At 67.7% G+C, this 56,224-nt stretch carries 50 protein-coding genes and 1 pseudogene (2 of these 51 running past the window's edge); 27 read left to right on the forward strand and 24 right to left on the reverse strand.

All coding sequences use genetic code 11. The features are described from left to right. The 5 genes in view from AC3WOB_RS06525 to AC3WOB_RS06545 are tightly spaced (at most 28 nt apart) and all read right to left on the reverse strand, a layout consistent with a single transcriptional unit that may run on beyond the window. Positions 1 to 1,042, reverse strand: partial view of an acyclic terpene utilization AtuA family protein gene (locus AC3WOB_RS06525; protein WP_492274558.1) — the 5' portion only. The gene continues 758 nt to the left of window position 1, outside the view; the window shows 1,042 of its 1,800 coding nt (coding positions 1–1,042); the start codon lies at positions 1,040 to 1,042; its stop codon lies off the left edge, out of view. Beyond that, positions 1,039 to 3,069, reverse strand: a complete 2,031-nt coding sequence (locus AC3WOB_RS06530) for an acetyl/propionyl/methylcrotonyl-CoA carboxylase subunit alpha (protein WP_492274559.1) — start codon at positions 3,067 to 3,069, stop codon at positions 1,039 to 1,041. The genes AC3WOB_RS06525 and AC3WOB_RS06530 overlap by 4 nt, the downstream gene beginning before the upstream one ends. A gap of 10 nt (positions 3,070 to 3,079) precedes the next feature. Beyond that, positions 3,080 to 3,934 (reverse strand): enoyl-CoA hydratase/isomerase family protein, encoded by an 855-nt coding sequence (locus AC3WOB_RS06535; RefSeq protein WP_013395757.1) that lies wholly within the window; start codon positions 3,932 to 3,934, stop codon positions 3,080 to 3,082. Positions 3,935 to 3,940: 6 nt separating this feature from the next. Further along, complete coding sequence (locus tag AC3WOB_RS06540; RefSeq protein WP_332013740.1) at positions 3,941 to 5,104, reverse strand: acyl-CoA dehydrogenase family protein; 1,164 nt, start codon at positions 5,102 to 5,104, stop codon at positions 3,941 to 3,943. A gap of 28 nt (positions 5,105 to 5,132) precedes the next feature. Next, positions 5,133 to 6,746 carry an acyl-CoA carboxylase subunit beta gene (locus AC3WOB_RS06545; RefSeq protein WP_013395755.1) on the reverse strand — a complete coding sequence of 538 codons (1,614 nt, stop codon included), beginning with the start codon at positions 6,744 to 6,746 and terminating at the stop codon, positions 5,133 to 5,135. A gap of 227 nt (positions 6,747 to 6,973) precedes the next feature. Between AC3WOB_RS06545 and AC3WOB_RS06550 the strand changes: the two genes are divergently transcribed. Further along, the gene (locus AC3WOB_RS06550; protein ID WP_041654261.1) at positions 6,974 to 7,714 is read left to right on the forward strand and encodes an IclR family transcriptional regulator; all 741 of its coding nucleotides are present in this window, start codon (positions 6,974 to 6,976) and stop codon (positions 7,712 to 7,714) included. Positions 7,715 to 7,727: 13 nt separating this feature from the next. Here the strand turns inward: AC3WOB_RS06550 and tgt are convergent, their stop codons facing one another. The 3 genes from tgt to AC3WOB_RS06565 form a co-directional block, all read right to left on the reverse strand. Then, positions 7,728 to 8,864: a tRNA guanosine(34) transglycosylase Tgt gene (tgt, locus tag AC3WOB_RS06555; RefSeq protein WP_013395753.1), complete on the reverse strand. Its 1,137-nt coding sequence runs from the start codon at positions 8,862 to 8,864 to the stop codon at positions 7,728 to 7,730. After that, a complete protein-coding gene (gene queA, locus AC3WOB_RS06560; protein WP_013395752.1) occupies positions 8,861 to 9,919 on the reverse strand; it encodes a tRNA preQ1(34) S-adenosylmethionine ribosyltransferase-isomerase QueA in 1,059 nt (352 codons plus the stop codon). The genes tgt and queA overlap by 4 nt, the downstream gene beginning before the upstream one ends. Positions 9,920 to 10,054: 135 nt before the next feature. Further along, complete coding sequence (locus AC3WOB_RS06565; protein WP_492274560.1) at positions 10,055 to 10,870, reverse strand: IclR family transcriptional regulator; 816 nt, start codon at positions 10,868 to 10,870, stop codon at positions 10,055 to 10,057. A gap of 235 nt (positions 10,871 to 11,105) precedes the next feature. Here AC3WOB_RS06565 and AC3WOB_RS06570 point away from each other — a divergent pair, with 235 nt between their 5' ends. The 3 genes from AC3WOB_RS06570 (at position 11,106) to upp (ending at position 14,723) form a co-directional block, all read left to right on the forward strand. Further along, the gene (locus AC3WOB_RS06570; protein ID WP_492274561.1) at positions 11,106 to 12,263 is read left to right on the forward strand and encodes an ABC transporter substrate-binding protein; all 1,158 of its coding nucleotides are present in this window, start codon (positions 11,106 to 11,108) and stop codon (positions 12,261 to 12,263) included. A 187-nt stretch (positions 12,264 to 12,450) separates the two neighbouring features. Then, positions 12,451 to 13,899 (forward strand): D-alanyl-D-alanine carboxypeptidase/D-alanyl-D-alanine endopeptidase, encoded by a 1,449-nt coding sequence (gene dacB / locus AC3WOB_RS06575; RefSeq protein ID WP_041654257.1) that lies wholly within the window; start codon positions 12,451 to 12,453, stop codon positions 13,897 to 13,899. A 185-nt stretch (positions 13,900 to 14,084) separates the two neighbouring features. After that, positions 14,085 to 14,723: a uracil phosphoribosyltransferase gene (upp, locus tag AC3WOB_RS06580; RefSeq protein WP_013395748.1), complete on the forward strand. Its 639-nt coding sequence runs from the start codon at positions 14,085 to 14,087 to the stop codon at positions 14,721 to 14,723. A gap of 90 nt (positions 14,724 to 14,813) precedes the next feature. On the opposite strand, the gene cysG is transcribed toward upp, so the two are convergent. Together cysG and AC3WOB_RS06590 are read right to left on the reverse strand one after the other, a co-directional pair. Then, positions 14,814 to 16,229 (reverse strand): siroheme synthase CysG, encoded by a 1,416-nt coding sequence (gene cysG, locus AC3WOB_RS06585; protein ID WP_492274562.1) that lies wholly within the window; start codon positions 16,227 to 16,229, stop codon positions 14,814 to 14,816. Positions 16,230 to 16,332: 103 nt separating this feature from the next. Next, entirely contained in the window at positions 16,333 to 16,917 is a 585-nt protein-coding gene (locus AC3WOB_RS06590) for an ANTAR domain-containing response regulator (RefSeq protein WP_492274563.1), read from the reverse strand. A gap of 396 nt (positions 16,918 to 17,313) precedes the next feature. On the opposite strand from AC3WOB_RS06590, the gene AC3WOB_RS06595 reads away from it, so the two are divergent. From AC3WOB_RS06595 to AC3WOB_RS06635, 9 genes and pseudogenes are all read left to right on the forward strand, one after another. After that, positions 17,314 to 18,615, forward strand: a complete 1,302-nt coding sequence (locus AC3WOB_RS06595; protein ID WP_492274564.1) for a CmpA/NrtA family ABC transporter substrate-binding protein — start codon at positions 17,314 to 17,316, stop codon at positions 18,613 to 18,615. A 13-nt stretch (positions 18,616 to 18,628) separates the two neighbouring features. Then, positions 18,629 to 19,459, forward strand: coding sequence for a nitrate ABC transporter permease (ntrB, locus tag AC3WOB_RS06600; protein WP_013395744.1), 831 nt, complete (start codon positions 18,629 to 18,631; stop codon positions 19,457 to 19,459). A 4-nt stretch (positions 19,460 to 19,463) separates the two neighbouring features. Beyond that, positions 19,464 to 20,339 (forward strand): ABC transporter ATP-binding protein, encoded by an 876-nt coding sequence (locus AC3WOB_RS06605; protein WP_492274565.1) that lies wholly within the window; start codon positions 19,464 to 19,466, stop codon positions 20,337 to 20,339. An 8-nt stretch (positions 20,340 to 20,347) separates the two neighbouring features. Beyond that, a pseudogene (locus AC3WOB_RS06610) lies at positions 20,348 to 21,565 on the forward strand (NAD(P)/FAD-dependent oxidoreductase); the annotation flags it as partial. 18 nt (positions 21,566 to 21,583) lie between these two features. Next, on the forward strand, positions 21,584 to 24,301 hold the full coding sequence (locus AC3WOB_RS06615) for a nitrate reductase (protein ID WP_492274566.1): 2,718 nt from the start codon (positions 21,584 to 21,586) through the stop codon (positions 24,299 to 24,301). Positions 24,302 to 24,427: 126 nt separating this feature from the next. Further along, positions 24,428 to 25,153, forward strand: a complete 726-nt coding sequence (locus AC3WOB_RS06620; RefSeq protein WP_013395740.1) for a hypothetical protein — start codon at positions 24,428 to 24,430, stop codon at positions 25,151 to 25,153. Between the two features lie 83 nt (positions 25,154 to 25,236). Then, positions 25,237 to 25,554: an ElaB/YgaM/YqjD family protein gene (locus AC3WOB_RS06625; protein ID WP_013395739.1), complete on the forward strand. Its 318-nt coding sequence runs from the start codon at positions 25,237 to 25,239 to the stop codon at positions 25,552 to 25,554. A gap of 69 nt (positions 25,555 to 25,623) precedes the next feature. Then, positions 25,624 to 26,040 carry a phage holin family protein gene (locus tag AC3WOB_RS06630; protein ID WP_013395738.1) on the forward strand — a complete coding sequence of 139 codons (417 nt, stop codon included), beginning with the start codon at positions 25,624 to 25,626 and terminating at the stop codon, positions 26,038 to 26,040. Positions 26,041 to 26,043: 3 nt separating this feature from the next. Then, positions 26,044 to 26,412 carry a hypothetical protein gene (locus AC3WOB_RS06635; RefSeq protein ID WP_013395737.1) on the forward strand — a complete coding sequence of 123 codons (369 nt, stop codon included), beginning with the start codon at positions 26,044 to 26,046 and terminating at the stop codon, positions 26,410 to 26,412. A gap of 66 nt (positions 26,413 to 26,478) precedes the next feature. Here AC3WOB_RS06635 and ubiD read toward each other — a convergent pair whose 3' ends face one another. Further along, complete coding sequence (gene ubiD / locus AC3WOB_RS06640; protein ID WP_492274567.1) at positions 26,479 to 28,023, reverse strand: 4-hydroxy-3-polyprenylbenzoate decarboxylase; 1,545 nt, start codon at positions 28,021 to 28,023, stop codon at positions 26,479 to 26,481. A gap of 82 nt (positions 28,024 to 28,105) precedes the next feature. Here ubiD and AC3WOB_RS06645 point away from each other — a divergent pair, with 82 nt between their 5' ends. Further along, a complete protein-coding gene (locus AC3WOB_RS06645) occupies positions 28,106 to 28,927 on the forward strand; it encodes a lytic transglycosylase domain-containing protein (RefSeq protein WP_013395734.1) in 822 nt (273 codons plus the stop codon). A 58-nt stretch (positions 28,928 to 28,985) separates the two neighbouring features. Here AC3WOB_RS06645 and AC3WOB_RS06650 read toward each other — a convergent pair whose 3' ends face one another. After that, positions 28,986 to 30,146 (reverse strand): pyridoxal phosphate-dependent aminotransferase, encoded by a 1,161-nt coding sequence (locus tag AC3WOB_RS06650; RefSeq protein WP_492274568.1) that lies wholly within the window; start codon positions 30,144 to 30,146, stop codon positions 28,986 to 28,988. A gap of 43 nt (positions 30,147 to 30,189) precedes the next feature. On the opposite strand from AC3WOB_RS06650, the gene AC3WOB_RS06655 reads away from it, so the two are divergent. The 4 genes from AC3WOB_RS06655 to AC3WOB_RS06670 all read left to right on the forward strand — a co-directional run bounded on the left by AC3WOB_RS06655 (position 30,190) and on the right by AC3WOB_RS06670 (position 35,182). Further along, positions 30,190 to 31,077, forward strand: coding sequence for an FAD-binding protein (locus tag AC3WOB_RS06655; protein WP_492274569.1), 888 nt, complete (start codon positions 30,190 to 30,192; stop codon positions 31,075 to 31,077). Between the two features lie 142 nt (positions 31,078 to 31,219). Further along, positions 31,220 to 33,508 carry an NADP-dependent malic enzyme gene (locus tag AC3WOB_RS06660; RefSeq protein ID WP_492274570.1) on the forward strand — a complete coding sequence of 763 codons (2,289 nt, stop codon included), beginning with the start codon at positions 31,220 to 31,222 and terminating at the stop codon, positions 33,506 to 33,508. Then, a complete protein-coding gene (locus tag AC3WOB_RS06665) occupies positions 33,489 to 34,718 on the forward strand; it encodes a patatin-like phospholipase family protein (RefSeq protein ID WP_492274571.1) in 1,230 nt (409 codons plus the stop codon). Before AC3WOB_RS06660 ends, AC3WOB_RS06665 begins: the two co-directional genes overlap by 20 nt. After that, positions 34,715 to 35,182 carry a barstar family protein gene (locus tag AC3WOB_RS06670; RefSeq protein ID WP_492274572.1) on the forward strand — a complete coding sequence of 156 codons (468 nt, stop codon included), beginning with the start codon at positions 34,715 to 34,717 and terminating at the stop codon, positions 35,180 to 35,182. The genes AC3WOB_RS06665 and AC3WOB_RS06670 overlap by 4 nt, the downstream gene beginning before the upstream one ends. Positions 35,183 to 35,192: 10 nt before the next feature. Here AC3WOB_RS06670 and AC3WOB_RS06675 read toward each other — a convergent pair whose 3' ends face one another. Next, positions 35,193 to 35,924, reverse strand: coding sequence for a 16S rRNA (uracil(1498)-N(3))-methyltransferase (locus AC3WOB_RS06675; protein ID WP_492274573.1), 732 nt, complete (start codon positions 35,922 to 35,924; stop codon positions 35,193 to 35,195). Positions 35,925 to 36,190: 266 nt separating this feature from the next. Between AC3WOB_RS06675 and tkt the strand changes: the two genes are divergently transcribed. The 4 genes from tkt (at position 36,191) to AC3WOB_RS06695 (ending at position 42,386) form a co-directional block, all read left to right on the forward strand. Then, the gene (tkt, locus tag AC3WOB_RS06680) at positions 36,191 to 38,227 is read left to right on the forward strand and encodes a transketolase (RefSeq protein WP_492274574.1); all 2,037 of its coding nucleotides are present in this window, start codon (positions 36,191 to 36,193) and stop codon (positions 38,225 to 38,227) included. A 14-nt stretch (positions 38,228 to 38,241) separates the two neighbouring features. Further along, entirely contained in the window at positions 38,242 to 39,252 is a 1,011-nt protein-coding gene (gap, locus tag AC3WOB_RS06685) for a type I glyceraldehyde-3-phosphate dehydrogenase (RefSeq protein ID WP_013395726.1), read from the forward strand. Between the two features lie 92 nt (positions 39,253 to 39,344). Then, positions 39,345 to 40,541, forward strand: coding sequence for a phosphoglycerate kinase (locus AC3WOB_RS06690; protein ID WP_492274575.1), 1,197 nt, complete (start codon positions 39,345 to 39,347; stop codon positions 40,539 to 40,541). 156 nt (positions 40,542 to 40,697) lie between these two features. Continuing rightward, a complete protein-coding gene (locus tag AC3WOB_RS06695) occupies positions 40,698 to 42,386 on the forward strand; it encodes a SulP family inorganic anion transporter (protein WP_492274576.1) in 1,689 nt (562 codons plus the stop codon). A 54-nt stretch (positions 42,387 to 42,440) separates the two neighbouring features. Here AC3WOB_RS06695 and fabI read toward each other — a convergent pair whose 3' ends face one another. The 7 genes from fabI to AC3WOB_RS06730 form a co-directional block, all read right to left on the reverse strand. Further along, positions 42,441 to 43,211 (reverse strand): enoyl-ACP reductase FabI, encoded by a 771-nt coding sequence (gene fabI, locus AC3WOB_RS06700; RefSeq protein WP_492274577.1) that lies wholly within the window; start codon positions 43,209 to 43,211, stop codon positions 42,441 to 42,443. Continuing rightward, the gene (locus tag AC3WOB_RS06705) at positions 43,208 to 44,392 is read right to left on the reverse strand and encodes an acetate/propionate family kinase (RefSeq protein ID WP_207465556.1); all 1,185 of its coding nucleotides are present in this window, start codon (positions 44,390 to 44,392) and stop codon (positions 43,208 to 43,210) included. The genes fabI and AC3WOB_RS06705 overlap by 4 nt, the downstream gene beginning before the upstream one ends. A gap of 31 nt (positions 44,393 to 44,423) precedes the next feature. Then, positions 44,424 to 45,368 (reverse strand): phosphate acetyltransferase, encoded by a 945-nt coding sequence (locus AC3WOB_RS06710; RefSeq protein WP_013395721.1) that lies wholly within the window; start codon positions 45,366 to 45,368, stop codon positions 44,424 to 44,426. Then, the gene (locus AC3WOB_RS06715; protein WP_492274578.1) at positions 45,365 to 47,743 is read right to left on the reverse strand and encodes a DUF3141 domain-containing protein; all 2,379 of its coding nucleotides are present in this window, start codon (positions 47,741 to 47,743) and stop codon (positions 45,365 to 45,367) included. Before AC3WOB_RS06715 ends, AC3WOB_RS06710 begins: the two co-directional genes overlap by 4 nt. A 181-nt stretch (positions 47,744 to 47,924) precedes the next feature. Then, positions 47,925 to 48,323: a VOC family protein gene (locus AC3WOB_RS06720; RefSeq protein WP_492274579.1), complete on the reverse strand. Its 399-nt coding sequence runs from the start codon at positions 48,321 to 48,323 to the stop codon at positions 47,925 to 47,927. 17 nt (positions 48,324 to 48,340) lie between these two features. Further along, the gene (gene yfcF, locus AC3WOB_RS06725) at positions 48,341 to 48,976 is read right to left on the reverse strand and encodes a glutathione transferase (protein WP_492274580.1); all 636 of its coding nucleotides are present in this window, start codon (positions 48,974 to 48,976) and stop codon (positions 48,341 to 48,343) included. 107 nt (positions 48,977 to 49,083) lie between these two features. Further along, a complete protein-coding gene (locus tag AC3WOB_RS06730) occupies positions 49,084 to 49,413 on the reverse strand; it encodes a DHCW motif cupin fold protein (protein ID WP_013395717.1) in 330 nt (109 codons plus the stop codon). Between the two features lie 182 nt (positions 49,414 to 49,595). Here AC3WOB_RS06730 and AC3WOB_RS06735 point away from each other — a divergent pair, with 182 nt between their 5' ends. From AC3WOB_RS06735 to AC3WOB_RS06755, 5 genes are read left to right on the forward strand one after another with little or no spacing between them, the layout of a single operon-like run. Beyond that, entirely contained in the window at positions 49,596 to 50,540 is a 945-nt protein-coding gene (locus AC3WOB_RS06735; RefSeq protein WP_492274581.1) for a DnaJ C-terminal domain-containing protein, read from the forward strand. Positions 50,541 to 50,542: 2 nt separating this feature from the next. Next, positions 50,543 to 50,860, forward strand: a complete 318-nt coding sequence (locus AC3WOB_RS06740; protein ID WP_041656119.1) for a chaperone modulator CbpM — start codon at positions 50,543 to 50,545, stop codon at positions 50,858 to 50,860. 56 nt (positions 50,861 to 50,916) lie between these two features. Continuing rightward, complete coding sequence (locus AC3WOB_RS06745) at positions 50,917 to 51,630, forward strand: AzlC family ABC transporter permease (protein ID WP_041654252.1); 714 nt, start codon at positions 50,917 to 50,919, stop codon at positions 51,628 to 51,630. Beyond that, positions 51,627 to 51,974: an AzlD domain-containing protein gene (locus AC3WOB_RS06750; protein ID WP_013395713.1), complete on the forward strand. Its 348-nt coding sequence runs from the start codon at positions 51,627 to 51,629 to the stop codon at positions 51,972 to 51,974. Before AC3WOB_RS06745 ends, AC3WOB_RS06750 begins: the two co-directional genes overlap by 4 nt. 42 nt (positions 51,975 to 52,016) lie before the next feature. Then, entirely contained in the window at positions 52,017 to 52,631 is a 615-nt protein-coding gene (locus AC3WOB_RS06755; RefSeq protein ID WP_492274582.1) for a glutathione S-transferase family protein, read from the forward strand. 16 nt (positions 52,632 to 52,647) lie between these two features. Here AC3WOB_RS06755 and AC3WOB_RS06760 read toward each other — a convergent pair whose 3' ends face one another. From AC3WOB_RS06760 to AC3WOB_RS06775, 4 genes are all read right to left on the reverse strand, one after another. Next, positions 52,648 to 53,325, reverse strand: a complete 678-nt coding sequence (locus AC3WOB_RS06760) for a DsbA family protein (RefSeq protein WP_492274583.1) — start codon at positions 53,323 to 53,325, stop codon at positions 52,648 to 52,650. A gap of 74 nt (positions 53,326 to 53,399) precedes the next feature. Continuing rightward, entirely contained in the window at positions 53,400 to 54,875 is a 1,476-nt protein-coding gene (locus AC3WOB_RS06765; RefSeq protein ID WP_013395710.1) for an inorganic phosphate transporter, read from the reverse strand. Between the two features lie 104 nt (positions 54,876 to 54,979). Beyond that, the gene (locus AC3WOB_RS06770; RefSeq protein WP_006222760.1) at positions 54,980 to 55,105 is read right to left on the reverse strand and encodes a hypothetical protein; all 126 of its coding nucleotides are present in this window, start codon (positions 55,103 to 55,105) and stop codon (positions 54,980 to 54,982) included. A 13-nt stretch (positions 55,106 to 55,118) separates the two neighbouring features. Further along, a protein-coding gene (locus AC3WOB_RS06775; protein ID WP_492274584.1) for a D-alanyl-lipoteichoic acid biosynthesis protein DltD crosses the window boundary here: on the reverse strand, positions 55,119 to 56,224 show its 3' portion. It continues 19 nt past the right edge of the window; 1,106 of the gene's 1,125 nt are visible here — the last part of the coding sequence; its start codon lies off the right edge, out of view; the stop codon is at positions 55,119 to 55,121.

Consider the following 56,224-nt stretch of genomic DNA (forward strand, 5'->3'; position numbering starts at 1 on the left):
GACCGTGTTCACGCAGCATCCGCCGGCTGCGGTCCAGCAGCGCCGCGGCGGTCTTGTCAGCCTTTGCGCGGGCTGCGGGGCCGCGGATGGCCAGCATGGTCGCCAGTTGGTAGCCGTCGCGCCAGGTTGCATTGGCCTTGTAAGTGCTTGTGGGGGGACGTCCACGAGCGCCGCCGACCGAGACGCGGTCCGCGTCCAGCTGCGTCACGTGGACGTGCCGGAAGTCGCAGGTGACGTCGGGCATCAGGTAGCTGGCGGGATCGCCGATTTCGTACAGGACCTGTTCGGCGACGCACCCTGCAGCGATCAGGCCGCCGGTGCCGGCGGGTTTGGAAAGGACGAAGCTGCCGTCCGCGGCGCAATCGATGACGGGATAGCCCATGTTGTCCCACCCCGGCACCGATTGCCAATCGGTGTACAGACCGCCGGTGGCCTGCGCGCCGCATTCGATGACGTGGCCGGCGAGCGTGCCGGCGGCGAGCTTGTCCCACTCGTCCCAGACCCAGCCATGTTCGTGGGCCAGTACGCCCAGCACCATGGCGCTGTCGACGCAGCGGCCGGTAACGATGATCTGGGCGCCCTGCGCCAGCGCCAGCGCGATGCCCCGGGCGCCTGTGTAGGCATTGGCGGAGTACGGTGCTTCGGGCAGGCCGTCTACGCCCGATTCGCGCAGTCCGGGCAGCAGAGGCAGGATGTCGTCGCCGCTGACGACGGCGATGCGAGGCGCCAGCCCTTGGCGCGCCGCGGCCTGCGCCAGGGCATCGCGGCATGCCAGGGGGTTCAGGCCTCCCGCGTTGGCCACCACGCGTATGCCGCGCTCCAGGATACGGCGCAATTGCGGCGCCATCGCGGCCTGGACGAAGTCGGTGGCGTATCCCAGCGCGGGATCCTTGTTGCGCGCCCGCGCCAGAATCGACATGGTGGTTTCGGCCAGATAGTCGTACACCAGATACTGCATGCCGGGGACGTCCAGCAATTGCGGCGTGGCGGTGGCGGAATCGCCCCAGAATCCACTGGCGCCGCCGATGCGCACGGCGCTCATGGCGTGGCCTGCAAGGCGGGTTCCTGGACGATGCGCAGCAAGGGCTGATCCTTGGCGGCTTGGCTGCCCGCCTGAGCCGCCAGATCGGTGATACGGCCGGCGACCGGGGCGTACAAGGTGTGCTCCATTTTCATTGCCTCCATGATGATCAGCGGATCACCCTCGCTGACGTGGTCGTCTGCCGCCACCGAGAGATGCAGGATGCGGCCCGTGAACGGCGCCGTGAGCGTGCCGCTGGCAAGCGCGCCAGCGCGGGACCGGTGCGCAGGCGGCATTTGGAACTCCCAGGCCTGTCCCCGGTGGAACAAGCCCATTGCGTCCGGTCCCGGCGCTATCCAGATACTTTCGCGGACGCCGTCCACCTCGGCTTCCAGGCGGCTGCGGTCCAGGCCTTGCCAACGGGCGCCGCGCAGTTCGAGCCGAGCGGGTCCGGCGCCGCTTCCGGCGGGCGTGATCTCGATCCACCAGCCGCCGGCTCTGCCCGTCACCGAGACGTCCCAACGACCTGCATCCAGCGTCAAGGCGACGCGCCAAGGACGCGATGCCGGAAGCGGCGGCGCGAGTTCGGGACCGGCGGAGTCCATCATGCAGGCGTGGGCGGCAAAGGCAGCCCACGCCACGGCCGCCGCATCGGGAATGGGGCGCGCGGCCAGGCTGGCGCCGAAGCGTTCTTCGACAAACCCGGTATGAACGCCCGAGGCGGCGGCGAAGACCGGATCGTGCAGGCAGTCGGCCAGGAACGATTGATTGGTGGGCACGCCCAACGCGACGCATTGTTCCAGCGCCCGCAGCAGTTTGCGGCAGGCTTCCTCGCGATTGCGGCCGTGGGCGACCAGCTTGGCGATCATCGAATCGTAGTAGGGCGGGATGGCGCCACCCTCGGTCAGGCCGTGGTCGATCCGCAGGCCCGGCATTTCCAGGGGAGGACGCCAGCGCCGCATGACACCGGTTTGCGGCAGGAAGCCGGCGGGCACGTCCTCGGCGGTAAGGCGCAGTTCCATGGCGTGGCCGTCGATGCGCACCGCTTCCTGGGCGATGTCCAGCATTTCGCCCGCGGCGACGCGCAATTGCCATTCGACCAGATCCAGGCCCGTGACGGCTTCGGTCACTGCATGCTCGACCTGCAGCCGGGTGTTCATTTCCATGAAGTAGTAGCTGCCGTCGGGAGCGAGCAGGAATTCCATCGTCCCGGCGCCCTGGTAGCCAAGCGCGCGGGCGCTGCGCACGGCGGCTTGTCCCATCGATGCGCGCAGCGCGTCGTCCACGGCCGGGGACGGGGCTTCTTCGATGATCTTCTGGTGGCGGCGTTGCACCGAACAATCGCGTTCGCCCAGGTGGATGACGTGGCCGTGGCTGTCGGCCAGCACCTGGATTTCGACATGGCGCGGCCGCTCGATGGCCTTTTCCAGGATCAGCTCGTCGGAGCCGAACGCGGCTGCGGCTTCGGAGCGGGCGGAGGCGAGCGCCGCCGGCAGCGCGGCCGGGTCCCGCACCAGCCGCATGCCGCGGCCTCCGCCGCCTGCCGCCGCTTTCACCATGACGGGAAATCCGATGTCGCCGGCGGCGCGGACGAAGGCGTCGATGCTCTGGTCGGCGCCCTGATAGCCGGGTATGCAGGGCACATCGGCGCGGCTCATTGCGGCCTTTGCCCGAGCCTTGTTGCCCATGGCGCCGATAGCCGCAGCCGGCGGGCCGACGAAGACCAGCCCGGCTTGCTCCACGGCCGCCGCGAACGCTTCGTTCTCCGCCAGGAAGCCGTAGCCGGGATGGACTGCGTCGGCGCCGGTGGCGCGCGCCGCTGCCAGCACCGCCTCGATATTCAGATAGGAATCGGCGGGTGCCGGTCCGCTGATCCGCGCGGCCAGGTCGGCTTCGCGGACATGTAGGCTGTCGGTGTCGGCGTCCGAGTAGACCGCCACGCTGCGGTAGCCGAGCTTGCGCGCGCTGCGCATGATGCGGCGTGCAATCTCGCCGCGGTTGGCGATCAGCAGGGTGTGGAAGGGTCGGACAAGCTTGGAGTGGATCATGTGATTCTCACTATGGGACCAGCAGGCTGGTGCAGGCCTGGCGCACGTCTTCGGCGGCAATGGTTTCGGCCCAGCGCGGAGGCTGGCGCTTGCGGAAAGCCTCGATGCCTTCGGCGCCTTCGTCGCGCAGGCAGCGGGCGAACAGCGCGGCCGCGCGATCGAGTGCGCCATTGGCGGCGGCAGGGGGTGCGGAGCATTCGGCCAGCAGGGGCTTGATCAGCGCGTTGGCGCGCGGCGCGCAGGCGCATATGTCGCTAAGCCAGCGCGCCAGCAATATGTCGAGCGATGCGCTGTCGTCAGCCAGTTCGTCCGCCATTCCCAGGCGCAGGGCTGCCTCTCCATGAATCCGCTCGCCGCTGATCCCCAGCCGGCGCGCGACGCGCAACCCCAGCCGCGCCACGACAAAGGGGGCGATCTGCGCCGGAATCAGGCCCAGCCGCGTTTCGCTCAGCGCGAAGCGCGCGTCCCGAGTCGCCAGCACGATGTCCGCCGCGCAGGCCAGGCCCATGCCGCCGCCCATCGCCGCGCCTTCCACGGCGGCGATGACCGGCATGGGCAGCGCCGCCAGACGCTCCATGAAGCGGCCGAACTCGCGGTTGCGCGCCGCTACGGGGTCGGGCTGCGGCGCGGGTTCGCCAAGATGCGCGGAGAAGTTGCCGACGTTGCCGCCGGCACTGAAGAAGCCGCCGCTGCCACGCAGGATCACCGCCCGAGGCGGCGGCTCGCCGGGCGCGCCGGCAATGGCGCGGTCCATTTCGGCCACGACTTCGGCGCCCAGCGCGTTGCGCGTTTCGGGACGATTGAGCGTCACGAACAACAAGCCGCGCAGGCGCGTGACGATCAGATGCTGATAGACGTGTTCCATGGGGCCTCAGGCTTTCTTGGCCATCAGGCCCATGTGGCGGGCGATCACCATCAGCATGACCTCGTCGGCGCCTCCGCCGATGGAGCACAGCCGGTAGTCGCGATAGGCGCGGGACACCGGGTTGTCCCAGGTGTAGCCCATGCCGCCCTGGAATTGCATGCACCAATCGGTGATCTCGCGCGACAGGCGTCCTGCCTTCAGCTTGGCCATGGACGCAAGCTCGACGACGTCGCCGCCTTCGATATAGGTTTGGGTCGCAAGATAGATCAGCCCGCGCAGCGCCTCCAGTTCGGTCTTGAGTTCGGCCAGTTTGAACTGGATGTACTGGTTGTCCAGCAGCGGGCGGCCGAAGGCCTGGCGTTGCCGCAGGTAGTCCACGGTCTCCTGAATCCACATGATGGCGGCCAGCCGCCGCGCTGCGCCGTCCAGACGCTCTTCCTGGAACTGCTTCATCTGGTAGATGAAGCCCATGCCTTCCTCGCCGATGCGGTTGCGCACGGGCACGCGGACTTCGTCGAGGAAGATCTGCGCGGTGTCCGAACTCCACATGCCGAACTTGCGGATCTTCTGCACCTCGACGCCGCGCACGCGTTTGCCGTTTTCCCGCAGCGGCACCACGATGAGCGACTTGTTCTTGTGCGGATTGCCCTCGGAGGTATTGCACAACAGGCAGATCCAGTCTGCCTGGGTGCCATTGGTGATCCACATCTTCGATCCGCTGATCACATAGTCGTCGCCGTCGCGCCGCGCGCGGGTCTTGAGAGATGCCACATCCGATCCCGCGCCCTGTTCGGATACGCCGATGGACGCGACCGCCTCGCCAGCTATCGCGGGCGCCAGGAACTCCTGGCGCAGCGCGTCGGAGCCGAACGCGGCCAGCGCGGGGGTGGCCATATTGGTCTGTACGCCGATGCCCATCGCGACTCCTTGCGCGCGGGCGTATCCCATGGCCTCGGAGGCCGCCATGGCGTATGAGAAGTCCAAGCCCAGGCCACCGTAGGCTTCGGGCTTCGTAATGCCCAGGTATCCCAGTGGCCCCATCTTCCTGAACAGTTCGCGCGCCGGGAAGATCTCGGCGGCTTCCCATTCGTCCACGTAAGGGTCGATCTCGGCGGCGATGAAGCGCCTGAGGCTGTCCATCAGTTCGCGGTGTTGCTGGGTGTAGAGCATGTCGTCTCCTTGGTTCTGGTTATTGGTTTCAGAAGCGCGGCACGCCGAATTGCATCGGCTGCGGCGATCGCGCCTGGCCTTCGGCGATGGTGGCAAGCACGAACGCGAGCACCGCGCGGGTGTCCCGCGGATCGATCACGCCGTCGTCGAGCAAGTGTCCGCTGGTGTAGAAGGCGCGGGCCTGCCGGTCGAAATTCGCGATGACTTCGGCCTTCTGTGCGGCCAGGGCCGCCTCGTCAACGGGACGTCCGCCGCGTTCGGCTTGCTGGCGGGCGATGATCTCCAGCGTGCCGGCCGCTTGCTCGCCGCCCATGACCGCGGTGCGGGCATTGGGCCACGAGAAGCAGAAGCGGGGGCGGAATGCGCGTCCGCACATGCCGTAGTTGCCCGCGCCGAAAGAGGCGCCGCAATGGATGGTGATCTGCGGCACGCGGGAGTTGGACAGAGCCTGGATCATCTTCGAGCCATGCTTGATCATGCCGGCCTCTTCCGAGGCGCGGCCCACGATGAAGCCGGTGGTGTTCTGCAAGAACAGCAGCGGCGTGCCGGATTGATTGCAGAGATGGATGAATTGCGTTGCTTTGGTCGCGCCTGCAGGATCGATGGGACCGTTGTTGCTGACGACTCCCACCGCGTGGCCGTCGATGCGGGCATGTCCGCAGATTGTCTGCGCGCCATAGTCCGGCTTGAAGTCGAGCCAAAGAGAATCGTCCACCACGCGAGCAATGATTTCCCGCATATCGATGGGCCGGCGGTGCTCCAGCACCATGACGCCAGCCAATTCGTCCGGATCCAGGCGTGGCGGAGTGGCGATGCCCGCGGCGGCCGCCCGCGGCCAGGGCAGGGTGTCCAACACCGCGCGGGCGATGGCGATGGCGTGGGCGTCGTCTTCCGCCACGTATTCGGCCAGGCCGCTGATGCGGGCGTGCATGTCGGCGCCGCCCAGTTCTTCGGCGCTGGCCACTTCGCCCGTCGCCGCTTTGAGTAACGGGGGGCCGGCGAGGAACGCCTTGGCCTGTCTGCGCACCATGATGACGTAGTCGGACAGGCCCGGCATGTAGGCGCCGCCCGCGGTCGATGAGCCATGCACCACGGTGATGACCGGCAGGCCGGCGGCCGACAGGCGCGCCAGGTTGTAGAACATGCCGCCGCCGCGGATGAATTTGTCGACTCGGTACTTGCGCAGGTTGGCGCCGGCGGACTCCACCAGATGCACGAAGGGCAGGCGGTTCTCGAGCGCGATCTCCTGGCAGCGCATGAGCTTCATATTGCCGGCTTCCGTGAGCGCGCCGGCCTCGATGCCGGAGTCCGTGGCGATGACCATGCAGCGCACGCCGCTGACGTAGCCGATCCCGGCGATCTGCGACCCTCCCGGTACGCAGGCGTCCAGGTCGGCGCCATCCATGCCGTATCCCGCCAGCGTCGCCAGCGGCAGGAAAGGCCGGCCAGGGTCAAGCAGGCGGTCGACACGTTCACGCGGCAACAAGGCGCCGCGCCGAGCGAAGGCCGGTGCGGCGCGCTCGGACGCGTCGCGGGCGCGTTGTTCAAGCGCCCGCATTTCTGCGATGAGGGCCAGCATGCCGGCGCGTTGTTCGGTGAAGGCGGGGGATCCGGCGGGAAGGCGGGATTGGTAGGGAATCATGTCTCGTCGCGGTTATGTTTTTCGTGGCTGCAGGCCGTTGTGGAGACATTCCAGGCCAGCTGCGCAGACGCGGCAACGACTATCTGTCCGTGTGTGCACAATGTGCACAATCCGCCTCGCTGACAATCTCGCTATGATCGACCCATCTGGACTAGACCCCTGGAATGCCGACCATGCCGCGCGCAACTGCCACACGATCCTGTTCCCCCGTTTCGGCGTCGCGGCCCGTGCGCGGAGCACAGAGCATCGGCCGGGCGTTGGACCTGCTGCGGCTACTGAGCGTCGAACAGGCGGGCGGCATGGCGCTGCGCGACCTGGTGGCGCATTCGGGGCTCGACCGGACGACCGCATATCGCATGTTGTCGGTGCTCGTATCCGCTGGCTATGCAAGGCGCGACGCGGTCAGCGGCGCCTATTGCCTGGGATTGGAGTCGATGGGGATGGGCCTGGTGGCGTTGGCGCAGGCGCCGCTGACGCAGATCTGTGTTCCCGTCATGAAGGCGCTGGCGCGCCGTTCGGATGAGCACACTTTCCTGGTGGTCCGTAGTGGCGACTACAGCCACTGCCTGCATCTGGAGGAAGGTTCGCGCCCCATCCGGTCCTACGCCGATTACGTGGGAGGAGCGCGTCTGCTGGGGTTGGGTATTCCCAGCTTTGCGTTGCTGGCGCAATGGGACGACGACAGGATCGGAGCGCATTTCGAACGCCACCGGCGGCAATACCTGGCGAAAGACCTGTCGCTGTCGAAATTGCTGCGCTGGGTTCGGCAGGCGCGCACGCAAGGCTATACCCAGGTGAGCGGCCAAGGCGTGGGGGGAGTGGGCGTGGCATTCGCCGTCGGCGCCAGCGGCACCGCGGCGCTAGGGATAGTTGCGCCGGCGAACCGCATGCCGCGCAGTCGCGGCGCGGAATTGGCGCAGGCCATCGACGAGGAGCTTCGCCGCTTCCAGATCGGCCCCCGCCGCTAGCCCGCGCCGCGCTCTACTCGATGCCGCGCTCCCGGTCTGCCGCGAACTGCGCGCGCCAGGCGTCGAAGCGGCCCTCGGCGATGGCTTCGCGCATTTCCTTCATGATGGTCAGATAGAAATGCAGGTTGTGCAGGGTGTTCAGGCGCGCGCCGGTGATTTCGTTGGCGCGCTGCAGGTGGTGCAGGTAGGCCCTCGAGAAGTTCGCGCAGGTATGGCAGCCGCAGCTGGGATCCAGCGGGCGGGTGTCGTCGCGGTATTTGGCATTGCGGATCTTGACGTCGCCGAAACGCGTGAACAGCCAGCCGTTGCGGGCGTTGCGGGTGGGCATGACGCAGTCGAACATGTCCACGCCGCGGCTCACGCCCTCGACCAGGTCTTCCGGCGTGCCCACGCCCATCAGGTAGCGCGGCGCCTGGGCCGGCAGCTTGGGCGTGACGTGCGCCAGGATGCGCATCATGTCTTCCTTGGGTTCGCCGACCGACAAGCCGCCGATGGCGTAGCCGTGGAAGCCGATCTCTTGCAGCCCGGCCAGGGATTCATCGCGCAGGGCTTCGTACATGCCGCCCTGGACGATGCCGAACAGGGCGTTGGGGTTCTGCAGGCGGTCGAATTCCTCGCGCGAGCGGCGCGCCCAGCGCAGCGACATGCGCATGGAGCGGGCGGCTTCTTCGACGGTGGCGGGCCGGCCGTCGATTTCATAGGGCGTGCATTCGTCGAACACCATGACGATGTCGGAATTCAGCGAGCGCTGGATGCGCATGGATTCTTCCGGCGTCAGGAACAGCCGCGCGCCGTCGATCGGCGAGGCGAACTTCACGCCTTCCTCGGTGATCTTGCGCATGCCTTGCAGGCTGAACACCTGGAAGCCGCCGGAATCCGTCAGGATGGGCTTGTCCCACTGCATGAAGCCATGCAGGCCGCCGTGCTTTTCCATGATTTCCGTGCCCGGGCGCAGCCACAGGTGGAAGGTGTTGCCCAGCACGATCTGCGAGCCGATCTCCTTCAGTTCGTGCGGCATCATGGCCTTGACGCTGCCATAGGTGCCGACTGGCATGAAGATGGGCGTCTCGACCACGCCGTGGTTCAGCGTGATGCGGCCGCGGCGGGCGCCGCCGTCGGTGGCGAGCAGTTCGAAATTCAGTCCGGTCATGGGGCGGGGGACTCGATAAACATGGCGTCGCCATAGCTGAAGAAGCGGTAGCGCTCGGCGACGGCGTGGGCGTAGGCGCGGCGTATCGGTTCTACGCCGGCCAGCGCCGACACCAGCATCAGCAGGGTCGACTGGGGCAGGTGGAAGTTGGTGACCAGGGCGTCGATGACGCGGTAGCGGTAACCGGGGGTGATGAAGAGACGGGTGTCGCCCTGGGCGGCGGCCAGCGGCAGGCCGGGGGCGGTGCGCCCTTCGGTCTGAGCGGCGGCGGATTCCAGGGCGCGCACGCTGGTGGTGCCGACGGCGATGACCCGGCCGCCGCGGCTGCGGGCGGCGGCGATCGCGTCGACCGTGGCTTGCGGCACGGTGAACCATTCGGCGTGCATGACGTGGTCGGCCAGATTGTCCACGCGCACCGGCTGGAAGGTGCCCGCGCCCACGTGCAGCGTGACGAAGGCGCGCTCGACGCCCATCGCGGCCAGGCGGTCCAGCGTGGGCTGGTCGAAATGCAGGCCGGCGGTGGGGGCCGCCACGGCGCCGGGCTCGCGGGCATAGACCGTTTGGTAGCGCTCGTCGTCGCCGGTATCGGCTTCGTGCGTGATGTAGGGCGGCAGCGGCGTCGCGCCGTGGGCATCCAGCAGGTCCAGCACGGGGCCGGGGAAGCGGATGTCGAAGAGTTCGCCTTCGCGGCCCAGCACGGTGGCGTCGAAGGCGTCGGCCAGGCGCAGCACCATGCCCGGGCCGGGCGACTTGCTGGCGCGTACGTGGGCCAGGACCCGGTCGGGCTCGGTGATGCGTTCGACCAGCACCTCGATCTTGCCGCCGGTGATCTTGTGGCCGTTCAGCCGCGCCTTGATGACGCGGGTGTCGTTGAAGATCAGCAGGTCTTGCGGACGCAGCAGCGCGGCCAGGTCGGCGAACTGCCGGTCATGCAGCTGGCCGGCGCCGTCCAGGTGCAGCAGGCGGCTGCCGGTGCGTTCGGCGGCGGGCGCCTGGGCGATGAGCTCGGGCGGCAGTTCGTAGTTGAAATCGGCAACGGTGAGGGACTGGGTCACGCGGCTATCCGTCCGGCAAGGGCGGCAAAAAGAGGGCGAAAACGAGCCGGGCAGGCCCGGGGCAACCCTGTATTGTAAAGCGGCCGCAAAATCGGGGCGCCCGGGCGGGGGACGGAAGGCCGCCACGCCCGCGGTTCAGCGCGATGGGCTCCATCCCAGCCGGCGCGAACAATCCGCCGCAGCCGCGCTCAGCGCCCGCACGGGTTCGCCCTCCGACGACAGGTCGAAGCCGCCGTGCAGCCCCAGGCTGGTGAAGGCGCCGGCCAGATGGCCTTGCGCGTCCAGCACCGGCACCGCGGCCGAGGCGATGCCATGCAGCAGGTGACCGCTGACGCTGGCGTAGCCGCGCTGGCGCGTCGCCTGCCATTGCCGGCGCAGCGCGGCGGCGGGATCGGCGGGCGGTTCGGTGGCGTCCAGCACCCGGGCGGCATCGGGGTCATGGGCGCGCAGCGCGTCCCACTCAGCCAGCGCTCGCGGCAGGGCCAGGGATTCGGGCAGCCAGGCGGCGAAGACCCGGCCGGTGGCGCTGTTGAGCAGCGGCAGCACCGAGCCCACCCGCACGTTGACGGTCACCGGCAGCCGCGCGTCGCGCCATTGCACGATGGTGGGGCCGTGCTGGCCCCAGACGGAAATGAATACGGTCTGGCCGATGGCGGCGCTCAGGCCGTCCAGGCTGCCGGCGGCCAGCTTCACGAAATCCACCTCGGCCAGCGCCGCCAGCCCGGTGTGCAGGGCCTGCGGGCCTAGCCGATAGCGGGCGCTGGCCGCGTCCTGCTCTACATAACCGCGCCGCTCCAGCGACACCAGGTAGCGGTGCACCTTGGCACGCGGCATGTCCAGGCTGCGGCCCAGTTCGGACACGGACAGGGCGCCGCCCAGTTCGGCCAGCCGGGTCAGCACGTCCAGGGCGATTTCGGCTGATTGGATCCCCGTGCTGCTATCTGTTGACATGAATTCGTCTCTTATTAGAATACGTGTATCACTAAAAAATACAGCGCCAGCCAGTCACTGGCAACGTGGAGACCAGCAATGACGCAGCCGGACCGCGCCACGAGCCTCTGCGGACAAACCCGCAGCGGCCCCCCGAGGTACCCGCCCGCCGGGTTCCCCGCCGTATAAACAGAGTTCCACGCCGTAGCGGATCGGCGCAAAGCATAAGACATCCGCGTATCCAAGGAGACTCCGCATGACCCCTCGTCGTACCCTCATGGTTGCCGCGCTGGCCGCCCTGCTGGCCGCGGGCGCCGCGCCCGCGCTGGCCCAGGTGAAAATCGGCGCCACCCTGTCCACCACCGGTCCCCAGGCTTCGCTGGGCATCCCCGAACGCAACACCATCAGCCTGCTGCCCACCGAGATCGGCGGCGTCAAGGTCGAGTACGTGGTGCTGGACGACGCTTCCGACACCACTCGCGCCGTCAGCAATTCCCACAAGCTGATCTCGGAGAACAAGGTCGACCTGATCGTCGGGTCCACCACCACCCCCAACACCATGGCCATGCTGGACACCGTGGCCAGCGGAACCACGCCCGTGATCACGCTGGCCTCGTCGGCGCGGTTGATCGAGCCGGTGGACGACAAGCGCCGCTGGGTGTTCAAGACCCCGCACTCCGATTCGCTGATGGCCGAGGGCATTGCGCGCCATGCGGCGGCCAATGGCGTCAAGAAACTGGCCTTCATCGGTTTCAACAACGCGTTGGGCGAGACCTTCTGGGTGGAAATCGAGAAGGCGGCCAAAAAGCACGGCATCGAGGTGGTGGGCAAGGAAGCCTTTGCGCCCACGGATACTTCCGCCGTGGCCCAGACCCTGAAGGTGATCGGCGCGGCGCCTGACGCCGTGGTGGTCGGCGCCTCGGGCACGCCCGCCGCGATGCCGGCGCGGGCCCTGCGCGAGCGCGGCTACAAGGGCAAGATCTATTTCAACCACGGCGTGGCCAACAACGACTTCCTGCGGGTCTGTGGCGACGCCTGTGAGGGCGCCTGGGTGCCGGTGGGGCCGGTGATGGTGGCCGACCTGCTGCCGGATACCAACCCCGTCAAGTCCACCGCCCAGGCCTTCGCCAAGAAGTACGAGGCGGCCAACGGCGCGGGCACGGTGTCCCTGTTCGCCGCCTATACCTGGGACGTCGGCCTGCTGCTGCAGCAGGCCGTCCCGGTGGCGCTGAAGACCGCCAAGCCTGGCACGCCCGAGTTCAGGGCAGCGCTGCGCGATGCGCTGGAAAACGTCAAGAACCTGCCCACCGCGACCGGCGTGGTCAATATGAGTCCCACCGACCACAACGGGCTGGATGAGCGGGCGCTGGTGATGGCGACCGTCGCTTCCGGCAAGTGGCGGTTGCAGAAGTAACGGGGCTTTTCGCTCCTTTGGGTGTGGCGGGAGGAAGCTCCCTCCACGCCGCGCGTGCTTGCGGCCCCCCAAAGGGGGCTGCTTTCCTCTCGGGACGGCCCTACGGGGAAATGGTGTCCCACGCCGCAATCCTTCCAGGTTTTGTATGCTCTCGGTTTTGCAGGACGAGCAACCGGGTGGGCGTGGCATGACGGGACGAGCGAATATGCGTATGGGCGGGCTGAAGCGATGGCTGGCCGGCGGGCTGCTGGCCGCGGTGGCGGGGGTGGCCGGGGCGCAGGTTCCCGGCTTGCCGCCCAACGTGGTGAACGCCTGGAAGGCCAGCAAGCTGCCCGACAGTTCCCTGTCCCTGGTGGTGCAGGAAGTGGGCGGACCGCGGCTGGTGGCGCTGAACGCCAAGGAGTCGCGCAATCCGGCCTCGGTGATGAAGCTGGTCACGACCTGGGCCGCGCTGTCCGAACTGGGGCCCAACTACGTCTGGCGCACCGAGTTCATGACGGCGCCCGGCGCGCGGCCCGACGCCAAGGGCGTGCTGAGCGGCCCGCTGTACCTGCGGGCTGGGGGCGATCCGCAATTCCTGTTGCAGGACCTGTGGGTGCTGCTGCGCGAATTGCGCCTGCGCGGCGTCAAGCAGATCAATGACCTGGTCATCGACCGCAGCATCTTCGGCCAGGTCGCGACCGACCCCGGCGCCTTCGACGGCGCCCCGGACCGGGCCTATAACGCCAGCCCGGACGCCCTGATGGTGGGTTTCGGTGCGCTGCGGCTGCTGTTCACGCCGGACCCCGCCGCCAACAAATGGGTGCCGCTGATCGATCCGCCGCTGCCGGGCCTGAAGATCGAGGGCCGCGTCGAATGGAGCGACGCCCGTTGCCCGGGCGCGCCGGTGGTGACCACCGAACCGTTGATCACCCAGCAGGGCGTGACCATCCGCGTGAACGGCAAGGTGGCCGGCTCCTGCGGCGAATTCAGCCTGTACCGCCTGGCGCTGTCGCAGCCCGACTACGCCACCGAGGTGTTCCGCATGCTCTGGAAGGAGCTGGGAGGCACCTTCAAGGGCCAGGTCCGTTCCGGCATGGTGCCGCCCGACGCGGTCGTGCTGGCCTCGCATGATTCGCCCACGCTGGCCGAGGCGATCCGCCAGATCAACAAGCGCAGCAACAACGTCATGGCGCGCACCTTGCTGCTGACCCTGGGCGCCGAGCGCGGCCGGCGGCCTGCCACCGTCTCCAGCAGCGAAACCGTGGCCAAGGAACTGCTGGCCAGGCAGGGCCTGGACATGCCCGAACTGGTCATCGACAACGGCGCCGGCCTGTCGCGCGATGCGCGGGTGTCGGCCGACAGCCTGGCGTCGATGCTGACCGTGGCCTGGAACTCGCCCGTCATGCCGGAGTACATCTCCTCTTTCGCGATCGCCGGCGTGGACGGCACGGTGCGCCGCCGCCTGAAGGGCGATGGCACGGCGGGCATGGCCCACCTGAAGACCGGCTCGCTGCGCGACGTGCGCTCCATCGCGGGCTATGTGCTGGGCGCCAGCGGCAAGCGCTACGTGGTGGTCAGCATCGTCAACCACGAACAGGCGGGCGCCGTGCGCGCCTTCGACGACGCCCTGATCGCCTGGCTTACCGAACAATAAGCATGCCTGCGCCGCGCCGGAAAAATTCTTCGGATGATCCTGCCGGCGATCAATAACAATTCCCTTCCAAACCGATTACGATCCTCAGGTGTGGCTCGACGACGGGCGACGCAAAGCGCGCCGCGCCGTCATGGTTCCGCCTGAGGCGAAAACCCTGTCTATCAATATTCTGGAGAGTTACGCACATGCCCGTGCACGAAATCCGCCATCCGCTGATCCGCCACAAGCTCGGGATCATGCGCCGCGCCGACCTCAGCACCAAGAGCTTCCGTGAGCTGTCGCAGGAAGTGGGCGCGCTGCTCACTTATGAAGCGTCCAAGGACCTGCCGCTGGCGCCCGCCACCGTCGAGGGCTGGTGTGGTTCGGTGCAGGTCGAGAAGATCGCCGGCAAGAAGGTCACCGTGGTGCCCATCCTGCGCGCCGGCATCGGCATGCTGGACGGCGTGCTCAGCCTGATTCCGGGCGCCAAGGTCAGCGTGGTGGGCGTGGCCCGCAACGAAGAAACGCTGGAAGCGCATACCTACCTGGAACGCCTGGTGGGCGAACTGGACCAGCGCCTGGCCCTGATCGTCGATCCGATGCTGGCCACGGGCGGCTCCATGGTCGCCGCGATCGACCTGCTCAAGCGCGCCGGCTGCAAGGAAATCCGCGCCCTGGTGCTGGTCGCGGCGCCGGTCGGCATCGACGCGGTGCTGGCCAAGCACCCCGACGTGCACATCTACACCGCGTCCATCGACGACGGCTTGAACGAGCACGGCTACATCATGCCTGGCCTGGGCGATGCCGGCGACCGTATCTTCGGCACCACCCAAAAGACGGAATAGCGGTCGGGGCACGGCAATGAGCCAAAACGCCAGCCGGAAGCGGCTGGCGTTTTTCATTTGGCCTGGCGAGGTCGGCCTGTGCTCACTGCGTCAGGCCGCCATGCACTCCACCCGCCCCTCCAGGTGCTGGCCGAACCACTGCAGTTGCGATGCCAATCCCGCCACCTCGCCCACGATCAAGAGCGCGGGGGAGCGGATGGCGTGCTCGGCGGCCAGGACCGGCAGTTGCTCCAGCGTGCCGGACAGCACGCGCTGCTCGGGCCGGCTGCCGTTCTCGATCAGGGCGAAGGGCGTGTGTGGCGCGCGGCCATGGGCCAGCAGGCGGCCGGTCAGCAGATCCAGTTGCCCAACGCCCATGTAGAAAGCCAGGGTCTGTTTTTCACGGGCCAGCGCGGGCCAGTCCAGGTTGTCTTCGTCTTCGCGGCAGTGCGCGGTGATCAGGCGGACGGACTGAGCGTGTTCCCGATGCGTCAACGGGATGCCGGCGTAGGCCGCACAGGCCAGCGCGGCGGTGATGCCCGGCACCACTTCATAGCGCACGCCATGCGCGCGCAGGTACTCCAGCTCTTCGCCGCCCCGGCCGAAGATGAAGGCGTCGCCGCCCTTGAGCCGCACCACGCGGCGGCCGGCGCGCGCATGCTCGACCATCAGCTTGTGGATGCGCGCCTGGGTGGCGTTGTGGTCCTCGCCGGGCAGCTTGCCGACCGATACGCGTTCGGCGTCGCGGCGCGCCAGCGACATGACCTCGCTGCTGACCAGGCGGTCATGCAGGATGACGTCGGCTTCATTCAGCGCGCGCAGCGCTTTCAGCGTCAACAGGCCGGGGTCGCCGGGTCCAGCGCCCACCAGTACCACGCTGCCGGCGTCGGGCGCACGCGGCGCCGCCAATGCCGCCGCCAGCGCGGCCTCGGCCTGGGCCGGCTGTTGCTGGCGCAGGAAGCCGGCCACCGGGCCGTCCAGCAGCCAATCGTAGAAGCGGCGGCGCGCGCCCAGGTCGGGATGGCTGGCGCGGATGCGCTTGCGGTAGCTGGCGGCCAGCCCGGCCAACTGGCCCAGGGTATGGTCGAACAAGGATTCGATGCGTTCGCGGATGCGCCGCGCCAGCACGGGCGCCACGCCAGACGAGGAAATCGCGACGATGACGGGCGAGCGGTCGACGATGGAAGGCACCTGGAAGGACGACAGCTCAGGATCGTCCACCACGTTGCTGAAGATGCGCCGGGCGACGGCGGCCTCGGACACGGCGGCGTTGGTGTCGCGGTCATCGGTGGCGGCGACCACCAACCAGACCTCGTCGAGCCAGGCGGGATTGAAACGGCCGGACAGATGGCGAATGCGGCCTTCAGCGGCCAGGGCGGCCAGGGCGGGCGTCAGTTCCGGCGCGCCCAGCAACACGTCGGCCGAGGCTTCCAGCAGCGCGAGCGTCTTGCGTTCGGCGACGGCGCCGCCGCCTACCACCAGGACCAGCCTGTCTTTCAGATCGGCAAAAATCGGGAAAAGCTTCATGAATGCCCGCCTCGGGCGTACCCGGCATAGTGTCGTTGGATCATAGGAAGGGGGCTTCATCCCCACAACTTTTGATTTCTTTGTTCCATATAACCAAAGCTTATTAAGTGGATTTGCCCAGCCAGGCGCTCATCTCCACGACTTCCCGGGCGAGCTCGCCCAGCCGTTTCTGGCTTTGCATGGCGCGTTGGCGCAGCAGGCCGTGGGCCTCGTCCTCGGAAATCGAACGCGCCTTCATCAGGATGCCCTTGGCCTTTTCCACCCACTGGCGGTCAGCCAGGCGCGATTGCGCTTCGCGCAGTTCTTCACGCCGCGACTTCTCCATGGCGAAGCGTTCGATCGCCACCGTCAAGAGCGGCTCGATGCGGCCGGCTGGCACGTCGCCCACCACGTAGGCCGCGACGCCGGCGCGCAAGGCGCTGCGTATGGTTTCGCGATTGCCGTTATCGGTGAACATGACGACCGGGCGATCGCTGTGTTCGCTGGCCACGCAAACGTTCTCCAGCGTGTCCCGGCCGGGCGCGTCGCTGTCGATCAGCACCACGTCGGGCGCCGCCTGCGCGATGGCGGCGGCCAGATCCATGTCCGGCGCCATTTCGGCCACGACGCGCACGCCTGCCGCGGCGAGCGTCTGCCGCAGCGACGCCGCGCGTCCTTCGCCATCGTTGAGCAGCATGACCTTGAGCATGTGATTCCCCTCTGATGCGTCCAGTCATGCAAGTTCCATGCCACCGCGTTTTGCGGCGCAGGCCGCTGGGGCGCGCACAGCGGCGGAGCGCGGACCGCACGCGGATGGTGCGCTGCCGCAACCGGCTGCGCACCAAGTTGGTTCACGCCCTGTTTTCCGCCATCCCTGACGCCGCGGCGCAACGCCAGGCCGCGCCAGCGCAGGCGCGGCCTGGCAGCCCATCGGGCCATGGTTTTTTCTTTCTGGCACAGCATTTGCTTCAGTGGAATCGGGCTGCCAACGAAGGTGGTCCGATGCAACGCGCCGCGATCAGCGGTCAGGGACAACGACGTTCCGCAGCGCCACCGGATAGGAATCCATGGCGCGCGGGACGTTTTTTTTTGCCAGGAGCCATGCATGACGCCATCGACCCGTAGCCCCTCCACCGACGCCGCCGCCGGCGGGGACCTCAGCGCCAACGCCGGACGCCGCAAATGGCTTTGCGGCACGGCGCGCGCGGTGGCCGGCGCCAGCTTGCTGTCGCTGGTCGACCCGCTGGTGCGCGCCGGCGCCTGGGCCGCCGGCACCGACGCGCCGGAGAAGACCGAGGTCAAGATCGGCTTCATTCCGCTGACCGATTGCGCTTCGGTCGTGATGGCTTCGGTGCTGGGCCTGGACAAGAAGCACGGCGTGACGATCACGCCTTCCAAGGAAGCCTCCTGGGCCGCCGTGCGCGACAAGCTCATGAACGGCGAACTGGACATGGCGCACGTGCTGTACGGCATGGTCTACGGCGTGCATATGGGCGTAGGCGGGCCGAAAAAGGACATGGCCGTGCTGATGAGCCTGAACCAGAACGGCCAGGCCATCACGCTGTCGAACAAGCTGCTGGAGGCGGGCGTGCGCGACGGCGAATCGCTGGCCAAATTGATGGCGTCCGACAAGCGCGAATACACCTTTGCGCAGACCTTTCCCACCGGCACGCACGCGATGTGGCTGTATTACTGGCTGGCTTCCTACGGCATCCATCCCATGAAGGACGCCAAGGTCATCACCGTGCCGCCGCCGCAGATGGTGGCCAACATGCGGGTGGGCAACATGGATGGCTACTGCGTGGGCGAACCCTGGGGCGCGCGCGCCATCCTCGACAAGATCGGCTACACGGCCGTTACCTCGCAGGGCATCTGGACCGACCACCCCGAGAAGGTGCTGGGCACGAGCGCGGACTTCGTGTCGCGCCATCCGAACACCGCGCGCGCGGTCACGGCCGCGATACTCGAGGCCGGTAAATGGATCGACGCCTCGCCCGCCAACCGCCAGAAAACCGCCGAGACCATCGCGGCCAAATCCTACGTCAACACGGATGCCAGCGGCATCGTCGACCGCATGCTGGGCCGCTACGAGGACGGGCTGGGCAAGCGCTGGACCGACGAGCATGCCATGCGCTTTTACGCCGATGGTTCCGCCAACTTCCCGTACCTGAGCGATGGCATGTGGTTCCTCACCCAGCACAAGCGTTGGGGGCTGCTCAAAGATCATCCCGATTACCTGGCGGTGGCGAAACAGATCAACCGCATCGACCTCTACAAGCAGGCGGCGCAGGCCGCCGGCGCGCCGCTGCCGGCCAGCGAGATGCGCAGCTCGAAACTCATAGACGGTGTGGTCTGGGACGGCAGCAACCCTGCGTCCTACGCCGACGGATTCAAGGTCAAGGTCTGAAAGGGAGCATGCAATGTCTAGCGTAACGACGATGAGCCGCGGCGATGAATTCATTGCCCTTTGGCGTGAACGCCTGGAGCTCGCGCTGCGGGCCGTGGTGGGGCCCGTGGCGGGCTTCGCATTGTTTGTGCTGGTGTGGCAGGTGGTGGCGCTGCGGATACCGGAAATTCCCACGCCCGGCGTCACTTGGCGTGCGGCCGTCGAACTCTTTTCCGATCCGTTCTACGACAACGGCCCGAATGACAAAGGCATAGGCTGGAACCTGCTGGCATCGCTGGAACGCGTGGCGATCGGCTTCGGCCTGGCCGCGCTGATCGGGATTCCGGCGGGTTTCGCCATCGGCCGCTATGCGGCGGTGCGGGCCATGTTCTCGCCCATCGTCAGCCTGCTGCGGCCGGTGTCGCCGCTGGCGTGGCTGCCGCTGGGGCTGTTGCTGTTCAAGGCGGCCAACCCGGCCGCCATCTGGGCCATTTTCATCTGTTCGATCTGGCCCATGATCATCAACACCGCGGTCGGCGTGTCGCGCGTGCCGCAGGACTACCTGAACGTGGCGCGGGTGCTGAACCTGTCCGAATGGAAAGTAACCACCAAGGTGCTGCTGCCCGCCGTGCTGCCCTACGTGCTGACCGGCGTGCGGCTGTCCATCGGTACCGCCTGGCTGGTGATCGTGGCGGCGGAAATGCTGACCGGCGGCACCGGCATTGGCTTCTGGCTCTGGGACGAATGGAACAACCTGAAAGTGGAGCACATCGTCATCGCGATTTTTGTGATCGGCATCGTGGGGCTGCTGCTGGAAACCCTGCTGGTCGCCCTGGCCCGCCGTTTCACCTATACCGAGGAATAGCGCCATGAAGAAATACGTACGCATCGAGCGCGTGGGTCAGACGTTCAACACCCGCAAGGGCGCATTCGTGGCGCTGCGCGATATCGACCTGACCGTGGAACAGGGCGAGTTCATCACCTTGATCGGCCATTCCGGTTGCGGCAAGTCGACCTTGCTCAATCTCATCGCCGGCCTGAGCCGCCCCACCAGCGGCGTGCTGCTGTGCGCTGAGCGCGAGATCACCGGCCCCGGCCCGGACCGCGCCGTGGTGTTCCAGAACCATTCGCTGCTGCCGTGGCTGAGCTGCTTCCAGAACGTGTACTTGGCGGTGGAACGGGTGTTCGGCGCGACGGAAAAGCGCGCGCAGCTGAACGAGCGCACACGCGCCGCGCTGGAACTGGTGGGCCTGTTGCCGGCGCAGAATAAGCTGCCGCGCGAAATATCCGGTGGCATGAAGCAGCGCGTGGGCATTGCGCGAGCGCTGGCGATCGAGCCGGGCGTGCTGCTGATGGACGAGCCCTTCGGCGCGCTCGATGCGCTGACTCGCGCGCACCTGCAAGACGAGTTGCTGAAGATCGTCGCCAAGACGCGCACCACCACTGTCATGGTCACGCACGACGTGGATGAAGCCGTGCTGCTATCCGACCGCATCGTGATGCTGACCAATGGCCCGGCTGCGACCATCGGCGAGATCCTGCCGGTGCCCTTGTCCCGGCCGCGCGACCGCGTACGGCTGGCCAATGACGCGGACTATCTGGCGTGCCGCGCCGCGGTGGTGGATTTTCTGCATCGTCGCCATGGCAACCCGGAGCGTTCGCAGGCGGCGCACCAGGCCAATGCGGCCCTGACGGTGGACCCGCAGCCACTGGCCGAGGCCGGCGCATCGCGCGCAGCCGCCTAGAGGCAGCCATGGATGCGAAGCAGAAGCTGGTGGTGGTCGGCAACGGCATGGCGGGCATGCGCACGCTGGAAGAACTGCTGAAGCTGGCGCCCGATCTGTACGAGATCACGGTGTTCGGCGCTGAGCCGTATCCCAACTACAACCGCATCCTGCTGTCGCCGGTGCTGACGGGCGAGCAGAGCTTGCGGGACATCGTGCTTAATGACGAGGACTGGTACGCCTGTCACGGCATTCGTCTGCTGCTCGAGCGCAAGGTGGTCGCCGTGAATCGCGCGCGCCGGGTGGTGCTGGCCGATGATGGCACCGAGGCGCCCTATGACCGGCTGCTGCTGGCCACGGGCTCGAATCCGTTCATTCTGCCGGTGCCCGGTAGCGACCTGGACGGCGTCATCGCCTTTCGCGATATCGGCGACGTGAACCGGATGATAGAGGCGTCATCGCGCTACCGGCACGCAGTGGTGATAGGCGGCGGCCTGCTGGGCCTGGAGGCTGCCAACGGCCTGGCCGCGCGCGGCATGGACGTGTCCGTGGTGCATCTGGGAGAATCGCTGCTGGACCGGCAGCTGGACGAAGGCGCCGCAGCCATGCTGCGCCGTGGCCTGGAGGCGCGTGGCCTGAAGTTCCTGCTGGGGCGGCAGACCCGCGAGATCCTGGGCGGGACCGACGGACGAGTGCGCGCGCTGCGCTTCGCGGACGGCGAAGAGATTCCGGCGGACCTGGTGGTGATGGCTGTGGGCGTCAGGCCCAACACCGAACTGGCCGAGCGTTGCGGCCTGCATGTGAATCGCGGCGTGGTGGTCAGCGATACCTTGCAGACCTATGACCCGCGCATCTACGCCGTGGGCGAATGCGTGAGCCATCGCGGCACCGCCTACGGGCTGGTCGCGCCCCTGTACGAACAAGCGAAAGTGGCGGCCAATCACCTGGCGCTGCATGGCATCGGGCGCTACCAAGGCAGCGTGACTTCGACCCGTCTCAAGGTCACCGGCATCGACCTGTTTTCCGCCGGCGATTTCGCGGGAGGCGAGCAGACCGAAGCGATCACGCTGGCCGATACCCCGGGCGGCGTCTACAAGAAACTGGTGATCCGCGACGACAAGCTGGTGGGCGCCTGCCTGTATGGCGACACGGCGGACAGCGCCTGGTATGTGCGGCTGATCCGCGAGGGCCGGCGTATCGGCGCCCTGCGCGAGCGGCTCATGCAGGGCGAAGGCGCGGCGGGGGAATAGGAAATGGATGCGCCCATGGCTCGTCGGATCGATATCGTGGACGCGGCGCCGCAAGGCGTGCGCGAAGTGGCGTCGGTATGCTGCTATTGCGGCACCGGCTGCGGCGTGCGGGTAGAGACGCGCGATGGCGCCGTGTTGCGCGTGCGCGGCGACGAGCAGCATCCCGCCAACCGCGGCAGGCTGTGCAGCAAAGGCCTGGCGTTGGCGGACACGGTGCGGCGCGACGGCGCGCGGGTGCTGTCGGCGCAATGGCGCGAGACACGCGGCCAGGCCATGCGCAGCATCGCGCTGGAGCAGGCGCTGGATATCGCGGCGGCCAAGCTGGCCGACACGATTGCGCGGCATGGGCCGGACGCCGTGGGCTTCTATCTGTCGGGGCAGTTGCTGACCGAGGACTACGCCGTTTTCAACAAGCTGGCGCGCGCGCTGGCCGGCACCAACAACATCGACACCAATTCGCGCCTGTGCATGTCCAGCGCGGTGTCGGGCTACAAGCGCACCCTGGGCGCGGACGCGCCGCCCGCCTGCTACGAAGACCTGGACCTGGCGGACACGGTGCTGATCGCCGGCTCCAACATGGCGTATGCGCATCCCGTGCTGTTCCGGCGGCTGGAGGCCGCGCGGGCGCTGCGCCCGGGCATGAAGGTGATCGTCGCGGACCCGCGGCGCACCGATACCGCGGCGTTCGCCGACCTCCACCTGCAGTTGGCGCCAGGCACCGACGTGGCTCTGTTCCACGCCATGCTCAATGTCATGGAGCAGGAGGGCTTGCTGGACCACGGCTACATCCAGCGCCATACCGAGGGCTTCGAGGCGCTGATGCAGCGTGCGCGGCAGTACACGCCGCAAGCGGCGCAGGCGATTTGCGGCGTGCCGGCAGCGGACATCGTCCAGGCGGCGCGCTGGTTCGGCGCGGCGGGTGCGGCGCTGTCGCTCTACACCATGGGCTTGAACCAGTCGACCAGCGGCACCGACAAGAACGCCGCGCTGATACACCTGCATCTGGCGACCGGGCAGATCGGCAAGTCGGGCGCGGGGCCATTCTCGTTGACGGGGCAACCCAATGCGATGGGCGGCCGGGAGGCCGGCGGCATGGCCACGCTGCTGCCGGGCCACCGCGATCCCGCATCGCCCTCGGATCGCGCGGAAACCGCCGCGTTGTGGGGCGTGGACGCCTTGCCGCAGGAGCCGGGCGCCACCGCGCTGGAGATGTTCGACGCGGTGCTGGAAGGGCGCATCAAGGTGCTGTGGATCGCGGCCACCAACCCGGCGCAGTCCTTGCCGGATCAGGCCCGGGTTCGCGCGGCGCTGGAGCGCGCCGAGTTCGTCATCGTGCAGGAGGCGTACGCGAGCACCGAGACATTGGCCTACGCCGACCTGGTGCTGCCGGCCGCCACTTGGCCCGAGAAATCCGGCACGGTCACCAATTCGGAACGGCGCATCAGCCGGGTGCGCGCGGCGATCGATCCGCCAGGCGACGCGCAGCCGGACTGGCGCCTGGCGCAGGCGGTCGCGCTGCGCCTGGCTGCCCGCATGGCCCCGCACAAGGCGGCGCTGTTCGCCTACCGGGATGAAAGCGAAGTCTTTGCCGAGCATGCCCGTACGACGGCGGGCCGGGACTTGGACTACAGCGCGCTGGATTACGCGACACTGCACGCGCACGGACCGCAGCAATGGCCCTACCGGCAAGGGCAAGGCACGGCGCGCCTGTATGCCGATGGCGTGTTTCCCACCGCCAGCGGACGCGCGCGGTTCTGCGACGTGGAGTACCGGCCGGTCGCCGAAGCCATTACGCCGCAGTATCCGCTGCGGCTCACTACCGGCCGCCTGCGCGACCACTGGCACACCATGGCGCGTACGTCCCTGGCCCGCGCGCTGACGCAGCATGTCGAGGAACCCTGGGTGTCCATGCATCCCGAGGATATGCGCCGGTTGGCGTTGGCGCCCGGCGCGCTGGCCAGGCTGGCCTCGCGCCGGGGTAGTGTGGTGCTACCCGTGCAGGCGGATGATGCGCTGGCGCCTGGGCAGGTGTTCCTGCCCATGCATTGGGGCAGCGCCTATATGGCCGGGCTGGGGGTGAATGCGCTGACCAATCCGGCCGCCGATCCCATCTCGCGCCAGCCTGAACTTAAGCACTGCGCCGTGTCCGCGGAACCGGCCGGTCTGGCGTGGCAGGCCTCCGGCTGGCTGCAGGGCGACGGCGCCACGCTGCGCGCGCGGCTGGCGCCGTGGCTGCGGCGCTTCGACTACGCGGTGGTCCTGCCGGTGGGCGCGGGCGGCGTGCGCATGCGCCTGGCGGCCTGCGCCGCGCCGCCGGCGCAGGAGCTGGCAGCGATGGCGGATGCGCTGGGCCTGCTCGAGCCCGATGTGGCTTTCGACGACCCCGCGCGCGGCCAGATGCGCAGGGTCAGGGTGGCGCATGGCGCCTTGTATGGCTTCCTGCTGGCCGGCGACCTGCGGGCGCAGGATGCGCTGCTGTCCTGGGCCGGCGGCGGCGATGCGCCGGCCAGCGTGGCGGCGCTGCTGACGGGGCGGATCGCGGGGGCCGTCCGCTCGCGCGCGGTCTGCGTCTGCAACGGCGTGAGCGAGGCCGCGATCCTGGCCGGCATCGCTCAAGGCTGCGATCTGGCGGCCTTGAAATCCACCCTGGGCTGCGGCACCGGCTGCGGTTCCTGCGTGCCGGAGATCCAGGCGCTGATCGGCCGCGCCGCACTTGCTGGCACCCCTGCGTAGCCGCCGCTGGCGCGGCCGCGCCGACACGTTCCGACACGCGCCGGGCTTTGCAACCGGTGTAGTATCAAGCCAACCCTGCGCCAGGCGCGGGCGGTTTTTTCCGGATTCATGGAGTGGCTTGTGACGATGCGAAAAATGGCATCCCTGGTTTTTACGGTGGGCGCGCTGGGCGCGGCCGCTGCGGCGCAGGCCGGCGTGTGCGATGCGCAGTTCATGCATGACGGCGGCGCGGTGCAACTGACCGGCACCGGCAACCTGGCGCTGGGCGCCGACCTGACCTTCGCCGAAGTTACAAAAAGCAATGGCGACAACTGCCGCGCGCGCGTGCAAGGCGTGGCCACGTTCAGTTATGCCGGCCTGCCGCCAGGCAAGTCCAAGCTGGACTACCTGATGACGGTCAAGGGCGGCCAGGCCACCTTCCTGCGCTATGCCAGCGCGGGCGAAGCGCCCAAGCCTTCCGAAGGCCAGTTCGACCTGCGCATGCTGGGTCTCTTCGCCTATGACGGCCAGCTTAGCGCCGGCCAGAAGCTGCCCGGCTCGTCCTTCCGTCTGAAGATCGGCAAGGAAGCGCCGGTGGGCGGCCAGCCCAGCACCACCGTGCGCATCGGCGAGAAAACCGTGGGCCAGAAGACGTCGGTGAAGACGGCCCTGGGCTCGCAGTCCTGCCATCCGATCACCTACACCCGCAACTCCGATCCCACCATGGCCACGTTCCAGGGGTTGACCATTCCCATCCCGGGCATGAACACCACCGTGACGGACTGGTACTGTCCGGCGATCAATCTGGTGATGAAGCAGGACATCGATCAGGGCGGCGTCAAGTCCGCCGTTGAGATTACGCAAATCAAGTAGCACCCCGTAGCAAGCGCGCCGTGTGTCCCGCATGGCGGCTGGTATGATGGTTCCGTCATTGACACACAACAGGAGCTCAAATAATGGCCACGAGAAAATCCGAAGAAGTCGCAAAAGAAAAACTCATCGACAGTGTCAAGTCCAGCCTGAATGACGCCGAAAGCCTGCTGCGCGAAGCCGCCAGCAGCACGGGCGACAAGGCCAACGAATTGCGCGACCGCGCGCTGACGTCCCTGAAGCGCACGCGCGAAGCCCTGTACGAAGCACAGGACGCCGTGTTGGAGCGCGGCCGCAAGGCTGCCCGCGCGACCGATGACTACGTGCACGACAATCCCTGGCAAGCCATCGGCATCGCAGGCGTGACCGGCCTGCTGCTTGGCTTGCTGATCAGCCGCCGCTGATAGGGCAGGACATCCGGGCGGGCGGCGCGGGCGCAAGGCCGCGCTTCCCGCCCGGCGTCCTTTTCAGCCATGGGTCTACGAAAATCTGTTTTCGGCGTTGCCTCCAGCGTGGTCGGGCTGTTGCGCACGCGCCTGGAATTGCTGGCGCTGGAAGCGGCGGACGAAAAAGCGCGCCTGCTCAAGCTTTTGGGCATGGCGTTTGCTGCGCTGCTGTTCCTGACGCTGGCGGTGCTGGTCTTCACCGTCACGGTCGCGGTGGCGTTCTGGCCCACTGAAGACCGCTATCTGGCCCTGGGCCTGCTGGCGGGTTTCTACGGTCTGGTCGGCGTGGCCTTGCTGGTGGCGGTGCGCCACGGGCTGGTCTATGGCGCGCCGCCGTTCTCCGCCACGCTCGAAGAGCTCGGGCGCGACGCCGAACTGCTGGAGCGGGTGCGCGACGCGCAGGACGACGACGAAGCGCAGGCGCGCCGGCGCGAGGAGGGCTGAAGCATGACGAAAAGGTCTCCCACCGTCGACCGCGCCGTGCGCATCGAATTGCTGCGCGCCCGCGCCGCCATCGAACGCGAATCGCTGGCGCAAAGCATCGCGTCAACCGGACGCAAGCTGGAACCTGCCGCGCTCCTCAAGGGACTGCTGCCGGGCCTGGCCTCGGGCGGCGCATCGCGCTGGGCCTTGCAGGCCATCAGCCTGGCGCGGCGCTATCCCATCGTCAGTTCATCGTTGTCCGCCATGATCATGCGCGGCGGCAAGCGCTCCAAGCTCTTGAAGATCGCCGGCGGCGCCTTTGTCGGCTGGCAATTGTTCAAGGCCTGGCAGAACTCGCGCCGCGATGATGATGCGGCGACTGGCCAACGCTGACGCTGCGGCTTTGCCCAATAAAAACCCGCCATGCAGGCGGGTTTTTTTATGGTGCGAGCCCGGAACTCAAAGGCCCAACTGCCCCCACATCTCATCCACCCGCTTCTTGACGTCCGCATCCATGGCGATAGGCGTGCCCCATTCGCGGTTGGTCTCACCGGGCCACTTGTTGGTGGCATCCATGCCCATCTTGCCGCCCAAGCCGGAGACCGGCGAGGCGAAGTCCAGGTAGTCGATGGGGGTGTTCTCCACCAGCAAGGTGTCGCGCACCGGATCCATGCGGGTGGTCATCGCCCACACCACTTCCTTCCAGCCGCGCGGGTTGATGTCCTCGTCCACCACCACGATGAATTTGGTGTACATGAACTGGCGCAGGATGCTCCACAGGCCGAACATGACGCGCTTGGCGTGGCCGGCGTATTGCTTGCGGATCGAGACCACCGCCAGGCGGTAGCTGCAGCCTTCCGGCGGCAGGTAGAAGTCCACGATTTCCGGCAACTGGCGGCGCAGCAGCGGCACGAAGACCTCGTTGAGCGCCACGCCCAGCACCGCGGGCTCGTCTGGCGGTTTGCCGGTGTAGGTGGAGTGGTAGATGGGATTGCGCCGCATCGTGATCCGCTCCACCGTGAAGACGGGGAACCAGTCCTGCTCGTTGTAGTAGCCGGTATGGTCGCCATAGGGGCCTTCCAGCGCCATTTCGTAATCGGTATTCGGCGGCGGGTTGACGCCTTCGGGCACGACCGGCGCGATGGCGCGCGGGTCGGAGGACGGCAGCAGATGGCCTTCCAGCACGATTTCCGCCCAGGCCGGCACGGACAGGTCGCTGCCCAGGGCCTTGGCGACCTCGGTGCGGGAACCGCGCAGCAGGCCCGCGAACTGGTATTCGGACAGGCTGTCGGGCACGGGCGTGACCGCGCCCAGCGTGGTGGCCGGATCGGCGCCCAGGGCGACGGCGATGGGGAAGGGCGTGCCGGGATGCGCCAGGGCGTGGTCGCGGAAGTCCAGCGCGCCGCCGCGGTGCGACAGCCAGCGCATGATCAGTTTGTTGGGGCCCAGCAGTTGTTGGCGGTAGATGCCCAGGTTCTGGCGGCGCGCGTTGGGGCCGCGCGTGATCACCAGGCCCCAGGTCAAGAGCGGCGCCACGTCGCCGGGCCAGCAGGTCTGGATCGGCAGGCGGTTCAGGTCCACGTCCTTGCCTTCCCAGACGATTTCCTGGCAGGCGGGGCTTTTGACGTTCTTGGGGCTCATGTCCCACAGCGCGGATTTCAGCATCGAGACCTTGGCCAGCGCGTCGCGCAGGCCCTTGGGCGCTTCGGGTTCGCGCAGCGATGCCAGCAGTTCGCCGATGTCGCGCAGGGCGCTGACGTCGTCGGCGCCCATGCCGCGGGCCACGCGGGCCGGGGTGCCGAACAGGTTGGTCAGCACCGGCATCTGCGCGGGCTGCCCGTTGTGCTGCGCGTTTTCAAACAGCAGGGCGGGCCCTTCCGCGCGCAGGACACGGTCCGATATTTCAGTCATTTCCAGCCGGGTGGACACCGGCGCAGCGATGCGTCTGAGCTCGCCCATGCGTTCAAGTTGGGCGATGAAGTCTCTAAGGTCGCGGTATTTCACTACAGATCCCAGCTATTTGGTTACATGTTGGGTAGACAGAGAGGTTAACATTGACTCCCTCTTTTTTAACGCAGGAGGTTTTATGCCCGATGCGTCAGTGGCCAGCCTGTTCCGAAGCCTGGCCCAAGGAGTGCACCAATATCTTGCCGAGTCCCTGCGCATCTGCTCCGTTTATCTGGGCATTGCGGTCATTGTGACGGTAAGCATGGGATTCGCCCTGCCTGGTTTGCGCGACCAGGCATTGCAAGTGCACAAAGCCTTGTTGACCGCCCTAGCGCCTTCATCCATGCAAACCGGCGTCGAATCCGAAGCCGGTTCCGAACTGGGTTCCGACAGTGCGTCGGCAATTGCCATGGCCGTTCCCACTGCCCCCGCCAGCAATGCCACCGGCATGCTGGGGCCAGCCCGTGTCGCCCCGCCGGCGCCCAAGAAGCCTGCCGTGATGACCGCCACCGGTCCTCAGGCGGAAGCCTTGCGCAACTATATTTCGCGCAAGTACAAGGTCGCCTATGACGCCACCGGCCCGCTCTTGAACGTCGTGTACAAGGTCAGCCGCGAAAAGCAGCTGGACCCGCTGCTGGTGCTGGCCGTGATCGCCATCGAGTCCCGCTACAACCCCCTGGCCGAAAGCCATGTGGGCGCCCAGGGGCTGATGCAGGTGATGACCAGCGTGCACCAGGACAAATTCGACGCGGTCGGCAAGACCGCGCTGGATCCCGCCGCCAATATCGGCGTGGGCGCCACCATCCTGCGCGACTGCATCAACCGCCGCGGTTCGGTGGATGGCGGCCTGGCCTGTTACGTGGGTTCCACGGGACCGGACGACAACGGCTATGGCGCCAAGGTGCAGGCGGAACGCCGGCGCCTGGCGCTGGCCTCCGGCATCGCGCTGGCGCGCGACTGACAGCCGGCCCGGCCCGATTGCAAAGCGCGTCCCCTGCGGACGCGCTTTGTTTTTGGGGTCAGCCTTGCAGCAGGCGGCCGATGCGGGCGACCGCCTCCTCCAGCCGGTCCAGGCCGGTGGCATAGGAAAAGCGCATGGTGTGGCCGCCATGGGCCGGCCCGAAGTCCAGGCCCGGCACGGCGGCCACGCCGGCTTCCAGCAGCAGGCGCTGCGAGAACGCGGCGCTGTCCATACCCAGGTTGGCGATGTCGGCATAGATATAGAAAGCGCCGTCCGGCTTGACCGGCACCTGGATGCCCAGGCGCTCGAATTCCGGCAGCAGGTAGTCGCGGCGCTGCTTGAAGGCTTCGCGGCGGTGCTCGAAGGTCTTCATGGCGCCCGGCGAGAAGCAGGCCAGCGCAGCGTGCTGCGCCAGCGTGGGCGCGCAGATCGCCAGGCTGGCGGCGATTTTCTCCACCGGCGCCACCATGTCCTCGGGCACGATCATCCAGCCCAGGCGCCAGCCCGTCATGTGGAAGTACTTCGAGAAGCTGTTGATGACAATGACGTCGTCGTCCAGGGTCAGGGCCGAGCGTGGTTGGCCTTCGTAGGACAGGCCCAGATAGATTTCATCGACGATGGCGAAGCCGTCGCGGGCGCGGACCTGCGCCAGCAATTCGGCCAGTTCGCCGTGGTCGATGGACGTGCCGGTGGGGTTGCTCGGCGAGGCGACCAGCACCCCCTGGGTGGCGGGCGTCCAGTGGCTGGCCACGTCCTGCGCCGACAGCTGGAAGCGCTTGGCCGCCGTGCTGGGGATCAGGCGCGGCACGCCGCCCGCCGCCAGTACGAAATTGCTGTTGGCGGGGTAGGACGGATCCGGCATCAGCACTTCGCCGCCCTGGTTGACCAGCGCCGCGCAGGCCAGCGTCAGGGCGCCCGAGGCGCCCGCGGTGACGATGACGCGGGCCGGATTGATCTTGGCGCCGAACTGCTCGTGGTAGAACTGGGCGATGGCCTCGCGCAGCGGCGTCAGGCCGGCCGAGGGGCTGTAGCCGCTGAGGCCGGCGCGCGCCGCGCGCTCCAGCGCTTCCACGACCTGGGGGGGCGCGGTAAAGTCCGGTTCGCCGATGCCCAGGCTGATAATGTCCTTGCCCGCCGCCTGCAGCGCTTGCGCCTGCTTGAATAGTTCCATTACCTGGAAGGTCAGGAAATCATTGGTGCGATGGGCGAGGCGGGGCATCGGATTCTCGAAGGCGTTTCGTAGCGAAAAAGGAATTGTAGTCATGCAGCCATCCCGGCGCGCTTTCCTCCTGGGCCGTCGTCCGGCCCGCAGCCCGTGGTCGGCCTTCATGGAGCGGCTGGCCCTGCTGTGCCAGGGATCCGTCCGAGATCTGGGCGAGGCGGAAGAGGGCGGCCCCCGCGGCGTGCTGGCAGCGGCGCGGGACGCGGACGTGGCGCATGCGCGCACGCTTTGCGCCGAATACCGCGTGACGCTGGCGCTGGCGGGAGCCGAAGGACCGTTCGAGGCGACCCGCGGCCCGCTCCTGCGGGTGGATCCGTCCGCCCTGACCGGGCTGGTGCGCCTGTCCGGCGATACCGGGCGCTGGCGCGCGCAGCCTGGGACGTTGGTGGCGGCGCTGGCCGAGGCCGGGTTGAGGCAGTTCGCCGGCCTGCCCGCGGACCTGACGCTGGCCGCGTGGCTGGCGGCCAAGGCCAACTGGCCCGCCGGGCGCTGCGCGGACTCGGGGGTGCTGGCCCTGGACGTGATGCTGGCGGACGGCATCGAGGAAACCCTGGGACCCTTCGGCGAGTCGGACGTCCAGCCCCTGCGTTCCGCCACGGTGCAGCGCCTGATCCCGGCGTTGTTCCAGCTGGCTTCGGGCGGCGATGCCTTCGCCACCCGGGACGGCGAGCGCTGGCTGGGCCGCTACCGGCTGGACGCCCTGAAGCCGGAAGCGCCCGCCACCGTCAACCTGGCGCATCTGCTGCTGGGACACGGCGGCACGCTGGCCTGGGTGCAGACGGTGACGCTGGCTGAGGCCGCGCCCGCGCCGCAAGCGCCCGTGGGCGGGGACGAGCCGCCCGGCCTGGCTACCACCCGGCTGGATTCCCGGGTGAAGGCGCTATTCGATCCCGATGGCCGTTTTCCCCTATTCCACATTGCGGAATAGCGACAATTTGTAAGCCGGCGCTAACATGGGATGCGCATGCTTATCCAAGGGGCAGGCGGGGATTGCCGAGGTATCGCGGCGTCCGCCATCGGAATAGAATTCCCCCCTTTCGTGTCACACACTCTAGCTAGTAGACGCCCCTATGGATGCCAATCTCCGCAAAGCCGCCCTTGAATACCATGAGCTTGGTCGCCCCGGCAAAATCTCGGTTACGCCGACCAAGCAGCTCACCAATCAGCGCGACCTGGCCCTGGCGTACTCGCCTGGAGTGGCGGCAGCCTGTGAAGAAATCGTTGCGGACCCGGCCAATGTGTACCGCTATACGGCGCGCGGCAACTTGGTCGGCGTGATCACCAACGGCACCGCGGTGCTGGGCCTGGGCAACATCGGCGCGCTGGCCTCCAAGCCGGTGATGGAAGGCAAGGCTGTGCTGTTCAAGAAGTTCGCCGGCCTGGACGTCTTCGACATCGAAATCAACGAGACCGACCCGGACAAGCTGGTCGAGATCATCGCCGGCTTGGAAGCCACCTTCGGCGGCATCAATCTTGAAGACATCAAGGCGCCGGAATGCTTCACCGTGGAGCGCAAGCTGCGCGAGCGCATGAAGATTCCGGTCTTCCATGACGACCAGCACGGCACCGCGATCTGCGTGTCCGCCGCCTTCATCAACGGCCTGAAGGTCGTGGGCAAGGACATCAAGCAGGTCAAGGTGGTGACTTCCGGCGCAGGCGCGGCCGCGCTGGCCTGCCTGGACCTGATGGTGGACCTGGGCCTGCCGCTGGAAAATGTCTGGGTCACCGACATCGAAGGCGTGGTCTACGAAGGCCGCACCGTGCTGATGGACCCGGACAAGGCGCGCTTCGCGCAGAAGACCGAGGCCCGCAAGCTGGCCGAGGTGATCCAGGACGCCGACGTGTTCCTGGGCCTGTCGGCCGGCGGCGTGCTCAAGCCCGAGATGGTCGCGGCGATGGGTCCGCGCCCGCTGATCCTGGCGCTGGCCAACCCCACGCCCGAGATCCTGCCGGAACTGGCGCAATCGGTGCGCGACGACGTGGTCATGGCGACCGGCCGTTCGGACTATCCGAACCAGGTCAACAACGTGCTGTGCTTCCCCTACATCTTCCGCGGCGCGCTGGACGTGGGCGCCACCACCATCACCCGCGAAATGGAAAAGGCGGCGGTCTACGCCATCGCCGAGCTGGCCGAGGAAGAGCAGAACGAAGTCGTGGCGGCGGCCTATGGCACCTACGATATTTCCTTCGGTCCTGAGTACCTGATTCCCAAGCCTTTCGATCCGCGCCTGATCGTGCGCATCGCCCCGGCGGTGGCCAAGGCCGCGATGGAAGGCGGCGTGGCCACGCGTCCGCTGGCGGACCTGGAAGCCTACGAAGAGCAGTTGCAGCAGTTCGTGTACCACTCGGGCGCCTTCATGAAGCCGCTGTTCTCGGCGGCCAAGCGTATCGTGCGCGAAGGCGCTCCGGCCCGCATCGTGTTTGCCGAAGGCGAAGACGAACGCGTGCTGCGCGCGGTGCAGGTGATCGTGGACGAAGGCCTGGCCCGTCCCATCCTGGTGGGCCGTCCGTCGGTGCTGCTGACCCGCATCGAAAAGCTGGGCCTGCGGCTGCGCCTGGGCGAGGACGTCGAAGTCACCAACCCGGAATACGACGAGCGCTTCCACCAGTACTGGACCACGTACTGGGAACTGATGTGCCGTCGTGGCATCACCAAGGAAATGGCGCGCGTGGAAATGCGCCGCCGCATGACCCTGATCGGCGCGATGATGGTGCGCCTGGGTGATGCCGACGGCATGGTCTGCGGTTCGGTGGGCGCGTACCACGACCATCTGCGCTTCGTGGACGAAGTCATCGGCCGTCGCCCTGGGCACAATGTGTACGCCGCCATGAACATCCTGCTGCTCAACGAGCGTACGGTGGTGCTGGTGGACACGCATGTCAACGACGAACCCTCGGCCGAGCAGATCGCCGAATTCACCATCGCCGCCGCCAACGAGATGCGCCGCATGTATCTGGCACCCAAGATCGCGCTGCTGTCGCGTTCGAACTTCGGTTCGGGCAGTTCGGCCTCGGGCGCGAAGATGCGCCGCGCGCTCGAACTGGTGCGCCAGGTGGCGCCGGACCTGGAGATCGACGGCGAAATGCATGGCGACTGCGCGCTGGATGAAGCGCTGCGCATGCGTATCCTGCCGTCGTCCACGCTCAAGGGCCAGGCCAACCTGCTGGTGTGCCCGAACGTGGACTCGGGCAACATCGCCTACAACCTGCTCAAGACGGCCGCGGGCGGCAACGTGGCGGTGGGTCCGTTCCTGCTGGGCGCGAACGCGCCGGTGCACATCCTGACCTCCAGTTCCACCGTGCGCCGCATCGTCAACATGACCGCGATGACGGTGGTCGATGTCAATACACCGCGTTGATGTGACGCCACCCGGTCCGGCGTGCCCGCGCACGCCGACCGGCCTGGTCCTGACCGGAGGCGGCGCCCGCGCCGCCTATCAGGTGGGCGTGCTCAGCGCCATCATGGAGTTGCTGGATCCGGACTGGCACTCGCGCTTTCAAAATCCTTTCCACATAATCTGCGGCACCTCCGCCGGCGCCATCAACGCCGCCGCGCTGGCCTGCCGCGCCGACCGGCCCCATCTGGGCGTGCGCCGCATCCGCCGGCTGTGGTCCTCCCTGAATACCGACATGATCTACCGGGCCGATGCGCCCGGCCTGATCCGTACCGGCGTGCGCTGGCTGGGCTTGCTGTCGCTGGGGTGGATGTACTCGGGCCTGACGCGCAAGCGGCCCCATTCGCTGCTGGACAACAGCCCCATGCAGGGCTTGCTGGAGCGGGTGCTGGACTTCCAGCACCTGCGCACCAATCTTGAAAGCGGCGCGCTGTCGGCGTTGGCGATCACGGCCTCGGGCTACACCAGCGGCGAGCACTTGACCTTCTACCAGGCGCACACGCCCATCGAGCCCTGGCACCGCTATCTGCGGCTGGCGCTGCCCACGCCCATCGGCATCGACCACCTGATGGCCTCGTCCGCCATTCCCTTCGTCTTCCCGGCCCGCCAGGTGCAGGTGCATGGCAAGGGGGAGTGGTGCGGCGACGGCTCGATGCGCCAGCTTGCGCCCATCAGTCCGGCGATACACCTGGGGGCGCATCGGGTGCTGGTGATAGGCACGGGCTTCCGCGATGAAACCCACCCTGAAAACCGCGAGGATTCGCCGCCTTATCCCTCGCTGGCGCAGGTCGGCGGACATGCGCTGGCCAGCATTTTCCTGGACGGCCTGTCGGCCGACGTCGAGCGCCTGGAGCGCATCAACTTCCTGATGGACCAGTCCGGTTCGGACGGCGGGCAGGGCCACGCGCGCCGCATCGAGGTCCTGACGATCACCCCCAGCCAGTCGCTGGATGTCATGGCGCTGGAACATTTGCAGGATATGCCGGCCCAGGCCCGTGCCCTTTTCCGCGTACTCGGTGTATCGTCCGACCCAGACCGTCCCGGCGGCGGGTCGCTGATGTCCTACCTCTTATTTGAATCCAGCTACACCAAGCGATTGATTGAACTGGGTTATGCCGATACGATGCAGCGTAACGACGAAGTGATCGCCTTTTTCAAGGGGGCTCAGGCATGACGCGCAATGGCCAATCTACTCTGCAGCGGCAGCTGATGCGCGGCGGTGCGCTGGCCCATGACGGGCTGGACAAGAAGGCCGTGGTGGATGCCGCCCATGAGCTTGGCCTGGCCCTGTTCGTCGCCAATTGCGATCCTGCCCGCAGCCGTTCCGCGGTGCTGCGCGCCATCGTCAAGGCAGTGGATTTCCCCGAGTACTTCGGCGGCAACCTGGACGCGCTCTACGACTGCCTGTGCGACACCGTGCTGGACCACAAGACCGGCGTGGTGCTGTGGCTGTACAAGCTGCATTCGGGCGATCCGGCGCTGGAAGAAGACGCTGGCCGCATCGAAACCGTTTGCTCCGACGCGGCGGATTTCGCGCGCGAAAACGGTCGTGTATTTGCGTATGTCGTCGAGCACGCCGGACGCCATCCGGACCCCGAACCCGGCGTGGCGGCAGCGCCCTACGGCGAAGACAACTGATCTGACCGTCCTACCAGGCCAGCAGCGCGCTGGCCGCCGACAGCAGCGCCAGTCCCGCGGTCTCGGTGCGCAGCACCCGGGGGCCGAAGCGCACGGCCTGCACGCCCGCCGCGCGGGCCTGGGCCAATTCCTTGTCCGACCATCCGCCTTCGGGCCCCACCAGCAAGGTCAGGGCCTGCAGGTTCGGCACGGCACGCAGCGCGCCGGCAAGGTCGTCACTCGCTTCGGGATGACACATTAGCCGCAGGCCATCGGCGGGCTGTTGCAGCCAGTCGGCCAGCGTGAGCGGGGCGTCCACCGCCATCAGCCGGTTGCGGCCGCATTGTTCGCTGGCGGATTGCGCGATGCGCTGCCAGTGCGCCACGCGCTTATCGAGCCGGGGGCCCGACAATTGCAGCACGCTGCGCTGCGCGGCGATGGGGCAGACGCGCGCGGCGCCCAGCTCCACGGCCTTTTCCACCACCCAGTCCATCTTGTCCCCGGAGGGCAGCCCCTGCACCAAAGTAACGCGTCCGGCCAGTTCGGCTTCGCGCGGCAGGAATTGGCCCAGCTGGGCAAAGCCGGCCTTGCCGTCCACCTCGAGCGTGGCGGGATATTCGCCGCCCTGGCCGTTGAACAGCGCCACGGCTTCGCCCGCGCGCAGCCGGAGGACGCGCAGCGCATGGTGCGCCAAGGCGTCCGGCAGCGCCACGCGGGCGCCGGCGGTCAGGGGGATGTCGCAGAAGAAACGGGGGGCTGACATGAATGTGCGCAAACTGATCTGATGTGGAGAAAGACTTTCTTGCCGCCGGGCCGTTCCAAGGCAAAAAACGCTTCTTGGGGAGCAGCTAGCCGGCGCAGCGGGCCCGGCGTGGGGGCGCTTGTTCTCGGGCCAGTAGCCTAGCACGGGGCCGCCTTCTGGCCGATGGCGTCGGGGAAACCCCTGGATGCTAAAATCCCATGCTTCGCAACCTACTCAACTGGCCCCTATTTCGATCGTAGGCCCGCCAGCTTCAAAGAGCCTTCCGAATGAGCAATCCGACCGCCCCTAAACTTGCCTTGGCGGATGCCATCCGCGCCCTCGCGATGGACGCCGTGCAACAAGCGAACTCCGGGCATCCGGGTGCTCCCATGGGCATGGCGGAAATCGCCCAGGCCTTGTGGGCCGGCAACCTGCGTCACAATCCCAAGGATCCCGCCTGGGCCAACCGCGACCGCTTCGTGCTGTCCAACGGCCACGGCTCGATGCTGATCTACGCCTTGCTGCACCTGACCGGCTACGACCTGCCGATCGAAGAACTGAAGAATTTCCGCCAGCTGCATTCCAAGACGCCGGGCCACCCCGAAGTGGGCATCACCCCGGGCGTGGAAACGACCACCGGCCCGCTGGGCCAGGGCCTGGGCAATGCCGTGGGCATGGCGCTGGCCGAAGCGCTGCTGGCCGCCGAGTTCAACAAGCCCGGCCACACGCTGGTCGACCATCACACCTACGCCTTCACCGGCGACGGCTGCCTGATGGAAGGCATCTCGCACGAAGTCTGCTCGCTGGCCGGCACGCTCAAGCTGGGCAAGCTGGTGGTGCTGTATGACGACAACGGCATTTCCATCGACGGCCACGTCGAGCACTGGTTCGCCGACGACACCGCCAAGCGCTTCGAAGGCTACGGCTGGAACGTGATCCGCGGCGTGGACGGCCATGACGTCGCGGCCGTGGACGCCGCCATCAAGGCTGCGCGCAAGCAATCGGAAAAGCCGACGCTGATCGTCTGCCGCACCGTCATCGGCAAGGGTTCGCCCAACATGGCCGGCACGCACAATGTGCACGGCGCGCCGCTGGGCAAGGACGAAATCGCCGCCACCCGCGCCGCGCTGGGCTGGTCGTCGGAGCCGTTCCAGATTCCGCAAGACATCTACGACGGCTGGGATGGCCGCAAGCAGGGCGCCGCCGCCCAGGCTGAATGGCAGTCGGCATTTGACGCCTATGCCGCCGAATTCCCCGCCGAAGCAGCCGAATTCACGCGCCGCATGAAGGGCGAAATGCCCGCCGGCTACGCCGAACAGTTCAAGGCGTTCCTGGACGCCACGCTGGAAAAAGCTGAAACCGTCGCCACCCGCAAGGCTTCGCAGTTCGCGATTACCGCCCTGGCTCCGCTGCTGCCGGAAATGCTGGGCGGTTCGGCCGACCTGACCGGTTCCAACTTCACCGACTGGAAGGGCGTTGCCGCCGTCCGCGCCGGCGACAAGGGTATCCAGTTCGGCCGCCACATCAACTACGGCGTGCGCGAATTCGGCATGGCCGCCATCATGAACGGCGTGGCCCTGCATGGTGGCTACCTGCCGTTCGGCGGCACCTTCCTGACGTTCTCCGACTACTCGCGCAACGCCATCCGCATGGCCGCGCTGATGAAGCAGCGTGTGGTGCACGTGTTCACCCACGACTCCATCGGCCTGGGCGAAGATGGTCCGACCCACCAGTCGATCGAACACGCCTCCAGCCTGCGCCTGATTCCCAACCTGTCGCTGTGGCGTCCTTGCGATACGGCCGAAACCGCCGTGGCCTGGAACGCGGCCGTGACGCGCCCGACCAGCATCGGCATGGACGTGCATGACGGCGGCCCGACGGCCCTGTTGCTGTCGCGCCAGAACCTGCCGTTCGTGCCGCGCGACGCCGCCACCGTCGAGGCCATCGCCCGCGGCGGCTATGTGCTGCGCGACGCCGAAGGCGCCCGCGCCGTCATCATCGCCACCGGCTCGGAAGTCGCCATTGCGCTGGATGCGCAGGCGCAGCTGGCCAAGGACGGCATCGCCGTGCGCGTGGTCTCCATGCCCAGCACCGACGTGTTCGACCGCCAGGACGCCGCCTGGAAGCAATCCGTGCTGCCCAAGGGCCTGCCGCGCGTGGCCGTCGAAGCCGGCATTACCGCCTTCTGGCACAAGTACGTGGGCCTGGAAGGCGCCGTCGTCGGCATCGACCGCTACGGTGAATCCGCGCCCGCCGGCGCACTGTTCAAGTTCTTCGGGCTGACCGCCGACAAGGTGGCCGAGACCGTCAAGCAAGTTTTGTAAAAAGGAGCTCAGTCATGACTATTCGCGTCGCCATCAACGGTTACGGTCGCATCGGCCGCAACATCCTGCGTGCCCACTACGAAGGTGGCAAGAAGCACGATATCGAAATCGTCGCCATCAATGACCTGGGCGATCCCAAGACCAACGCCCACCTGACGCGCTACGACACCGCCCACGGCAAGTTCCCGGGCACCGTCGAAGTCGACGGCGACTTCATGGTCGTCAACGGCGACAAGATCCGCGTGCTGGCCAACCGCAACCCGGCCGAGCTGCCCTGGGGCGAGCTGAAGGTCGACGTGGTGCTGGAATGCACGGGCTTCTTCACGACCAAGGAAAAGGCCGGCGCGCACATCAAGGGCGGCGCCAAGAAAGTCATCATCTCGGCCCCCGGCGGCAAGGACGTCGACGCCACCATCGTGTACGGCGTCAACCACGGCGTGCTGAAGGCTACCGACACCGTCATCTCCAACGCTTCGTGCACCACCAACTGCCTGGCCCCGCTGGTCAAGCCGCTGAACGACAAGCTGGGCCTGGAAAACGGCCTGATGACCACCGTCCACGCCTACACCAACGACCAGGTCCTGACCGACGTCTACCACGAAGACCTGCGCCGCGCGCGTTCGGCCACCATGAGCATGATCCCCACGAAGACCGGCGCCGCCGCCGCCGTGGGCCTGGTGCTGCCGGAACTGAACGGCAAGCTGGACGGTTACGCTATCCGCGTCCCGACCATCAACGTGTCGCTGGTCGACCTGTCGTTCGTGGCCAGCCGCGACACGACCGCCGAAGAAGTGAACGGCATCCTGAAGGCCGCCTCCGAAGGCGAGCTCAAGGGCATCCTGGACTACAACACCGAGCCCCTGGTTTCGGTGGACTACAACCACAACCCGGCCTCCAGCACCGTTGACGCGTCGCTGACCAAGGTTTCGGGCCGTCTGGTCAAGGTCTCGTCCTGGTACGACAACGAGTGGGGCTTCTCGAACCGCATGCTCGACACCACCGTCGCGCTGATGTCGGCCAAGTAAGCAACACGGCTAGATAGAGGGGACGGATTTGTTTTCCGCGCTTGCGGAAAATGGGTTCGTCCCCTTTGTACGCCCATCGTAGGAATCCAAATATGTCCAAGGTCAACACTCTGTCCGCGCTGGCCAAGTCCGGCGCCCTGTCCGGCAAGCGCGTGTTCATCCGCGCCGATCTGAACGTGCCGTTCGACGACGCCGGCCGCATCAGCGAAGACACCCGCATCCGCGCCTCGGTGCCCGGCATCCGCATGGCGTTGGACGCCGGCGCCGCCGTCATGGTCACCTCCCACCTGGGCCGTCCCAAGGAAGGCGTGCTGACCGACGCCGATTCGCTGGCCAAGGTCGGCCAGCGCCTGTCCGAACTGCTGGGCATGCCCGTGCAGCTGGTGCGCGACTGGGTCGACGGCGTCCAGGTCGATCACGGCCAGGTCGTGCTGCTGGAAAACTGCCGCGTCAACGTTGGCGAAAAGAAGGACGACGAGACGCTGTCCAAGAAGATGGCGGCGCTGTGCGACGTCTACGTCAATGACGCGTTCGGCACCGCTCACCGCGCCGAAGCCACCACCCACGGCATCGCGCGCTTTGCGCCCGTGGCCTGCGCCGGTCCGCTGCTGGCCGCCGAACTGGACGCCCTGGGCCGCGCGCTGCACGAGCCCAAGCGCCCGCTGGTCGCCATCGTGGGCGGCTCCAAGGTGTCGACCAAGCTGTCGATCCTGCAATCGCTGGCCGACAAGGTCGACCAATTGGTGGTGGGCGGCGGCATCGCCAACACCTTCATGCTGGCCGCCGGCCTGTCCATCGGCAAGTCGCTGGCCGAACCCGACCAGGTCGACCAGGCGCGCGCCGTGATCGACATCATGAAGCAGCGCGGCGCGGCCGTGCCGATTCCGGTGGACGTGGTGTGCGCCAAGGCATTCGGCGCCGACGCCGAAGCCACCGTCAAGGCGGCTGAAGACGTGGCCGACGACGACATGATCCTGGACATCGGCCCCAAGACCGCGGCGCAACTGGCCGAGATCCTGAAGCAAGCCGGCACCATCGTCTGGAACGGCCCCGTGGGCGTGTTCGAGTTCGACCAGTTCGCCAACGGCACCGAAGTGGTGGCGCGTGCGATCGCCGAATCGGCAGGCTTCTCGATCGCCGGTGGCGGCGACACGCTGGCCGCCATCGCCAAGTACGGCATCGGCGAGCAGGTCGGCTACATCTCGACCGGCGGCGGCGCTTTCCTGGAATTCCTGGAAGGCAAGACCCTGCCCGCCGTGGCCGTGCTGGAAGCCCGCTACGCCAAGTAAAGCGGTTTGCCCTGCAAAGCCGAAGCCGCCCCGATGGGGCGGCTTTTTCATGCAGGCTATTTGATGGCGGCTGCCCCGGTTTGGCCGGCTTGGTGTAGCCTTGGCGCAAACAGCCGCTCCGAGCGCGCTTCCTTCCCGATTTTCCCTCGCAGCATCATGAACTTACGTTTCATTCCCGGCCTCAACAACTTCCGCGGCATCACCCGGGAATCGGCGCGGCGCGACGTCACCGCCGGGCTGAGCGTGGCGGCGGTGGCGCTGCCGGTGGGTCTGGCCTACGCGGCCATGATGGGCGTGCCGCCCGTGGCCGGCCTGTGGGCGGCCATCGCCGGGATGCTGGGTTACGCCTTGTTCGGTTCGTCGCGCACCTTGATCGTCGGGCCGGATACGGCCACCTGCACCCTGATCGCCGCCACCCTGACCGGGATGGCGCTGACCTCGCCGGAAGACCGGCTGGTGGCCGCCACCGGCATCGCCTTGACGGTGGGCGTGGGCTGCCTGATCGCGCGCGCGCTGCGGCTGGGCGTGCTGGCCAACCTGCTGTCGCGGCCGGTGCTGATCGGCTACATGGCGGGGGTGGCGATTACGCTGGCCCTGTCGCAGCTGAGCGGCCTGACGGGGGTGGGCCTGCGCAACAGCGGCCTGGTGCATCCCTTCCTGGAGTTGTCGCGGCGCCTGCCCGAAATCCAGATCCCGACGTTGATCCTGGGCCTGACCTCCTGCGCGCTGCTGGTGGCGGTGAAGCGATGGCGGCCGACCTGGCCTGGGCCCATTCTGCTGGTGGTGCTGGCCTGCCTGCTGTCGTGGCTGTTCAATTTCCCCGGGCTGGGCATCGCCGTGGTGGGCGAGGTGCCCGCCGGTTTGCCGGCGCTGAGCCTGCCGGTGCGGCTGGAGGGCCTGGACGGCATCCTGCTGGGCGCGGCGGGGGTCTTGGTGGTCAGCTTTTCCAGCGGCATCGTGACGGCGCGCAGCTTCGCCGCACGCACGGGCGAACACGTGGATCCCAACCGCGAGCTGGTGGGCTTTGGCGCGGCCAATATGGCGGCGGGCCTGTTCCAGGGATTCGTGGTGACCGGCGCGGATTCGCGCACGGCGGTGGGACTGGTGGCCGGCGGTTCCTCGCCGCTGGTCAGCGTCACCGCGGCGGCGGCGCTGGCGGTGGTGGTGGGCCTGTTGAGCGGACCGCTGTACTGGCTGCCGCAGGCCGTGCTGTCGGCCATTCTGCTGCTGGCCGCCATCAGCCTGTTCGACGGCCACGCCTTCATGCGCCTGGCCCGCATCTCGCGCATCGAGTTGGCGTTCGGCATTCTGGCCGCGGTGGGCGTGGTGGGCTTTGGCGTGCTGCAAGGCGTGGCGGTGTCGGTGGGCGCCACGCTGCTGTATGCGATGTACGTGTCCGGCAATCCGCGCGATGCCTTGCTGGGCCGGCTTCCGGGGGAAACGGTGCTGGGCAAGCTGCACCTGAATCCCGAGGCGCGGCCGGTGCCGGGCGCGGTGATCTGGCTGTTCGAATCCTCGGTGTGGTTCTTCAACGCCGATGCCTTCCGCCGGCGCGCGCGCGAGATCATCGAGCAGGCGGGCGACGTGCGTTGGTTCGTACTGGACGCCGAGGCCATGACCCAGGCCGACGCCGATGCGGTCGAGGCGCTGTACGAGCTCAAGCGCACCTTGGATGAGCGCGGCATCACGCTGCTGGTGGCAGGCGGACACGGCCAGTTCCGCACTGCGCTGGAACGTTCCGGCCTGGTCAAGAAGATCGGCCGCGAAAAGATTTTTGGTAGCCCCGAACAGGCGGTGGAAGCGATCGAACGCTGGCGCCAGGCGCCGCCCGCGGCGCTGGGGTAGGGAGCTTCGGCTCGGCGCCCCCGGCTAGGCGCCCCCTGCTAGGCGCCCCCCCGGCTAGTCGATGATGTGATAGCCGCCGTCGATGTATATCGTCTGCCCGGTCATGCGGCGGGCGGCGTCGGTGGCGAGCCAGGCGGTGGCTTCGCCCACGTCGTCGATGGACACCAGGCTGCGTGTGGGGGCCTTGGCCTGGGCCCGGTCCAGCAGCGCGTCGAACTCGGCGATGCCCGAAGCGGCGCGCGTCTTCAACGGCCCCGGCGATATCGCGTGCACGCGTATGCCCTGCGGACCCAGTTCCGCCGCCAGATAGCGGGTGGCGGATTCCAGCGCGGCCTTCACCGGCCCCATCATGTTGTAGTGCTCGACCACCATCTGCGAACCGTAATAGCTCATGCAGAACAGCGCGCCGCCCTTGCGCATCAGCGGCTCGGCCAGCTTGGCCATGCGGATGAAGGACCAGCAGGACAGGTCCATGGCCTGCAGGAAGCCCTCGCGCGAGCAGTCGGTCACGCGGCCGTGCAGATCGTCGCGCGGCGCGAAGGCGATGGAGTGCAGCACGAAATCCAGCTGGCCCCATTCGGCAGCGACGCTGTCGAAGACAGCCTCGAGTTGGCCTGCGCGCGTCAGGTCCAGCGGCAGCAGCGGCGCGTCCACCTGGCGGGCCAGCGGCTCCACATGGCGCAGGGCCTTGTCGTTCAGGTAGGTCACGGCCAACTCCGCGCCCAGGGCGCGGAAGGCCTTGGCGCAGCCCCAGGCGATCGAGTCCGCGTTGGCGATGCCTGTCACCAGGCCGCGCTTGCCGGCCAGCGGCAGTGCCGCGCTCATCGCTGCTTCACCAGCGCCAGCGTGTGCTGGGCGATGATCAGTTCTTCGTTGGTGCGCACCACGTAGACGCCGATGCGGCTGTCGTCGCTGGAGATGCGCGGCCCGTGGCGGGCGTTGCGTTCCGGGTCCAGCTTGATGCCCAGCCAGCCCCAGTGCTCGCTGATGGCCTGGCGGATCTCGGCGGAGTTCTCGCCCACGCCCGCCGTGAAGACGATGCCGTCCACGCCGTTCATGGCGCAGGCCAGGCCTATCATGCCCTCGGCCACGCGCCAGGCGAAGTATTGCAGCGCCAGCTTGGCCGAGGGGGCGTCGCTGGCCAGCAGTTCGCGCATGTCGTTGCTGATGCCGGAGAGGCCCTTCATGCCGCAATCGTGATAGAGCAGGTGCTCGATCTCGTCGTGGTTCATGCCGCGTTCCATCATCCACAGCACCACGCCGGGATCCAGGCGGCCGGGGCGGGTGCCCATGGGCAGGCCTTCCAGCGCGGTGAAGCCCATGGTGCTGTCCACGCTCTTGCCGTGGTGCATGGCGCAGGCGGAAACGCCCGAGCCCAGATGGGCCACGATGATCTTGCCGCCGGCGATGTCCGGCAGCGCCTTCCGCAGGCGCTGCGCGATGTACTCGTAGGACAGACCATGGAAGCCGTAGCGGCGCACGCCTTCCTGGTACAGCCGTTCCGGCAGGGCGTAGCGGTCGGCCACGTCGGAATGGCTGCGGTGGAACGCGGTGTCGAAGCAGGCGACTTGCGGGATCCAGGGGCGGCGCTCGCGGATCACGCGGATGGGCGCCAGGTTGTTCGGCTGGTGCAGCGGCGCCAGCGGCGTGAAGGTGTCGAGCTTGGCCAGGATGGCGTCGTCGATCAGTACCGGCTCGGACAGGTCGGGTCCGCCGTGCACCACGCGGTGGCCCACGGCCAGCGGCGCGCCGCCGAGGTGGCCGCTGAGCCAGGTGCCGACCACTTCCTGGCCGTTGGGCACGTCGGGCGCGTGGCTGGGCGCGATCTCGCGTTCGACCAGGGTCTGGCCGGCTGCGTCGCGCACTTTCAGCTTGGGGTGCGAGGTGCCTATGCCTTCGAGCTGGCCGCCCAGGCGCGGGGCCAGCTCCTGCGCGCCGTCGATGTCGTACAGGTAGAACTTGATGCTGGAACTGCCGGCGTTGATGACGAGGATGGTATCGGTCATGGCGCTGTGATTCCGGGTTGCGTGTGGTGCTTCAGGCTAGCGGACGGGCTTGTTGCTGGGCCAGGTGGTGTGCGTAGATCGCGGCCACCGCGCAGGACGCGAGACGCGAGCGCGGGCTGTCGGCGCGGCTGGTCAGGATGATGGGCACGCGCGCGCCCAGCACGATGCCGGCCGCTTCGGCGTTGGCCAGGAAGGTCAGGTTCTTGGCCAGCATGTTGCCGGCTTCCAGATCAGGCACGACCAGCACCTGGGCCACGCCGGCCACCGGCGAGCGGATGCCCTTGATGCGGGCGGCGTCGGGGCTGATGGCGTTGTCCAGCGCCAACGGGCCGTCCAGCAGGCCGCCCGCGATCTGGCCGCGGTCGGCCATCTTGCACAGCGCGGCGGCTTCGATGGTGCTGGGGATGCTGGGGTTGACCTGCTCGACCGCCGACAGGATGGCCACGCGCGGCTCGCCCAAGCCCAAGCCGTGGTGCAGGTCGATCACGTTGCGGATGATGTCGGCCTTGGTTTCCAGGTCCGGGAAGATATTGATGGCGGCGTCGGTGATGAAGAGCGGTTCCGCGTAGGTCGGCACTTCCATGATGAAGACGTGGCTGATGCGCCGGCTGCTGCGCAGCCCGGTGCTGCGCGCCACCACTTCATGCATGAGTTCGTCCGTGTGCAGGCTGCCTTTCATCAGCAGTTCGGCTTCGCCGCTGCGCACCAGCGCGACCGCGCATTCAGCGGCCGCGTGGCTGTGCGGCGCGTCGACGATGCGGGCATCGCCCAGGTTCAGCTTGTGCTCGGCGGCGGTGGCGCGGATCTTCTGCTCGGGACCCACCAGGATGGGCTTGAGCAGGCCCAGGTCGCGCGCTTCCAGCGCAGCCGACAGCGAGGGTTCGTCGCAAGGATGGGCGATGGCGCAATGCGCCGGCGCCAGCGTCTGCGCGCGCGCGATGAGCCTGTCGTAATGGGACGTAGGGGGCAGCGTCATGCGGATTTGGCCTTGGCGGATTTGCGCGCGGGACGCGCAGCGGGTTTGGCGGTGGCGCCGCGCTTGGCGCGTACCGGGACGGCAGGCTGGGCCGCGGCCGAGGGGGCTTCGTGCCTGGCCGCCGCCGCGCGCACCGATTTGCGCGTCACGGCCGGCGTCTTTTTGGGCGCGGGTTGCAGCGCCTCGTCGCGCTTCTGCGCGCGACGCTCGGCGTACTCGAAGAGGCGTTCCATCTCGTCCAGGCTGATGCGGGCGGCCTCGCTCAGGGGCTCGGCGGCTTCCAGCACATGCTTCATGGTGTCCAGCGTCTCGCGGATCGCGGGGGCGGGCGCATTCTCCAGCAGCTGCGGTATGGCCTGGATCGAGCCGGCCGCGTCCAAGGTCATCAGCAAGGCCTGGTCGCGGATGATGTCCTTGAATTCCTGCAGCGACAGGGCGGTGTCGGATTCGGCGCGCATCTTGCGGATCAGCGCATAGCTGCGTTCGTCCAGGCCGCCTTCGGCGCCCGATACGTACAGCAGCATCCGGATCGCGGCGACGCGCAGGCCGCCTTCCAGCATCAGCGAGCGCAGCTCGGCGGCGCGCTCTTCCATGAAGCGGCGGTGCTCGGGCGATACGCCAGGGTGCTTGCGCGGCGGGCCGGAGCGCGCGCCCAGGCCGGCCAGGTCCTGCACCAGGGGCGAGCCGTACACGCCCATGAAAGTGCGCTCGTCGGCGGAATCGCGCAGTTCCTGCCAGATGTTCAGGCTGGTCTCGATCAGGTTCGAGAACATTTCCTGGGCCATCAGGAAGGGGTTGGCGGGCGAAACCGGCTGGCGATGTTCACGCACCTGCTCGGCGACCTGCGCGATGGGCGCGATGGCCGGATTGCGGTCGGAGATCAGTTCATAGGGCAGGCGCAGCGGATGCAGGCGCTGCGACCATTCCGCCGACTGCGGCGTGACCAGGGCGCGCAGCCAGGGCTGCACGAAGCTGCGGTACATGCCCAGGTTGATGTCGGAAATGCGGGCGACGGCGGCGAAGCGGCGGTCGTCCTCTTCGTTGCGCTCGACGATGGCGCGCACGTCGTCCAGGCTGCGCTGCTCGAACGACAGCACGTAGTTGCCGAAAGCCAGGTCGGCGTTGGGCGTGTCGGGCGTCTTGTCGGCGATTTCCGCCTGATAGATGCCCGGCGGCAGCACGTCGATCATGTCGATGTTGGACGTGAACTCCTGGTGCTCCTTGCGCGCCACGCTGCCGGACACGAAGATGCCCAGATGGCCGATGCTTTCATGCACGGCATAGACGATGGTCTGGCCATGCGCCAGCACTTCGGATTCGTCCTGGTACAGGTCGGGGATCCAGCCCAGCGCCTGCGGCGGGGGCGTGATGTTGTCGCCCTTGGAGCAGAACACCACGATGGGCGAGCGGATGTTGCGCAGGTCGATGCGGATGCCGTCCGAGGTCACCAGGCCGGCGGTGGCCAGGCGGTTGCCCACGAACAGGTTGTCGACGATGTACTGGATTTCCGGGCCGTTCAGGAAGACATGGCCGCCCCACCATTTCTCGAAGCTCAGGTAGCGCTTGGCCTCGGTGTCGACATTGGCGTACAGGTTGTACTGCTTGGACCACAGGGTGTTGGCCGGATTCAGGTTCTCGAAGTTCTGCACCAGCCAGGCGCCGTCGAATTTTCCGTCGCCCAGGTCGCTGGTCATGGCGGTGAGCCAGCTGCCGCCCAACAGGCCGCCGGCGTAGCGCATGGGGTTCATGCCGCGCCAGCCGGCCCAGTACGACAGGGGGGCGCCTGCCACGATGATGGGGCCGAACAGTTCGGGGCGGACTGCGGCAGTCATCATGATCTGCCAGCCCGCCTGGCAGTTGGCCACCACCACCGGCTTGCCTTCGGCGTTGGGGTGCAGCGCGATGATTTCCTCGAGGAAGCGGGCCTCGGCCATCATCACGTCCTCGACGGTCTGGGTCGGCATGGGCTGCGGCAGGAAGGTAGCGAAGTAGCAGGGGTGGCCGGCGCGCAGCGCCACGCCGATCTCGCTCTCGGGCTTGAAGCCGCCGATGCCGGGGCCGTGTCCGGCGCGCGGGTCGACCACCAGGAAGGGCCGCTTGATGGGATCGGTTTCCACGCCTTCCGGCGGCTTGATGCGCAGCAGGCCGTAGTTGACGGGCCGCGGCAGACAGCGGCCGTCCATCACCAATTCGGATTCCATGCTCAGCACATTCGGGGCGCGCTTGGCCATGTGCTCGTGGTACTGGTTGCCGCGCTGGCGCATCACATCGGCGTAAAGCACGCCGCGCTGCCAGGCGTCCACTGCGTATTCGTAGGCGGCCGTCCAGGGGTTGAAGGGCGGGGCGGGTACGCGATCGTTGCCGGATCCGGCCATAGCGATCTCCTGTAGGTTGCTTGCGGCGGCAAACCGCCGCGCCGATTCCGAGTGGAACCGGCCGAGTTGACCTCTCCATTACACCGCAACTGATGTTGCGGTGCAACATCAAGGGTCTTGACGCAGGTCAAATGGGACTGATCTCCCCGTCCCCTTTAGGGCCGGGCAGCCGGGCGACGGTTCAAACCGGGTCGTGGCAGACTGCTTCGATGCGGTTGCCCGAAGGGTCCAGCAGGAAAGCGGCGTAGTAGTGGGGGTGGTAATGCTCGCGCAGGCCCGGCGCGCCGTCGTCGCGCCCCTCATGGGCCAGGCCGGCGGCGTGGAATGCGTCGACCGCGGCGCGGCTGGGCGCCTTGAAGCACCAGTGGCGGCGCGCGGCCGGGGCAGCGGCGGCGTCGTCGGCGAATACGGACAGGTAGCTGTGCTGGCTGTGGCCGGCCTGGCAGCGTTCACCGTAGCCGAGCGCGTCGGGGCGGTCATAGACCTTGTCCGCGCCCAGCGCCTGCATGATGGCGTCGTAGAAGGGCCGGGCGGTGTCCAGGCGGGAAACGGCGATGGAGACGTGATCCAGCAGTTGCATCGCGGCTCCCGCTCGGGTCAGGCGCGCGCGGCGGCGTTGTGCTCCAGCCATTTCTGGACGGAGGGGCGCTGCCACTGGGCCTCGGCATAGGCGCGCAGGGCGTCGGGCAGGTCGTCCTGGAACAGACGCTTGAGCATGACCGCGAGATCCGTATCCGCGATGCTCCATTCATCGAACACCGAAGTCTGGCCCGTGCCCAGCAGATGGGTGCCCACGTGGATGAGCTTGGCCGCGGCGGCGTGCGCGGCATCCGATAGCGGCAGACCGGCGGCGCCGTAGAACACGGTTTCGGTCGGCCGTTCCTGGCGCAGCGCGCCCAGGTCGCTGCGCAGCCAGGCCTGCAACTGACGGGCGCGGGCGCGCTGGCGCAGGTCGCGCGGATAGAGCGCGGCGTGCGCCGGTGCGGGGAAGGCGTCTTCCAGGTATTCGGTGATGGCGCTGGACTCGGTCAGGCAGAAGTCCGCGTGGGTCAATGCCGGCACCCGGGAGGTCAGCGCGCGGCTTTGATAAGGCTGCATGCGTTGTTCACCCGCTTCCAGGTCGATGGGGCGCACCTCGAACGGCAGCTGTTTTTCAGTCAGCGCCACATAGGCCGACATGGCGTAGGGGCTGAGGAACAGGGAATCGACGAATAGCGTAAGCGGGGCGCCCAAAATCTAGTCTCCAGTCGGACGGCAAATGGCATGCGCCGCGGCGGCAGGCCGCGGCTACTTCACTTCAAAGCGTAACGCATCTGCGGCAGGCCTGTCGCGCCGGGGCCTCAGTCGACGATGAAGAGCTTGGCGCCCACGGCGGTGGACGAGCGGTGCGGCTCGGCCTGGTCCGCGACCTGGTAGCTCATGCCGGGCGTCAGCACGAACTGCCGTCCGTCTTCCAGTTCGGTGTGCAGTTCGCCTTCCAGGCAGAACAGGATGTGGCCCTTGCTGCACCAGTGGTCGGCCAGGTAGCCCGGCGTGTATTCGACCATGCGCACGCGCAGGTCGCCGAACTGCCGGGTGCGCCAATAGGCCATGCCGGTGTCGCCGGCGTGTTCGGTGCGTTCCACCTCGGACCAGTCGGTGGTGCCGAAGGGGATGTTGCTCATCTTCATTGTGAATCCTGCGTTGTGGTCCGGGCGGAATCGCCCCGTTGAAAGAACAGATACTACGCCAGGCCGGGAACAGGCTTGGCCTGGCGCATTGAAAAATCGCTCCATAACCCCTATCTTCTTGATATCCCAGGCCGGATCCGGCGCAACCGGAGGCGGCCGCAACGCTTTGCCAAGGGCTGCAAATGGAGTTCAAGGACTACTACAGCATTCTAGGCGTGGAGCGGGAGGCCTCCGAAGACGACATCCGGCGCGCCTACCGCAAGCTCGCTCGCAAATACCATCCCGACGTCAGCAAGGAAAGCGACGCCGAGACGCGCATGCGCGACGTCAACGAAGCCTACGACGTGCTGCGCGACAAGGAAAAGCGCCTGGCCTACGACAATCTGGCCGCCGGCGTATCGCCCGAGGGCAGCTTCCAGCCGCCGCCCGGCTGGGACGAAGGCTTCGAATTCCACCGCGGCGCGGCGCCCGGCGACGAGGCGCAGTTCAGCGAGTTCTTCTCCTCGCTGTTCGGCGGCCGCAGCCGGCGCGGCGGGACGCAGCAGCAACAGGAGTTCCGCGCGCGCGGCGAGGACCACCACGCCGCGATCGAGGTGGACCTCGAAGATGCGCTCAAGGGCGCCACGCGCGACATCAGCCTGCGTTCCATGCAGATGGACGAGCAGGGCCGCCCCCATATGCAGACCCGCACGCTCAGCGTGCGCATCCCCCCCGGCGTGCGCGAAGGCCAGTACATCCGGCTGGCCGGGCAGGGCATGCCGGGCTACGGCGGCGGCGAGAACGGCGACCTTTATCTGGAAGTCCGTTTCAAGCCGCATCCGCGCTACCGCGCCGACGGCCGCGATCTCTACATGACGCTGCCGGTGGCGCCCTGGGAAGCCGCATTGGGCGCCAGCGTGCATGCGCCCACGCCGGGCGGCACGGTCGAAGTCTCGATCCCCGCAGGGTCAGCCAACGGCCGCAAGCTGCGCCTGCGCGGCCGCGGCATTCCAGGCGATCCTCCGGGAGATCTTTACCTGGTGCTGGACCTGGTCTTGCCGCCCGCTGACAGCGAGGCGGCCAAGGAGGCCTACCGCAAGCTGCAGCAGGACCTGCCCTTCAATCCGCGGCGCCACCTGGGGGTATGACCATGAAAAAAATAGTCGTCACCAGCGCCACGGTCGTGGGCAAGTCCCGGCCGCTGTCCGCCGACGATCTGGCCCGCGCCTGCGGCGAGGAAGTCGAATGGGTCGTGCGCCTGGTCGAGGTCGGCATCGTCACCGCCAGCGGCCAGGGGCCTGCGGAATGGCGCTTCTACAGCGCAGACTTGCAGCGCGCGCTGGACGCCCGCCGCCTGTTGCGGGACTATGGCGCGGGCCTGGACGCGGCGGCGCTGATCCTGGACCTGAGCCAGGAAGTCCGCCGCCTGAAGGCGCAACTGCGCGCGCTGGGCCTGGAAGACAAGTAACGGCGGTGCGCGGATGGGTAAACTAGCTGGTTGTGGAACGACACCAGCGAAAACCCTTGCAGACACCTCCTGCCCCCGCGCCCGCTCTTGCGGGCAGCGCCCGCATCGATGGCCTGAAATCCTGCCTGCCCGTCATGATCGGCTACTTCCCGGTGGCCGTGACCTTCGGCATCGCCGGCGTGGCGGCGGGCTTGTCGCCGCTGCAAGTGGTGCTGATTTCCGTGCTGGTCTACGCCGGCGCCAGCCAATTCCTGCTGCTCGCTTCCATCAAGGCCGGCACCCCGTGGCTATGGGTGGTGGCGCTGTGCTCGCTGCTCAACGCCCGCCATCTGTTGTACGGTCCGCTGCTGTCGCGTTTCCTGCCCGCGGCGCTGAATCAGCGCCTGAAGGTTGCGTTCCTGCTCACCGATGAGGTCTTCGCCACCGCCTTCAACCGCTTGCAGGCCGTGGAGCCCGCGGGCCGCCAGCGCTGGATGATCGCGCTGGGTCTGGGCGCCTGGCTGACCTGGATCGCCGGGACCGCCGTCGGCGTGTACGCGGGAGACGGACTGGAGCGCCACTACCCCATGCTGTCCCAGGTGATGCGCTTTGCGCTGCCCGCACTGTTCATGGCCCTGGTGTGCCAGAGCGCAAAGCGGGGCATGGGCCTGCCCATCATCGCGGCGGTGGCCGGCGCCGGCGCCGTGGCCGCGCTGGGCCATACCAGCCTCGCCATCCTGGCCGGCGCGGTCATCGGCTGCGCCGCCTATCGCCTGCGGAGGTCCGCATGAACACCGACGGACTGGGTTTCTGGGGCGCGGTGATCGCCATGGCGGCCATCACCTACCTGACGCGCGCCTTGCCTTTCATGCTGTCCGAGCGCAGCCGGCTGCTGCGCCACCTGTCGCGCGAAGGTTCGGCGCTGGCCGCCTTGGGGCCGTCGCTGCTGGCCGGGATCGCGGCGGCGGTGATCGTGCCCGACCTGCTGGCCGCTGGCGACCAGGCGGCGAATATCGGCCCCTACGTCGGCGGCCTGGTCGTGACCGCCGTGGCTGCGCGCCTGGTCAGCAATGCCGGCGTCGCGGTGCTGCTGGGCATGGCGGGATACGGGGTGTTGCTGGCCTTGGCGGCGTAACGCCCGCGGAGCAAAATGGTTGGACTTCCACGGAGGCCGACCATGCTTACGCTTTATCATGCGCCGCGCTCGCGGTCGTTCCGGATACTTTGGCTGCTCGAAGAACTGGGCGTGCCCTACGACACCGAAATGGTGTCCATCCGCGGCAGCGACGGCGCGGGCCATATGCCCTCGGACTACATCGACATCCATCCGCACCGCAAGGTGCCGGCCTTGGTGCATGACGGCGTGCCGGTCTTCGAAACGCCGGCCATTGCCCTTTATCTGACCGATCTGTTCCCGCAAGCCGGCCTGGGGCCGGTCGTGGGCGACGCGCTGCGCGGTCCCTACCTGACCTGGCTGGCGTATTCCACCGGCGTGTTCGAGCCTGCCATGGCCGAACGCGCCTTCAAGACGCCGCACCCGGGCAGCGCGCTGGGCTGGGGGTCGGCCGACGAGGTCGAGCAGGTTTTGACCCGGGTCTTGCAGGCGCGGGCGTTTTTCTTGGGCGAAAAGTTCTCGGCGGTGGACATCGTGCTGGGCGGCACCCTGCAGTACATGATGCAAGTAAAAGTCGTGCCTGAGACGCCTGTGTTCACCGCCTATGCGGAACGGCTGGGTGATCGCCCGGCCATGCACCGGGCCTTGCAGCGCGACGGGGACATCGAGGAAGCCTGAGGCGCCGCCGCAGGCTTTAACCGCGCCCGATGCGCGCGCGCAGGTCCGCCTGCCATTCCTCGGGACGGCCCAGGTAGCGGCTGGGCTCCAGCATTTCGTAGATGCCAGCGCGTTCCAGCGCCAGGGTGGGAAAGCCGCTGCCGCCGACCTGCGCCAGCAGCCTGCGGCTGGCGGCGATGTGCGCGGCGGTTTCGGCCCCCTGGGCGGTGGCATAGGCGGCCCGGAAGGCTTCCGGGTCCAGGCCGATGTCGGCCGCCAGCGACTCCAGCACCGCCGGATCGGCGATGCGCAGGCCCTGCACGTAGTGGGCGCGCTGGATGCGCTTGAGCATGTCCAGTCCGCGCCCGGCCAGCGTCTGCGCGGCCAGGATGGCGGTGGTGGGCGGCTCCGAATCGAACACCGCGCCCTCATCGCGCAACAGGCCGTCGTAGTAGTCGTCGCCGAAGGGCTGGCCGGTCAGGCCGGCGATGCGTTCGTCATGCGGCATGACATAGCGGCGCAGCCTGTCCGTGACCGGCTGGCGGTTGCCGCCCGTCATCATGCCGCCCCCGTGCAGCGCGATGTCCAGGCCGGGCACGGCGCAAGCCGCTTCCACCAGCGGCGCGGCGCCGTAGCACCAGCCGCAGAGCGGGTCGAAAATGTAATGCAGGATGGGATTTGAGGTAGCCATGGCGTCATGGTAGACGCGGGCCATGCCGGGCGGAAGCCTGGCGGGGTAGCCAGAGTGTTGCATCGGCCGTGCAGATTGCCTGCACGGCCGTAAGACCATCAGCCGGCGATCTGCACGCCAATCCAGAACAGGCCGGCGGCCAGCAGCATCGAGGCGGGCAGGGTCAGCACCCAGGCCATCAGGATGTTGCGCACGGTGCTGCCTTGCAGGCCGCTCTTGTTGGCGATCATCGTTCCGGCCACGCCCGAGGACAGCACGTGGGTGGTGGACACCGGCAGGCTGAAGACGTTGGCGATGCCGATGGCGCCCATGGCGGTCACCTGTGCGGACATGCCCTGTGCATAGGTCATGCCCTGCTTGCCGATCTTTTCGCCCACCGTCAGCACCACGCGGCGCCAGCCGACCATGGTGCCCGCGCCCAGCGCCAGTGCGACCGCCACGATCACCCAGAAGGGGGCGTATTCGGTGGTGGCCGTCAGATCGGCGCGCAGGCGTTGCAGGTCGGCGCGTTCGCGCGCGGGCAGGCCTTCGATGCGCGCGACCTTCTTGGCCGTGTCGTCCAGGCAGAGCAGGTAGCGGCGCACGGAGATGCGCTTTTCGGCCGACAGGTCGGCGTAATTCGACACGCCGTGCAGATCGGTCTGCAGCGCGGCGATGGTCGGCATGGTCAGCTCGGGATCGCAGCGGAAGTTGCGCGGCAGCTCGGTGGTCGCGTCCACGCGCTTGAGCGCCAGGTAGTCGCCCAGCATGGCTTCGTTGCGCTGGTAGAACACGTTCAGGTGGTTGGCGGCGTCGCGGGTGCGTTCGATCTGGTAGGTGGTGCTGTTGGTGTCCAGCACGAAATTGGCGGGGACGATGCCGATCAGCACCAGCATGATCAGGCCGATCCCTTTCTGGCCGTCGTTGGAGCCGTGCACGAAGCTCACGCCCATGGCGGACAGCACCAGCACCAGGCGGTTCCAGAAGGGCGGATGCTTTTTGTTGTCGAGGGCGCGGCGCTGTTCCGGCGTCTTGTGCATCTTCGACAGCGGCAGCCAGCGCTTGAGCGCCAGCAGCAGGCCGCCCGCCACCAGGAAGCCGGCCACCGGCGACACCACCAGGGATAGGCCGATGTCGATGGCCTTGCCCCAGTTGACTCCGTCCGCCAGCGGCAGGTCGGTGATCAGCGCATTGGCCAGGCCCACGCCCAGGATCGAGCCGATCAGCGTGTGCGAGCTGGACGCCGGGATGCCGAAGTACCAGGTGCCCAGGTTCCAGGCGATGGCCGCGGCCAGCATGGCGAACACCATGGCCAGCCCGCGGCCCGTGTCCACATTGATCAGCAGTTCCACCGGCAGCAGGTGCACGATGGCATAGGCCACGCCCACGCCGCCCAGCAGCACGCCGAGGAAGTTGAAGATGCCGGAAAGCACCACCGCCAGATGCGGCGGCATGGCCTTGGTGTAGATGACCGTGGCCACGGCGTTCGCCGTGTCATGGAATCCGTTGATGAATTCGAAGGCCAGGACGAATGTCAGGGCCAGCGCAAGGCTGAGGCCAACCCAGAGGTCTAGGCCGTGGAAGAGGTCGAACATGGAGGCGGGGGAGGTTCCGGCGAGAGGAGCCGATTATTGCAGATTTGTGACCTGTCACTGGTTGCTTGCGGCTACCAAGTACGGGCAGCGGACCCCGCCCAGGGTCAGAATTTCGAATACTGGAACTCGATTTCCATCGGTTTGCCCAGATTTGCCGAGGTATCCGCCTGGATCAGCATCACCGCCAGGACGCCCAGGTAGAGCAGGCACAGCCACAGGGTGCGTTTCATTGCCGGCCCTCCTTCATGGGTAGAAAACTTCCGCGATCTTCTGGTTCACGCGCAGCCAGCCCAGCTCTCCCAGGTGCTGCACGTCACGCAGCGTCCCCACTTCGAAGGGCGCGCTGTACATGTCCATGCAGCGCATGGCGTAGCGCTGGCATAGCACCGCGACTTCCCGCTGCACCGGGCCGAAGCGGTCCAGGTCCTTGAATACCAGGGGGTGCAGCGGCTGCATGACAAAGAGGGCATTGACGCCGCGCTGGCGCAGCAAAGCCATCAGGGCGTCCAGTTCGCGCAGTTCGTCGCGGCCGGTCAGCGGCTGCGGCTGATAGGCGGTCTTGCCGCCCGCGGGAATGCTGCGCAGGTATTTATTGAAGAACTCGTCGCGCACGGCGTAGCGGTTGCCGCCCATCAGGGCTTGTTCGGCGCCCTGCGCCTGGGCCGCCAGCGCTTCCCAATCCACCACCCGGGCGGCCGTGGGCGGCCCCTCGCGTTCGCGCTCGGGGACGGGCGCCGCATGGGCGGGCGCCCACAGTTCGACCAGGCGCTGGCGGAAGACGTAAGCCTGCTCGGCCGCCATCGACCAGGCGACGCCCGCATCGCCCTTGGCCTGCAGCCAGCGGACCAGCTCCGCCCGTCCCTCGGGCTGCCGCAGCAGGCGGGGCAGCAGCGGATTGGCGTGCTCCTTGAATTCGTCCGGCCCCAGCCCGCCCTCGCCGTCGAACCAGCCCGGCGACAGCATCACGACCACGCGCGATGCCGGCGACAAGTCCTCGGCCATGGCCGCCAGCACCAGCTGCATGCCCAGCGACTGGAAGCCCGAATGGCCGTAGGCCAGCACCGGCATCTGCAATTCGTCGGCCAGGTAGCGGTAGGGCACGAAACGCAGGTCGTTGCTGGTCAACTCGGACGAACCCAGGATCACCAGCCGGTCGCCCGTGCGCAAGGCCTGGCTCATGCGGGACAGGTTGCGCGTCTGTTCCTGCAGCGTATTGCCCAGGTTGGGAATATAGATGCCCGGCGCGGCGGCCGGCACCGGCTCCGTCTTCAGCGCCAGGGCGTGCAGGGCGCCCCACCCGGCGGCAGCCGCCGCGGCCAGGGCCAGCGCCGCTGCCAGCGCATGCTGCC

This window comes from Achromobacter sp. FW305-C-30-7 (assembly GCF_058783105.1).

Coding starts and splice junctions, on each gene's coding strand:
- AC3WOB_RS06720 (WP_492274579.1), bottom strand. CDS start 48,323: ATGCAACTGCTGGATCACGTCTCCATCGCCGTTTCCCGCCTGGACACC.
- AC3WOB_RS06645 (WP_013395734.1), top strand. CDS start 28,106: ATGCCCGATGCGTCAGTGGCCAGCCTGTTCCGAAGCCTGGCCCAAGGA.
- ntrB (WP_013395744.1), top strand. CDS start 18,629: ATGTCTAGCGTAACGACGATGAGCCGCGGCGATGAATTCATTGCCCTT.
- AC3WOB_RS06740 (WP_041656119.1), top strand. CDS start 50,543: ATGAAAAAAATAGTCGTCACCAGCGCCACGGTCGTGGGCAAGTCCCGG.
- AC3WOB_RS06750 (WP_013395713.1), top strand. CDS start 51,627: ATGAACACCGACGGACTGGGTTTCTGGGGCGCGGTGATCGCCATGGCG.
- AC3WOB_RS06615 (WP_492274566.1), top strand. CDS start 21,584: ATGGCTCGTCGGATCGATATCGTGGACGCGGCGCCGCAAGGCGTGCGC.
- AC3WOB_RS06630 (WP_013395738.1), top strand. CDS start 25,624: ATGGGTCTACGAAAATCTGTTTTCGGCGTTGCCTCCAGCGTGGTCGGG.
- AC3WOB_RS06590 (WP_492274563.1), bottom strand. CDS start 16,917: ATGCTCAAGGTCATGCTGCTCAACGATGGCGAAGGACGCGCGGCGTCG.
- AC3WOB_RS06620 (WP_013395740.1), top strand. CDS start 24,428: ATGCGAAAAATGGCATCCCTGGTTTTTACGGTGGGCGCGCTGGGCGCG.
- AC3WOB_RS06770 (WP_006222760.1), bottom strand. CDS start 55,105: ATGAAACGCACCCTGTGGCTGTGCCTGCTCTACCTGGGCGTCCTGGCG.
- AC3WOB_RS06660 (WP_492274570.1), top strand. CDS start 31,220: ATGGATGCCAATCTCCGCAAAGCCGCCCTTGAATACCATGAGCTTGGT.
- AC3WOB_RS06625 (WP_013395739.1), top strand. CDS start 25,237: ATGGCCACGAGAAAATCCGAAGAAGTCGCAAAAGAAAAACTCATCGAC.
- AC3WOB_RS06755 (WP_492274582.1), top strand. CDS start 52,017: ATGCTTACGCTTTATCATGCGCCGCGCTCGCGGTCGTTCCGGATACTT.
- AC3WOB_RS06635 (WP_013395737.1), top strand. CDS start 26,044: ATGACGAAAAGGTCTCCCACCGTCGACCGCGCCGTGCGCATCGAATTG.
- AC3WOB_RS06760 (WP_492274583.1), bottom strand. CDS start 53,325: ATGGCCCGCGTCTACCATGACGCCATGGCTACCTCAAATCCCATCCTG.
- AC3WOB_RS06570 (WP_492274561.1), top strand. CDS start 11,106: ATGACCCCTCGTCGTACCCTCATGGTTGCCGCGCTGGCCGCCCTGCTG.
- cysG (WP_492274562.1), bottom strand. CDS start 16,229: ATGAAGCTTTTCCCGATTTTTGCCGATCTGAAAGACAGGCTGGTCCTG.
- AC3WOB_RS06730 (WP_013395717.1), bottom strand. CDS start 49,413: ATGAAGATGAGCAACATCCCCTTCGGCACCACCGACTGGTCCGAGGTG.
- AC3WOB_RS06650 (WP_492274568.1), bottom strand. CDS start 30,146: ATGCCCCGCCTCGCCCATCGCACCAATGATTTCCTGACCTTCCAGGTA.
- AC3WOB_RS06710 (WP_013395721.1), bottom strand. CDS start 45,368: ATGACGCTGCCCCCTACGTCCCATTACGACAGGCTCATCGCGCGCGCG.
- AC3WOB_RS06565 (WP_492274560.1), bottom strand. CDS start 10,870: ATGTCAACAGATAGCAGCACGGGGATCCAATCAGCCGAAATCGCCCTG.
- AC3WOB_RS06735 (WP_492274581.1), top strand. CDS start 49,596: ATGGAGTTCAAGGACTACTACAGCATTCTAGGCGTGGAGCGGGAGGCC.
- upp (WP_013395748.1), top strand. CDS start 14,085: ATGCCCGTGCACGAAATCCGCCATCCGCTGATCCGCCACAAGCTCGGG.
- AC3WOB_RS06605 (WP_492274565.1), top strand. CDS start 19,464: ATGAAGAAATACGTACGCATCGAGCGCGTGGGTCAGACGTTCAACACC.
- AC3WOB_RS06705 (WP_207465556.1), bottom strand. CDS start 44,392: ATGACCGATACCATCCTCGTCATCAACGCCGGCAGTTCCAGCATCAAG.
- AC3WOB_RS06670 (WP_492274572.1), top strand. CDS start 34,715: ATGACGCGCAATGGCCAATCTACTCTGCAGCGGCAGCTGATGCGCGGC.
- gap (WP_013395726.1), top strand. CDS start 38,242: ATGACTATTCGCGTCGCCATCAACGGTTACGGTCGCATCGGCCGCAAC.
- AC3WOB_RS06655 (WP_492274569.1), top strand. CDS start 30,190: ATGCAGCCATCCCGGCGCGCTTTCCTCCTGGGCCGTCGTCCGGCCCGC.
- AC3WOB_RS06530 (WP_492274559.1), bottom strand. CDS start 3,069: ATGATCCACTCCAAGCTTGTCCGACCCTTCCACACCCTGCTGATCGCC.
- dacB (WP_041654257.1), top strand. CDS start 12,451: ATGACGGGACGAGCGAATATGCGTATGGGCGGGCTGAAGCGATGGCTG.
- tgt (WP_013395753.1), bottom strand. CDS start 8,864: ATGACCGGACTGAATTTCGAACTGCTCGCCACCGACGGCGGCGCCCGC.
- AC3WOB_RS06540 (WP_332013740.1), bottom strand. CDS start 5,104: ATGCTCTACACCCAGCAACACCGCGAACTGATGGACAGCCTCAGGCGC.
- AC3WOB_RS06765 (WP_013395710.1), bottom strand. CDS start 54,875: ATGTTCGACCTCTTCCACGGCCTAGACCTCTGGGTTGGCCTCAGCCTT.
- AC3WOB_RS06535 (WP_013395757.1), bottom strand. CDS start 3,934: ATGGAACACGTCTATCAGCATCTGATCGTCACGCGCCTGCGCGGCTTG.
- AC3WOB_RS06715 (WP_492274578.1), bottom strand. CDS start 47,743: ATGGCCGGATCCGGCAACGATCGCGTACCCGCCCCGCCCTTCAACCCC.
- AC3WOB_RS06695 (WP_492274576.1), top strand. CDS start 40,698: ATGAACTTACGTTTCATTCCCGGCCTCAACAACTTCCGCGGCATCACC.
- tkt (WP_492274574.1), top strand. CDS start 36,191: ATGAGCAATCCGACCGCCCCTAAACTTGCCTTGGCGGATGCCATCCGC.
- AC3WOB_RS06595 (WP_492274564.1), top strand. CDS start 17,314: ATGACGCCATCGACCCGTAGCCCCTCCACCGACGCCGCCGCCGGCGGG.
- fabI (WP_492274577.1), bottom strand. CDS start 43,211: ATGAGCGCGGCACTGCCGCTGGCCGGCAAGCGCGGCCTGGTGACAGGC.
- AC3WOB_RS06545 (WP_013395755.1), bottom strand. CDS start 6,746: ATGATTCCCTACCAATCCCGCCTTCCCGCCGGATCCCCCGCCTTCACC.
- AC3WOB_RS06690 (WP_492274575.1), top strand. CDS start 39,345: ATGTCCAAGGTCAACACTCTGTCCGCGCTGGCCAAGTCCGGCGCCCTG.
- AC3WOB_RS06665 (WP_492274571.1), top strand. CDS start 33,489: ATGTCAATACACCGCGTTGATGTGACGCCACCCGGTCCGGCGTGCCCG.
- AC3WOB_RS06675 (WP_492274573.1), bottom strand. CDS start 35,924: ATGTCAGCCCCCCGTTTCTTCTGCGACATCCCCCTGACCGCCGGCGCC.